Origin of the sequence: Dietzia aerolata (assembly GCF_014144865.1) — a bacterium.
GTDB lineage: Bacteria > Actinomycetota > Actinomycetes > Mycobacteriales > Mycobacteriaceae > Dietzia > Dietzia aerolata.
Genome location: NZ_JAALDM010000222.1, coordinates 57,672 through 98,211 on the forward strand (window position 1 = coordinate 57,672; position 40,540 = coordinate 98,211).

Sequence of the window (40,540 nt, forward strand, 5' to 3'; positions counted from 1 at the left end):
CGGGCCCCGGATGCGCAGCCTGGCGGAGTCCCCGACGCGCTCCACGGATTCGAGCGTGCCCAGCTCCTCGACGATTCCGGTGAACATCAGCGTGATCCTTCCGTCGGTGTGTCTGTTGACGTGCCGGTGTCGGCCACTGCGCCTGTGTCTGTTCCGGCGCCGGCCCCGGCGTCTGTTTCGGCGCCGGACTCGACGTCGCCGCGCGTTCCGCGCCGGGCCGTCAGCCGCAGGTACATGTCGTCGCCGAGCATCGCCGTCTCCAGGATCCGGAACCGGTGCGCCTCGGGCAGGGTCGTGACGCCGGCACCGGTCACCGCACTCAGTCCGTCGCCGAGTACGACGGGGGCGAGGTAGGCGTCGACCTCGTCCACCAGGCCCGCGGTGAGGAACGCGCCGGCCAGGTGCGGGCCACCCTCGATGAGGACGTGGTTGACGTCGCCGAGCAACTCCAGCGCCGCCGCCGGATCCCGGGTCTCAAGGTGCCGGAACCTGCCGTCGGTGCCACGCACCCGCGCGTCACGGGGCACCGCGGTCAGGCCCATCACCGCGCGCAGGGGCTGGCGTGCGGAAGGTGTGGAGCCGGAGATGCGGGCGGTCAGTGCCGGGTCGTCGGTGCGCAACGTTCCTGATCCGACGACGACGACGTCCATCTCCTCGCGTCTGGCATGCACGTGTCTGCGGGCGGCCGGCCCGGTGATCCACATGCTCGTCCCATCGGCCGCGGCCACGTGACCGTCCATGCTCGCAGCGTATTTCCAGGTCACCATCGGCCGACCGTGGGACTGCCGGTGTAGCCACGCGGCCAAGGGGCCGGTGCGGGCGTTGACGGCGCTGGTGTCGTCGTCGTAAAGAACGGCATCAACCCCCGCCCGCCGTAAGGTCTCGGCTCCGCCCGCGGCGTCCGGCGTCGGGTCGGACACGGCGTACACCACCCGCGAGATCCCGTCGGCGATGGCGCGCGCGGTGCAGGGTCCCGTCCGACCGTGGTGCGCGCAGGGCTCGAGGGTGACCACCAACGTCCCGCCCCGGGCGCGGTCCCCGGCCTCGTCGAGCGCCACGACTTCCGCGTGCCGACCGCCCGCGGCCTCCGTGGCGCCGCGTCCCACGATCGTTCCAGCCGCATCGAGCACCACCGCACCGACCGGCGGGTTGGGCGTGGAGACCCCAAGCGCCGACCTCGACACCCGTAGAGCCTCGACCAGGGCGGCTCGCTCCACCTCCCGGCGGGGATCCGGCGATCCGGCCCCGGTCACCGGCGAGCGTCCAGGGCCTCCGCGCGCAGGGCCTCGACCTTCGCGTCGGGATCGGGCGCGCCGTAGACGGCAGAACCCGCGACGAACACATCGCACCCCGCGTCGGCACTGGCGCCGATCGTGGAGGCGTCGATCCCGCCGTCGATCTGGATCAGCACGTCCACGCCACGACGGTCGATCTCCGCGCGCAGCGTGCGCACCTTGTCGAGGACCTCCGGCATGAACTTCTGGCCCCCGAACCCGGGCTCGACGCTCATCACCAGGACCACGTCCACCGTGTCGAGCAGCTCGAGGTACGGCTCGACCGGCGTGCCCGGCTTGATGGAGATCCCGGCCTTGCAGCCCTTCGAGTGCAGCAGCTCCGCCACGCCGCGGGGGTCATCCGTGGCCTCCACGTGGAACGTGACGTTGAACGCGCCGGCGTCCACATAGTCACCTACCCACCGCGCGGGGTCCTCGATCATCAGGTGGCAGTCCATCGGCTTGTCCGTCACCGCGTGGACGGCCTTGGCGACCGGTGCGCCGAACGAGAGGTTGGGGACAAAATGGCCGTCCATCACGTCGACGTGGATCCAGTCCGCCGACGGGATGCGCTCGATCTCCCGATCGAGGCGGGCGAAGTCTGCGGACAGGATCGACGGCGCGATGAGCGGCTGGTACGACATGCCGTCCAGTCTAGGCGTCGCCCGCGTCATCTTCGATTCGCGTGCGGGCCGCGGTCATTCTCGTGCGGGCCGGCCTCATTCGGTGCGGCGCAGGGCCGCCATGAACATCGCATCCGTCCCGTGGCGATGCGGCCAGAGCTGCACCCACGGCCCCTCGCCCATCCCGTCGAGGGGCTCCGCGGCCATGCCGGACAGGACCGGGCGCACGTCCAGTACCTCCACGTCAGCGCGGCGGCTGATCTCGCGAACCACCGATACCGTCTCCGACAGGTGCGGCGAGCAGGTCGCGTACAGCACCACGCCGCCGGGCCTGACCAGCGCCAACGCCGAGTCGACGAGCTCGCGTTGGAGCGCCACGAGGGGCGGGATGTCCGCCGCGGTCTTGCGCCACCGCGCCTCGGGACGACGACGAAGTGCGCCCAGGCCCGAACACGGAGCATCAACGAGAACCCGATCAAAGCCGGACTCCAGACCCGGTGACCGTCCGTCCGTGGTGACCACCTGGACAGGCAGATCCCGGGTGGCCTCTCGCACCAGGTCCGCTCGATGCTCGGAGACCTCGACCGCGGTGACCGAGGCGCCCTCGATTTCCGCCAGAGCACCGAGCAGGGCCGCCTTGCCGCCCGGTCCTGCGCACAGGTCCAGCCACCGGCCCTCGTCCTCGCCGACGATCGGGGACCTGGCCGCCGCGAGGGCTACGAGCTGGCTGCCCTCGTCCTGGACGGCCGCCAACCCCTCCTTCACCGCGTCCAGGGAACCCGGATCGCCGGAATCCAGATGGACGGCGTATGGCGACAGAGTTCCCTCGGATCCGCCGGTGACCAGCGCGAGTTCCTCGCCGGAGATCGCACCCGGGCGCGCGGCGAGATGCACCTTCGGCCGGGCGTCGTCGGCGGCCAACAGGTCGGGCAGTTCGCCGGCCGCGGAGCCGAGAGACTCCGCGAATGCCCGCGCAATCCATTCCGGGTGCGCGGTGCCGATGGCCATGCGGCCGATCGGGTCGGTAACCCCCTCTCGGAGCGCATCGATCCACTCCTGCGCTGACCGCGATGAGATCTTCCGGAGAACGGCGTTGACGAATCCGCCCGCCCGTCCGAGACCTGCGGTGCGTGCGGCTTCCACCGTGGTGTCGACCGCGGCGTGGGCGCCGATGCGGGTGAAAAGCAGCTGGTAGGCGCCGAGCCGGAGCAGATCCAGCACCGGCGGATCGACCTCGTCGACAGGTCGGGAAGCGGCGAGCTCGATAATCCGGTCTAAAAGCCCCTGACTACGCAACGTGCCGTAGGTGAGTTCGGTGGCCAGGGCCGAGTCCCGCTGATCAAGCCGGGCGCGTCGAAGCTGCGCCGGGAGCGCCAGGTTCGCGTAGGCGGACCTGTCTCGCACAGCCGTCATGACCGCCAGCGCCACGGCGCGCGCATCGGTCGGAGCCGACTGCGGTGCCTGCGAAGACTGCGCTGCCCGTCCAGACCCCGCTCCCTGGGGCCTACGTCCCCGATTACCGCCGCCGCGGCTGCCGCCCCGCTGGTCGCCAGCCCCTGCGTTCTTACCCCTGGAGCCTCGGTGACCGGCACCGTGACCACCGGAACCCCGACTGTCGGCGCGACGGCTCCCCGCACCCTGATCTCCTGCACTGTGGCTGCCGGCGCTTCGGTTGTGTGAGCCCTGCTTGTTGTGACCGTGCTTGCTCGAACCCTGTCCCTTCGGCGGGGTCCGTCGATCGCGTGAGTCGTCGACGCTCATCCGAACACGGCCCCTTCCACCAGCCGAGCGCCCCGCGCCCAATCCAGTGCATTCATCATCTTCTTGCCCGGAGGCTGCAGCTTCTCCACCACGATCGGGGTCGATGCTGTGCCCACGAGGAATACTCGCTTTCCCCAGCTCAGCTGCCCGGGTGCCAACGGTTCATCGAGCCCGACCGCTTCTACCTCTGAGTTGTCAGCAATTCTCGCCGTCCCGATCTTCACGCGGTTATCACCAAATGTCGTCCATGCGCCGGGTGCGGGGGTTACGGACCGGATGTGGCGGTCAACGGCCTGCGCCGGATCCGTCCATTTGACGCGAGCGTCCTCGACGGTGAGCTTGCCGGCGTAGGACACGCCGTCCTGCGATTGCGGCTCGGCGCGTAGCGTGCCGGCTTCAATGCCGTCGAGAGTCGCTTCCAGTAGTCCGGCGCCGGCGGTGGCGAGTCTGTCGAGCAGGTCTCCGGCAGTGTCGTGGGGGCGAATAGTTTCGGTCATGGTCCCGAGTACCGGTCCGGTATCCATACCTTCCTCCAGACGGAAGGTCGTGGCACCGGTGATCTCATCCCCGGCGGCGATCGCAGCATTGACCGGTGCGGCCCCGCGCCAGGCCGGAAGCAATGAGAAGTGGAGGTTGATCCACCCGTGGGTGGGGATGTCGAGCACCGGTCGGGGAACCAGATGGCCGTAGGCAACAACCGGAGCGGCATCGGGAGCCAACTGGCGAAGCCGGTCGGCGAACTCAGGATCGCGCGCATTGGGCGGGGTCAGGACCTCGATGCCTGCGGCATCAGCCGCGGCCGCCACGGGGCTGCGGGACAGTCCCCGGCCCCGACCCGTGCGGGCATCCGGGCGGGTCACGACCGCCACAACGTCATGGGACTCACTGTCGATCAGTGCCTGCAGCGACGGGACTGCGACCTCCGGTGTACCGGCGAAGACAAGTCGCATGCTCACTTCACCCCCGTCGGCTCGACCAGCTGGTCATGGATGACTCCCGCGCTGATCGCCGCATTGCCGAACCATGACGATGACCGGATCTCCGCCATGGCGGACCTGCGGTGTTCGGGCGTCAGTCGCTGAAGGAACAGCACGCCGTCAAGGTGATCGGTCTCGTGCTGGACCGCTCTGGCGAGAATCCCGTCCGCATCAAACGAGACGGGGTTGCCGTGGATGTCCTGGCCGCTGGCTCGAACGCGGGCATATCGCTCAGTCGGCTCACTGATCTCCGGGATAGACAGACATCCTTCGTTGACAAACGTCTTCTCGTCGCCGATCGGCTCCCACTCCGGATTGACGAGGTGACCTTCCTTGCCTCCACAGGTGTAGACGAACACCCGGAGGGACAAGCCGATCTGGGGCGCGGCCAGTCCGGCGCCGTCCTCGTGTCGGACGGTGTCCATCAGATCCGCCACCGCCCGATCCAATCTGTCATCGAAGGAGGTGACGGGATCGGTGGGCGTCCGAAGCACCGGGTCGCCGAACAGACGGACGGGATGGACGGTCATGCGTATCTGGTCTCCTCGAGGGCGAAACGGGGGTGGCCGTCCATTCTAGGGTCTGGACTGGTGATCTGAGAGTGACGGTCGTGCTAGCCGATATGTATCGGGTCCAGCCGCACTCGGACGGGGTCGGCATTTCGGCGCCCCGATCGTCCGACAACGAAGGCCTTCACCTCGTTGACGACCTGGTCCAGCCCGGCCGGGGGCACGCGGAGTAGGAGTCGTTCGGGATCCCGGATCTGATCGTGCCCGGGGAGTTGGTCCCCTTCCGGCAGGTCAACTGGCCCCAGCACTTCGACGCTGTCAATGAGTCGGAAGTCCTCGAGGAAATCCGCCAGAGCTTCTGCTGGACCGTCCACCGCGATCATGTGGACCGCCGGTGGGAAGCCGACCTCGGCTCGGTCCGCGAGTTCCCGCTCCGCCCAACTCTGCGGTGACCATCGCACCAGTGCCTGCGCTACCGCTGAATCTGAATCCGCGGACAGGAATACACGGCCACCTTCACTCGCTGGACGAACGAGACCAGCCGCCCCGATCCACAGCCGGAGGGCATTTTGAACCGCCCGTAGATCTGGTCGCCCCAGCAATGCCCAGGAGTCCAATAGCAGTGCCGCCCCATAGCCCCCTTCGGCAACTGGTTCCGCTCCCGGAGTGGAGACGATGATCGCAGGACTCGCGGGGACAGAGTCGAGGATCTCCCCTCCCCCGCTGGTACGAACGCGGACACCGGGAAACATCCGGCCCAACTCCTCCGCTGTCCTGCCGGCACCGACAACGCCTGCCCGCAGCGCCCTCGATCCGCACGCCACGCACCTAAATGCGGTCTCGGGGGCGCCACACCACCCGCACGCCAGATCAACCGGTCCGTATACATCGTCCATACGACCAGCCCTGATCGGGCCGTTGCACCGGCGACATCGTGCAGGGGTGCGGCACGAGCCACAGAGCAAGGTGGGGATATACCCCTTGCGGGGTACTTGCACCAAGACCGGAGCGTCTATGTCAATCGCCTCGCGCGCCATCGTCAATGCGACTGCCGGCAGCCTGGTGCGTCCGCCGGCGACATCTCTGGCCTGTACCGGATCAGCATCCGTCACCGCGACGATCTGCGGTGCGAGCTCCCGGATGAGCCCCGGTCGAGGCAGAATCTCGTGTGCCCAGCCCGTTCGCACATACTCGGCGACCTCGGGTGTCCGGTCCACAGCGCTGAACATCAACGGGGTGCCGTCGAGGAGGGATCGTTGCACCGCGACCTCCCGCGTATGCGGGTAGGGCGCGCGTGGCTCGACGAAGGAGTCGTCGCCGTCGTCGTGCACGATAATCATTCCGAGCTCGGGAAGAGGCGCGAAAACCGCGCTACGGGTGCCAACGACGATCCGGGCGTGGCCCCTGATCGCTCGCAGCCACCGTCGGTAGCGGGCTGACGGACCGACCCCCGCGGACAGGTCCGTGACGAGGTCTCGGCCTGCGGCTCCCCCTCCGACAGCCGACCGGCATACCGCAGTCAATCGGTCGACATCCCGCTGGTCGGGAACGATCAAGAGGACCTGGAGCCCTCGACGACTGATCGAGTCCGCCAGTGACGCGAGAGCAACAGCCCAATCACGACCCGGGGGGACCGTCCACGCAGCCCGTGGCGCGAGGCCCCCTGTTGCAGCTTCGAGGAACCTGGCGACCATCGGGTGATCGGCCCAGCCTGCGGGAACCTCCACTGGTCCGAGCGTGACCCCTTGGGAAGCCACCGAGTCGGGGACTGACTTCTCCGCGGAAGCATGCCGGGGCGGGATCGCCAATCTGATGACATCAGTCCGCATGCCAACCCACCGATGTGCAACCGCATCGACCAATCGCAGCAGCCCCGGTGTCAGAACCGGTTCCGCCGAAACAACTCGCTCCAGCCAGGACAACTCGCCACGATGGTCGGATTCGTCGGTACGCGCGATGATGAAGCCGTCGACCAGACGACCCGCGAAGCGCACCCGGACTCGGGCACCGGGCACCGCGTCCTCCGACAGTGACTCCGATACCAGGTAGTCAAACTCCCGGTCGAGGTGCGGAACCCCGAGCAACGGCAGAACCCGGGCCACCGGCGATGTACTCGCCGGGACCCGGGCCGCTGATCGTGTTGCCGTCACGTTCGGGATCCTTGCACCCCGCTACGACATGATGTGCGCGTTGTCAGAGTCCTGTGGCCTTGCGCAGCTCGTCGACGCGGTCGGTGCGCTCCCACGGGAGGTCGATGTCGGTACGACCGAAATGACCGTACGCCGCGGTGGGAGCATAGATGGGACGCTTGAGGTCCAGATCCCGGATAATCGCACCGGGGCGAAGATCGAACACATCCGATACAGCCTGCTGAAGTGCCTCGATCGACACCTTCTCGGTCCCGAACGCCTCGACGAACAGGCCCACCGGGGCCGCCTTGCCGATGGCGTAAGCGACCTGCACCTCGACTCGCTCGGCCAATTCGGCAGCGACGATGTTCTTGGCCACCCAGCGCATGGCATAGGCAGCCGAACGGTCCACCTTTGACGGATCCTTACCGGAGAACGCGCCACCACCGTGGCGAGCCATGCCACCGTAGGTATCGACGATGATCTTGCGGCCGGTCAGGCCGGCGTCACCCATCGGCCCGCCCAGCACGAACCGACCAGTCGGGTTGACCAAGAGTCGGTAGTCGCTCTGGTCGATCGACTTGACGGCGCCCTCCGCGAGAACCGGCTTGATCACGTGCTCGGTCAGATCATCACGGAGAGTGGTCTCCAGATCGATTCCATCCGCATGCTGCGTGGAGATGACGATCGTGTCCAGTCGTACCGCGTTGTCACCGTCGTACTCGATGGTGACCTGCGTCTTGCCGTCCGGACGAAGGTACGACAATGTGCCGTTCTTGCGGACCTCGGTCAGCCGGCGCGACAGGCGGTGCGCCAGAGCGATCGGAAGCGGCATCAACTCCGGGGTGTCAGAGCAGGCGTAACCAAACATCAGGCCCTGATCGCCGGCGCCCTGGCGGGCGATCTCGTCTTCGACGGACTCACCCGAGGTGCGGGCCTCGTGAGAGGTGTCGACACCCTGGGCAATCTCAGGCGACTGCTGCCCGATGGAGATCGACACGCCGCAGGACACACCATCGAAACCCTTGTCCGACGAGTCGTATCCAATTTCCACGATCTTGTCGCGGATCAGCTGCGGGATCTCAACGTAGCCGGTGGTCTTGACCTCACCCGCCACGTGGACCTGGCCGGTGGTGACCATGGTCTCCACGGCCACCCGGGCAGCCGGATCCTGCTCCAGCATCGCGTCCAGAATCGCGTCTGAGATCGCGTCACAGATCTTGTCCGGATGCCCCTCGGTCACGGACTCGCTGGTGAACAGCCGACGTGCCTGCGTCACAGTGGTTCTCTCTTCCGTCGTCGGATCGCGTGCGATCGCCTGCGACCGCATGAAATAGACTAGTCGGTGCGTTACAGATCACTACGCGCGACCTATGTGGTGGTACGCGCCACCACGGCATCGAGAATTCGTGCGGCGAGCAGATCCTTGCTCGCACGCTCGACGAGGATCTCCCCACCCTCAGAGTCGAGGATCCAGCCGCCGTTGTCATCCTTGCCGAAGGTCGTGTCGCGACCGACCTCATTCACTACGAGGAAGTCGCATCCCTTGCGGGCCAGCTTGGCTCTTCCGTGCTCCAGGACGGTTCCGGAAGTGTCTCCGGTTTCCGCGGCGAACCCGACGAGCACGCACGACGACGGAACCTCACCGATTGCCCGTGCGGCAACGAGATCGGCGAGGATGTCCGGATTACGTGTCAGCCGGATCTCGGCGGGTTCACCGTCCGAACCCTTCTTCAACTTGGAATCGGAGACGTCCGCAGGCCGGAAATCAGCAACCGCGGCGGCCTTGATCACGATGTCGGCAACTGCGGCCGCTTCAAGTGTCTGCTCGCGAAGCTCTCGCGCCGATTCGATATCGATCTTCGTCACGGCGGGCGGTACAGGGAGCGACGAGGAGGTCACCAATGTCACCTCGGCACCACGAGCGGACGCCAACGCGGCGATAGCGTGTCCCTGCTTGCCGGAACTGTGATTACCCAGAAAACGGACCGGGTCGATTTCTTCGCGTGTTCCCCCGGAAGTGACCACTACGCGTTTTCCGGCCAGATCGAATGGGAGGGTTCCGCCGTCGAGCAACAGCCAGGCGAGCCTGGCGATGTCTGCGGGTTCGGGTAGCCGTCCGGCGCCGGTGTCCGCGCCTGTCAGCCGCCCTCGCGCGGGCGGCATCACGTGAAGACCATCGCCCCGAAGGGTGTCGACGTTGCGTTGCGTCGCCGGATGTTCCCACATCTCCGTGTGCATCGCCGGTGCCAGCAGCACCGGACAACGTGCAGTGAGCAGAGTTGAGGTCAGCAGGTCGTCTGCCCGACCCACTGCCGCACGAGCGAGCAGGTCTGCAGTTGTCGGGGCGATGACGACAAGGTCGGCACGCTGGCCAAGGGCAACGTGCCGAACCGAGGGCACGTCGGAAAAGACGTCGGTCGACACCGGATTTCCAGACAGTGCCTCGAACGTCGCGGCCCCCACGAATTTGAGGGCTGCTTCGGTGGGGATGACGTCGACGTGGCACCCGGACTCGGTGAGCAGCCTGATCAGGCCGCACGCCTTGTAGGCGGCGATGCCGCCTCCGACTCCGACGACGACGCGCTTACCGCGTACGTCATCCCCAGCGGAGGTCACTCGCCCTCAGCGCAATCAAGAAGATCGGAGTGGAGCTCGCGCAGAGCGATCGTCAGGGGCTTCTCGTGAAGGCCCGGATCGACGAGCGGGCCGACGTACTCGAGGATGCCCTCCTCGATCTGGTTGTAGTACGAGTTGATCTGCCGGGCGCGCTTGGCGGCGAAGATCACCAGTGCGTACTTGGAGGACGCCCGCTCGAGAAGCTCATCGATCGGGGGGTTGGTGATGCCGATCGGGGTGTCGTACAGCGGGGTGGCCGCTGCGGCTTCGGTGGTGGCCACTATGGGTTCTCCTCTGGGTACAGCTTTGAATATTGTGTGGGATCGTCGTCCGGGACCGCGCCGTGAAACATCACTTCCGTGCACCGGCACTAGCCGACCAGCAATGATACCAATTGGTCGACCGCCGCTTCGAGTTCGTCGTTGACAACGACCTCATCGAACTCGTCTCGCGCGTCCATCTCGATCTTCGCGGTCTCCAGTCGACGGGCCACGACCTCGTTGGGTTCGGTGCCCCGGCCGCGAAGCCGTTGCTCTAATTCTTCCCACGACGGTGGGGCAAGGAAGACGGTTCGACCTTCAGGAATGGACTCCCTGATCTGACGCACTCCTTCGAGATCAACTTCGATGAGTACGGGCCGACCATTCTCGAGTGCCTCATGGACTGGTTCGGCCGGAGTCCCTGACAGTTGCAGTCCGCGATGAATCTCTGCCCATTCCAGCATTCGACCCTCTGAGACTGCGTCACGAAATTCATCAGTTGTCACGAAGAAGTAGTCGTGACCATGGATCTCTCCGGGACGCGGTGCCCGAGTGGTCATCGACACGCTGAAGTAGAGATCCGACACACGCTCTCGAAGCTGTGCGACGACGGTTGATTTGCCGACAGCGGAGGGGCCGGCCAAGACGATCAGCCGGCCCCTCTTCGCCGTCGCCTCCGGGGCATTTTCCCCGGATGACGGTGTGTTCATGCGTCGATCAGTCGACCGTGAAGTCGAACCGCTCGAGCAGCGCGCGGCGCTGGCGGTCACCGAGACCACGCAGACGACGCGTCGGCGCGATCTCAAGCTCGGTCATGATCTCCTGAGCCTTGACCTTGCCTACCTTGGGCAGAGCCTCGAGCAGTGCCGATACCTTCATCTTGCCGAGGATCTCATCGGTCTCGGCGTCCTTGAGCACCTGCTTGAGGTCGGTGCCGCCGCGCTTCAGGCGCTCCTTGAGCTCAGCCCGGGCACGACGGGCCGCAGCCGCCTTCTCCAGAGCAGCAGCACGCTGCTCATCGGTCAACTGGGGAAGGGCCACAATTCCTCCGTCTCGTTCGTGTGTGTCTCATGACTCACGCGGATGTCCAAGGTAGGACACCAGCGTCTGGTGTGCGGTGACCGCCCTCGGCGCGTCCGCAGGCTGCGGATCGAGCCGGGAGCGGGCGCTCCCTCGTGCTCACCGTACCCGTGTGGTTTCGACTCCTTGATGGAGCCGACGACCACCTAGGGCCTGATGACCTCAGCAACAGTACGCGGCCGCTCGACCGGGTACCCGCACGGGTCCCGTGTGGAACCCACTCTGACATGCGGTTTGACGTTATGAGGTTAGACGCAGACTAGCCGCGAGTGTCCGATGATGCGACATGAAACGCCTGAATAACGCCAAGGAGTGTCCATCGAAACGCTAGTTGGCCGATACGCCTGTTAGTTCTGGCAACGAATGGGAAAAGCGGTGCTCAGGTGGCGTTGTCGAACCGGTACTGCCTATTGAGGTCGACGACGACGTTCCGCATCGAATCGACGTCGGGCCCGGCTCGCAGAACGTGTCTGGACACGTTCACGAGCGTGCGCGGTAGCACTGAACCGGCGATGCGGCGTACGTCGTCGAGGGAGCCCCCTTGCTCCCCCACACCCGGCATCAGGACGGGGCCGTGCAGGCCGTCGAGCTCGGGAGGGTCGGCGACAGTCGCACCGACGACCACTCCGAAAGATCCGCCACCCCGCCCGAAGGAGGTCCGGTTTCGCCGACCCACTTCGTCGACAACCGATTGGGCGACAGTTCCGTCGTCTCCGACCGATCCTTGAAGGCGACCAGCTTCTGGATTAGAGGTACGGGCTAGAACAAAGAGCCCGCGACCGGTCGATTCGGCAGCGTCAAACGCCGGGTCCAGGGCACCCACGCCCAAATAGGGCGACACCGTGAGCGCGTCGCATGCCAGCGGTGAGCCCTCCGACAGCCACGCTCTGGCGTAGGCAGCCATCGTCGAGCCGATATCGCCGCGTTTGGCATCGGCCACCGATAAAGCACCCGATGACGTGATCTCCACCAACAGGTCCTCCAGCAGCGAGATACCGGCGGAGCCGTGTTCCTCGAAGAACGCCACTTGCGGCTTGATAGCCGGGACAAGGTCTCCGAAGGCTGTCATCGCGCGCTTGGAGAATTCGGCGACGCCGGCCGGATCAACACTGAGCCCCCAGGCCTCGAGCAGCGCCGGGTGCGGGTCAATGCCCACACACAGGTTCCCCCGATCTGCCACGGCGGATCGGAGTCGGGCACCGAAAGGGGCCCGGGGCTCAGATGTACTCATCGCGCGGTGAACCCCGCGTGCAGCTCCTGAAGCGGGCTTACGGCGACATCGCCGCGACGCATCGCTTCGATTCCGTGAACCGCTGCGGTCGCACCCTGGACGGTGGTCACACACGGAACCCTCCGCGAGATCGCGGCCGACCGAATCTCGTACCCATCAGCGCGGGTGCCGACCGTCGACGAGGCGATGTTGAGGATGAGGTCCACCTCGTCCGCGTTGATCCGGTCGACGATCGTCTGTACCGGTTTGCCGTCAGCATCGACCGGACCCGCCCCGGACTCCGTGAGTTTCGCAACGGTCTCGCAGGCGATCCCGTACCGACGGAGCATGAGCGCGGTTCCCTCGGTCGCCAGGACGGTGAACCCCAGCGCTGCGAGCCGCTGTGCCGGGAACACCATCGACCGCTTGTCCCGATTGGCCACCGAGACAAAGACCGTTCCCGACGTCGGAAGAACTCCCTCTGCGGAAAGCTGTCCCTTGGCGAAGGCGACCGCGAAGTTCGGACCGATGCCCATGACCTCACCGGTGGACTTCATCTCCGGGCTCAGCAGTGAGTCGACGGTATCGCCTTCCGGCGTCCGGAATCGGTTGAATGGCAGGACCGCCTCCTTCACCGCGACCGGGGCATCGGCGGGCAACGAGCCCCCATCCCGGTCCGACGGGAGCAATCCGTCCGCACGCAGTTCAGCGATGGTCTCCCCCATCATGATGCGGGAACACGCCTTGGCCAGATGGACGCCGGTCGCCTTGGAGACAAACGGCACCGTTCGACTGGCGCGGGGGTTGGCCTCGAGAACGTAGAGAACGTCATCCTTGATGGCGTACTGGACGTTCATCAGTCCCTTGACCCCGATCCCGAAGGCGAGGGCCTCGCTGGAGCGACGGACCCGGTCGATGTCGTCCTGACCGAGAGTGATGGGCGGCAGTGCACACGCAGAGTCACCCGAGTGAATGCCGGCCTCCTCGATGTGCTCCATGACGCCGCCGAGGTACACCTCGGTCCCGTCGCACAGCACGTCGACGTCGATCTCCACAGCATCGTCCAGGAATCGATCGACGAGAACGGGGCGATCAGGGCTGATCTCGGTTGCCCGGTCGATGTAAGAACGCAGTGAGTCCTCGTCGTAGACGATCTCCATACCGCGGCCGCCGAGGACATACGAGGGACGGACGAGCACCGGATACCCGATGTTCGCAGCGATCTCCGTGGCCTCTTCAGCATTGATCGCGGTCCCGAACGCCGGCGCGGGAAGTCCGGCCTTGACGAGCACCTCACCGAACTCGCGACGATCCTCAGCCAGGTCGATCGCCGACGGGCTGGTGCCGACGATCGGGACACCTGCCTCTTCAAGCTGTGCGGCCAGACCGAGCGGGGTCTGGCCACCGAGCTGGACGAGCACACCGGCCACGGTGCCCGATTCCGACTCCGCGTGGTACACCTCCATGACGTCCTCGAACGTCAGCGGCTCGAAGTATAGGCGGTCCGCAGTGTCGTAGTCGGTCGACACCGTCTCCGGGTTGCAGTTGACCATGACGGTCTCATAACCGGCCTCGGACAGGGTCAGGGCTGCGTGCACACACGAGTAGTCGAACTCGATGCCCTGACCGATCCGGTTGGGGCCGGAACCCAGGATGATGACCTTTTCCCGTTCGGTCTGCGGAGCCACCTCGGACTCGGCCGCCGGATCCAACTCGTAGGTCGAGTAGTGATACGGGGTCTTGGCCTCGAACTCGGCTGCACACGTGTCGACGGTCTTGTAGACCGGGCGCACTCCGAGCCGGTGACGCAGCCGCTGCACGCCCTCGGCACCGGCGAACTCGGGACGCAAGGCGGCGATCTGCGCATCGGACAGACCGTTGTGCTTTGCGAGGCGCAGTAGTGGCTCGTCAACGACCGGCGCGTCGATGATCTCCCGGCGCAGTGCGACGAGTTCCTCGACCTCGTAGAGGAACCACGGATCGATCGAGGATGCTTCATAGACCTGCTCGACTGACGCTCCGAGACGCAGCGCGAGCTCGACGTCGTACATGCGCCCTTCGGTCGGGCGACGAAGGTCGTCGAGAACCGCGGCGACATCTGTGGAGCGGCCCGGGGCGATCGTTTCGTCAGGCAGCGTCCAGAACCCGGCGGCCTTGGTCTCGAGTGAGCGCATGACCTTGCCGAGCGCCTCCCGATAGTTGCGGCCCAGGCTCATCGCCTCGCCGACCGACTTCATCGTGGTGGTCAGCGTGTCGTCAGCGCCGGGAAACTTCTCGAAGGCGAAGCGGGGAGCCTTCACCACGACGTAGTCGAGGGTGGGCTCGAAGCTCGCGGGGGTCTCACCGGTGATGTCGTTGGTGATCTCGTCCAGCGAGTAGCCGATTGCCAGGCGTGCCGCGATCTTGGCGATCGGGAACCCGGTGGCCTTGGATGCCAGAGCCGATGACCGCGAGACGCGCGGGTTCATCTCGATCACGACGAGGCGGCCGTCGGTCGGGTTGATGGCGAATTGGATGTTGCATCCACCGGTGTCCACACCGACAGCACGGAGGATGTCGATTCCGATGTCCCGCATGTTCTGGAACTCGCGGTCGGTGAGCGTCATCGATGGTGCGACGGTGACGGAGTCACCTGTGTGGACGCCGAGGGCGTCCACGTTCTCGATCGAGCAGACGACGACGACGTTGTCTTTGTTGTCGCGCATCAGCTCGAGCTCGAACTCCTTCCACCCGAGGATCGACTCCTCGATGAGGACGTTTGCGGTCGGTGAAGCCGCGAGTCCTCCGCCGGCAATCCGTTCGAGATCCTCCGTGGTGTATGCGAGTCCGGAACCGAGTCCACCCATGGTGAAGGAGGGCCGAACGACCACCGGAAGACCGAGCTCGGCCACGGTCGCGTGGACCTCTTCCATGGTGTGGCAGACCGCGCTACGGGCCGACTCGCCTCCAACGCTGGCGACGATGTCCTTGAAGGTCTGACGATCCTCGCCACGGTTGATCGCGGGGATATCAGCCCCGATGAGCTCCACGCCATGCTTCTTCAGGATCCCCTGGGCATCGAGCTGCATGGCCGCGTTCAGGGCGGTCTGGCCGCCGAGCGTCGCCAGGACGGCGTCGACGGGGTGCCCCTCGGCAGCCTCCTTGGTGAAGATCTTGTCGATGTATTCCGGGGTGATCGGCTCGACGTAGGTCGCGTCGGCGAACTCCGGGTCGGTCATGATCGTCGCAGGGTTGGAATTGACGAGCGTGACCCGCAGCCCTTCCGAGCGCAGGACCCGGCAGGCCTGGGTACCCGAGTAGTCGAATTCACAGGCCTGACCGATCACGATCGGACCGGACCCGATGACGAGGACGTGGTTGATGTCTGTGCGGCGGGGCATCAGAGGGCGCCCTTTCTGGTGTCTGCGGAACCGGCGTCGGCGGAGCCGAGCAGGTCGACGAAGCGGTCGAAGAGATTGGCGGCGTCACGGGGACCGGCGGCGGCCTCGGGATGGTATTGGACGGAGAAGGCGGTTCCGTCGGTCAGTGCCACCCCCTCCACGGTTCCGTCGTTGGCGCACAGGTGGGTGACGGTGGCCGTACCCCAGGGCGTGTCCCACGTTTCCGTTTCGGGAGCACGGAGCGCGAATCCGTGGTTTTGCGACGTGATGGCCACGTTGCCTGTGGCCTTCTCGATCACCGGGATGTTGGTACCGCGATGGCCGAACCGCATCTTGTAGGTCTCAAGCCCCAGCGCTCGGCCGAGGATCTGGTTCCCGAAACAGATGCCGAAGAACGGGATGCCCTGGCCGAGGACCTCCTTGGTCAGATGCACCGCGGCGTCCGCGGTCGCAGGGTCGCCGGGACCGTTCGAGAGGAACACACCGTCGACATCGAGATCAAGCACGTCCGACAGCGTGGACGAGGCAGGGATCACGTGGACCCGGACACCCCGCTCGGCGAGCATTCGCGGAGTGTTGGACTTGATTCCGAGGTCCAGCGCTGCGACCGAGTAGCGGGTCTCGCCTTCGGGGGGTTCGACGATGTAGGCCTTGTCGGTGGTGACCTCGTCCGAGAGCGACGCACCTGCCATCGGCTCCTGCGACCGGACGGTCTCGATCATCGACTCGTCGTCAACCAGATCGTCTCCGGAGAAGATTCCGGCCTTCATGGCACCGTGGTCGCGGACATGGCGCACCACTGCACGAGTATCGATGTCGGCGATGCCGATGGTTCCCTGCGCGATCATCTCGTCCTCGAGGGTGCGCTGCGCACGGAAGTTGGATGCGCGGCGCGATAGGTCACGAACTGCCAGTCCGGCCACCCAGATGCGACCGCCACGATCCTCACCGTCGAGGAGCGATTCTCCGTCCTCGTCGTTCCATCCGGTGTTGCCGATCTGGGGGGCCGTGGTGACGACGATCTGCCGGCAGTAGGAGGGGTCGGTCATCGTCTCCTGGTAGCCGGACATCGCCGTGGTGAAGACTGCCTCCCCGAGCGTGGTGCCCCGCGCGCCGAACGCGGTTCCGCGATGGACTCGGCCGTCTTCGAGGACGAGCGCGGCGGGCTCACGTCTCCCTGACGTAGTGGGCGTGAAGTTCTGCGAAGTCACTGCTTCTCCTCGGTCCTGGAGGTCGTGGTGTCGGTACTGGGGACGGCATCGCCGTCTACAGATGTAGAAGTGTCGTGCTCGATGTCGGTGTCGGTGTCGACGACGTCATCCCCTCGAAGCGCTTCCCACTGTGGATAACTGTCCTTGTCGTCGGCTCGGAACCCGGAGTCGATGACGGTGTGGCCCTCGGCGGCCGCGACCTTCCACCGAGCGGCGAGGATCCCCCCGCCCGGAACGGTCTTGTTGGCAAGCGCGGAGGCTCGCCGAACCTCAACCAGGTCTGCGCGCGGGATCCAGACGTCGTCATTGGCGAGTTCGAGGTGCAGGCCATTGGTGTACGCGGTGAGCTTCCCGGCGGATCGGTGCCCGAGCGGGGGTCGCGCGATCCGGGCCTGCCAGTCCCCTGCCACCGTGCTACCGATGTACACACCGGTCAGCGGTCCGAGAACAACATCGCCTGGGTCGTCTGGAGGCTGAGGCACCGTGTCGAAGAGGTGCGCCTGTGACCGAGCGCGGTTCCGCCATCCACGCGTCATCAGGCCGATGATGATGAGCAGGGCGACGATGACGACGACAACGGTCCAGAAATTCTGGTTCATGCGATTACCTTTCCGTCGCGGCTGGTCATACGTCCCTGGTAGACGGTGCCCACCACCCTGGCCGCGAAAGTCATTCCCTCGTAGGGAGTATTGGCGGACAGGCTGGCGAGGTCTTCACCGATGACCGTCCACGAGGAATCTGGATCGACGACGGCGAGGTTGGCCGGCTCTCCGACGGAAATCGGACGCCCCTGGTCCGATAGCCCCGCGATTTCCGCGGGGCGAACACTCATCACGCGTGCCAGGTCTCGCCAGGTCATGTCCCCGGTCTCCACGAGGAGCGCCGCGACGATCGGGAGGGCGGTCTCGAGGCCGAGCATGCCGGGGCGGGCTGCTGCGAACTCGCAGCACTTATCCTGTGCGGCGTGAGGCGCATGGTCTGTAGCGACGCAGTCGATCACTCCGGAGACCAATGCCTCGCGCAGCGCGAGCGTGTCGTGAGTCTCGCGCAGTGGCGGGTTGACGCGGTAGACGCCGTCGTAGGACTCCAGGCGTGAGTCATCCAGCAGCAAATGATGGGGGGTTACCTCGGCGGTGATCGAGATGCCCTGATCCTTCGCCCACCGCAGGAGCTCGACGGTTCCGGTCGTGGACGCATGGCAGATGTGGACCCGGGCGCCGGCATCACGAGCCAGGATCGCATCCCTGGCGACGATCGACTCCTCGGCGGAGCGTGGCCATCCCGTCAAACCGAGACGGGCGGCGGTTGGTCCCTCGTGAGCAACGGCACCCTTGGTCAGGCGAGGCTCCTCTGCGTGTTGCGCGATCAGCACTCCGAGACCGGCGGAGTACTCGAGTGCACGCCGCATTACCAACGGGTCGTAGACACACATTCCGTCGTCTGAGAACACACGTACCTTCGCCGCACCGTCGGCCATCTGGCCCATCTCGGTCAGCTGCTCTCCCTTGAGCCCGAGGGTGACTGCACCAACCGGGTGGACGTCACACAAACCGACCTCACGGCCGATCCGCCAGACCGAGTCAGTGACGGTCTGGTTGTCCTGGGGCGGCTGGGTGTTCGCCATCGCGAAGACTGCGGTATAGCCACCGAGCGCGGCGGCTGCTGAACCTGTCGCGATGGTCTCGGTGTCCTCGCGGCCGGGCTCGCGCAAGTGGGTGTGCAGATCAACGAATCCGGGTAGGAGCACGGCGCCGTCGAGGTCGTGGATCTCGGCATCTGCGGGTGCGTCGGTTCCCGCGTCCGGGCCTATCGCTGCGATCAGCCCTCCACGTACGAGCACATCAACGGGGTCACCTTCCCCATAGGGGCGGACCTTTTGCAGCAGCAGAGTCGGGGTTTCGGAGGTGTTCACTCAGTGGTTCCTTCCGTGCCGACGAGTGTATGAAGCAGAACGGACATGCGGACATGCACACCGTTCGTGACCTGTTGAAGGATGGCCGATGACGAGGCGTCGGCGACGTCGAAACCGATCTCCATGCCCCGGACCATCGGACCCGGATGGAGCACCACCACGTCCTCTCCGAGGCGTGCTGCCCGGGCCGGGCCGAGGCCGTATCGGACCGCGTACTCACGCGCAGACGGGAAGAAGCCGCCGTTCATCCGCTCTGCCTGTACACGGAGCATCATCACCGCATCCGCTCCGGCCAACTCCGCGTCGAGGTCGGTGGAGGCCCGCACCGGCCAGCCCTCCACACCCACGGGAAGGAGGGTAGGGGGCGCGACGAGTACGACCTCGGCTCCCAACGTCGACAGCAACAGTGCATTGGACCGGGCGACGCGGGAGTGCAGGATGTCCCCGACGATCACGATCCGCCGGCCGTCGAGACCCCCGAGACGCTCGCGTAACGTCATCGCGTCGAGCAGTGCCTGTGTCGGATGCTCATGCATCCCGTCTCCGGCGTTGATCACCGAGGGCCCGACGCCCTCGGGACTCACCCATCGAGCGATCTGTGCAGATGATCCCGACGCCGGATGTCGAACGATCAGTGCGTCCGCGCCGATCGCGGTGAGAGTCAACGCCGTGTCCCGGAGTGACTCCCCCTTTTGTACGGATGAGGCACTGGCGGAGACGTTGATGACGTCGGCGCTCATCCACTTTCCCGCGGTCTCGAACGAGACTCGGGTTCTGGTGGAGTTCTCGTAGAAGACGGTGAGAACCGTCTTGCCGCGGAGAGTGGGGAGTTTGCGCACTTCGCGGCCGAGGAGGGTCTCCTTCAGCCGTCCGGCCTCGTCGAGGATTGACAATGCCGAATCCCGGTCGAGGTCAGCTGCGGAGAGTAGATGCTTCATCTGTTCTCCTCGATGTCTGGACGCCGGAGAACGACCGCGTCAGTGCCGTCGACCTCGGTCAACTGCACTGATACCCCTTCTTCGCGGGAGGTCGGAACGTTCTTTCCGACGTAATCGGCACGTATCGGTAGCTCACGGTGGCCCCGGTCGACCAGGACTGCCAGTTGGACTCTCGCCGGTCGCCCGAGGTCCCTGAGCGCGTCGAATGCCGCGCGGATCGTGCGCCCCGAGAACAGAACGTCATCGACCAGGATGACGGTTGCTCCGTCGATTCCTTCCGCAGGCACACGAGTCGGGCTCATCGGACGGTGCGGTCCGCCGGCGATGTCGTCGCGGTACAGGGTGACGTCCAGTGAGCCGGAATTAACATCGGCGCCACTGAACTCACGGATCCGCTCGGCGAGGCGTGCCGCGAGCGGCACACCCCGGGTGGGGATCCCCAGCAGCACGACCGGTCCCGCATCCGGGGAATCTGCAGCCGTGCGTTCGATGATTTGATGGGCCAGGCGGGACACCGTCCTAGCCACGTCGTCGGACGTGAAGAGTGACACCGCGTTCGTCTCCGAACCGTCAGCGCTCACCGATCACCACCTCCTTGTCCGCCTCACTGGACGGCTCGTTAAAGGGATAGCTTTCGAGTGAGAACTCTATCAGTCCCCGCGTCCGGTCCCCGGTTCGGTGGACGTGGTGTGCGACACGTCGCTCACGGTCGAGTTCGTGGGGCTATCCGGCCCGTCGACGTCGTCTTCTGTGGTGCTTTCCGCCGTCTCGTTCGTTGTTGTGGTGCCGGTGGTGTCATCCGTAGCATCGAGGACGGATACCGCCTTCTCTGCAGCCCGGATGTGTTCCGCGAGCCCGGCTATGCGGTCCAGAACGGCGTTGACGTACGGAACCGATTTGTCGGCGGAGAGGTCTGCCACGAGCAGAACCGACTGATCAATGACGACAGCAGACTCCACATCGTCCGACCCGAACAGCAATTCCCAGGCGCCTGCCCGGAGTACCGCACGATCCACCGCGGGGAGACGCTCCAACGTCCATTCCCGGAGGTGCTCGGCGATCATCGAGTCGAGTCGGTCCAATCGCTCGGCTACACCTGTCACGATCTCCATGGTGAAGGGCGCAACGTCGTGGAATTCCTGGGACTCCTCGCCCATCCGACGTCGTTCTTCGGCGATTTCGACGACATCGAGATCGCGCAGTTCGGCCTCGAACAACAGCGAAACGGCACGTCTGCGCGCCCGGTACCGGGAGCCCCGGCGCCGGTGATCAACCTCGTCCGACATGATCAGTCGTTCACCCGGCTGAGGTAGTGCCCGTCGCGGGTGTCGATGCGGAGCTTATCTCCGGTGTTGATGAACAGCGGTACCTGGACTTCGGCACCGGTCTCCAGCGTCGCGGGCTTGGTGCCACCGGTCGAGCGGTCCCCCTGCAGGCCTGGATCAGTGTGCTGGACAACGAGGTCGACGGCGACCGGCATATCGGCGAATAGTGCCACTCCCTCATTGAAGGACACCTGGACACTGGTGTTCTCAAGAAGGAAGCGAGCCCCGTCACCCATCACCGCGGGAGTCGCGTTGATCTGCTCGAAGTTCTGCTCGTCCATGAGGACATAGTCCTCGCCGTCGCGGTAGAGGAACGTCATGTCACGGCGATCGACGGTCGCGATCTCGACCTTGGTGCCCGCGCTGAAGGTCTTGTCGACGTTCTTTCCGGTTACGACGTTTTTGAGCTTGGTCCGCACGAACGCGGGACCCTTACCCGGCTTGACGTGCTGGAACTCGACGATCTGCCAGAGCTGCCCCTCCTCTTTGAGGACGAGGCCGTTCTTGAAGTCGGCGGTGGACGCCATGGTGGTAACTCCTTCGAGAGTCGTCCGCGGGCGGGCTTGACCACCGCGCGAATAGTCGTGGATCCGGCCTTCAGAGCACGCTGAAGGCCTTGGAGGTTGTCGTCAGGGACGTGCCGCCATCACCGTCGATGACGGCGACAGTGTCCTCGATTCGGATCCCGCCGAGGTCCGGTAGGTAGATCCCGGGCTCGACGGTGATCACATCGCCGGACGACAGTGTACTCGTGGACCTCGTCGAGACCGCGGGTGCTTCATGTACGTCCAACCCCACACCGTGCCCGAGCGAGTGACCGAAGAATTCGCCGAATCCAGCCGAATCGATGATCCCCCGGCTCACAGCATCGAGATCAGAGCAGGCGATACCGGGACGGACCGCCTCGACACCGGCGAGTTGTGCACGCAGGACGACGTCGTAGGCCTCGATGAGCCGGCCCGGCGCTTGCCCGAGCGCAACGGTGCGCGTGCAGTCCGAAGCGTAACCGTCGACCATCGCTCCGAAATCGATCACCACCAGGTCACCGTCGGACAAGACCCGCTCCCCGGGTACATGGTGCGGGAGTGCACCGTTGGGTCCGCTCGCTACGATCGTGTCGAATGCGACGCCGTCGGATCCGGCACGGCGCATCGCGTGCTCCAGATCCGCTGCGACCTCACGTTCACTCCGGCCAACTGCGATCAGCCCGGACGTGAGCAGGTGAGTCCACGCGCGGTCGGCGACGCCACATGCGCGTTCGATCACAGCGAGCTCGTCGTCGTCCTTGGTTCGCCGAACCTGTTCGACCAGCCCGCTGGTCTCAATAATCTGAGCGTCGTCCCCACCGACACCAGCAAGTGCACGACGCAGTCCGGCCACGGCGGTCAGGGTCAGGTCATCCGCTTCAATCGCCAGCGGCGCGTCCGCGGGTCCGCGCCGACGTCCCAGAACTCCGGCTACGTACTCCCGGGAGATCACGTGGCCCACATCCGGCGCCTGCTCGACGACCTGGAGTTCGTATCGGGAATCCGTGCAGAGGACAGCCTCGCCGTCGGACTCGACCAACACTGCGCCGCCTGATCCGCGAAACCCTGTCAGATACGCGATGTTGCGAGGATCGGTGACGAGTAACGCGGTCGCCCCCTTGTCCTGCGTGGCGACGCCGACCTCTTGACGACGTCGTGCGAACCGACCGGTCACAGCAGAATCCCTCCCCCGCTGGGCTTTCGCCCCTCGGAGATCGCGGCGTACGCGGCGGTCATCAGCATCTGATCCGGCGCCTCCATCCGGGCTGGCTTGCCGAGACCGTCGAGCACGACGAGCCGGAGGAAACCGGAGTGATTCTTCTTGTCGCCAGCCATCAGCTCGAGTAGGCGCGGGAACGCATCCTCGTCGTAGTCGGTGGGAAGCCCGATCGAGGACAGGATCGCGGCGTGGCGGTCGGCGGTGGCATCGTCCAGACGACCAGCGAACCGGGCCAACTCGGCCACAAAGCACATCCCGACGCTGATCGCGGCGCCATGCCGCCAGCGGTACTGCTCACGGCGTTCGACGGCGTGGCCGAGAGTGTGACCATAATTGAGAATCTCTCGGAGGCCTGATTCCTTCAGATCCTGACCTACGACGTCGGCCTTGACCTGCACACTGCGGCGAATGAGTTCGACGATCAGGTCCCCGCTCGGGTCGAGAGCGGCCTCCGGATCGCCTTCGATGAGATCGAGGATCTCCGGATCCGCGATGAAACCGCATTTGACGACCTCGGCCATTCCAGAAATCAGTTCGTTTCGGGGAACGGTCTCCAGAGTCGCGGTGTCGATGAAAACTGCTGCGGGCTCATGGAAGCTGCCCACGAGATTCTTACCGGCGTCGGTGTTGATTCCGGTCTTTCCGCCGACCGCCGCGTCCACCATCGCGAGCAGCGTGGTGGGGATGTGGATGACCCGGACCCCACGCATCCACGTAGCCGCGACAAAGCCTGCGAGGTCTGTTGCGGCACCGCCGCCGAGGCTGACGATCGTGTCCTTACGATTCACACCGATCTTGCCGAGAACGTCCCAGCAGAAGCCTGCAACTGCGAGGTCTTTACCTGCCTCGGCATCCGGGATCTCGATCCGGTGAGCATTGATCCCTGCTGCCTCGAGTTGTTCGCGTACCGCCTCCGCAGTCTGTGCCAGTGGGGGCTGGTAGAAGATCGCCACGGTTCGTGACGACGCACATGCCTCGATGATCTCAGGCAGGAGCCCCCGGCCGATTATGACGGGATACGGGGCCTCGGAACGAACCTCCACGACAACGGGTTCATTCGTGTTCGGTTCAGTGCTCATCTGGTGCTCCCGCTCGTCGTTGCTGCCGAATGTTCTCTGCCACAAAATGCGGCGTAATGGGTCTGACGTCGCCTCACGTGCGTCTACCGCCGCCCGCCACCGCGGCGTCGGTGCGGATCGCCGGACTCGAGACGGTCGACGATGTCCGACACCACCTTGCCGGAACTCCGTCGCTCCGTGGTCACAGTGGTCCACGCCACCTCCCGGTAGAGCGGTGACCGTTCGGTGAGCAACGCCTGGTACTTGGCGGTCGCGTCTCCGCCGGCGAGAAGTGGCCGGCCGGGCCCGCGTGAACGACGAACCCCTTCGGCCACCCCGATCGTGAGGTGAACGACGCGGAGGTCTCGGAGTCGTTCACGGGTGAGGGGTGACAGCACCGCACCCCCTCCGAGCGAGAGCACCCCGTTGAACGATTCGAGAGTCTCGCCGATGACCTGCTCCTCGATGCGCCGGAACCCGGGTTCGCCGTCGCTGGCGAAAATATCGGGTATCGATCGGCCTTCTGATTCCTCGATCAGGTGGTCCGCATCGAGAAACGGCACTTCCATGCGCCTTGCAAGCTTCCTCCCGATGGTGGTCTTGCCGGCACCGGGCGGTCCTACGAGTACCGCGACCGGTCGTGCCGGGCCGGTCATGCCGGATCCGTCGACCAGTTCAGTCGCTCGGCAACCGCAGCCCGGTACCCGTCGACGTTCCGGCGGGTCTCCCCCAGTGAATCCCCACCGAACTTCTGCAGAACCGCGCGGGCGACGACGAGGGCCACCATTGATTCGGCCACCACACCTGCGGCCGGCACGGCGCACACGTCCGAGCGTTGATGGATCGCGGTTGCCGCGGACCCATCAGACATATCGACGGTGCGAAGCGCGCGTGGGACGGTTGAGATGGGCTTCATCGCCGCCCTGACCCGCAGGACCTGCCCGTTGGTCATGCCGCCCTCGAGCCCGCCGGCGCGATTGCTGCGCCGTTCGATGCCGTCGTCAGTCCTGTCCATCTCGTCGTGGGCGACACTGCCGCGGCGTCGTGCGGTCTCGAAACCGTCACCGATCTCCACACCCTTGATCGCCTGGATGCCCATCAATGCACCTGCGAGCTGGGCGTCCAGCCGATCCTCACCCGACACGTGCGATCCCAGACCGATCGGCAGACCGTGGATCACGACCTCCACCACACCACCGAGCGTGTCGCCGGCCTTCTTGGCCGCCTCGATCTCCGCGATCATCGACTCGCCGGCAGCGGCGTCAAACGCGCGGACCGGACTGGCATCGATCGCCTCGAGATCCGAGAACGTGGGTTCCGGACCGACGTACGGGTCCGACGCACCGATGGAGATGACATGTGAGAGCACCTCGACTCCCAACACGTCACGAAGCACCGCGCGGGCCACCGTTCCCGCTGCGACCCGGGCCGCGGTCTCCCTCGCGCTGGCACGTTCGAGAACCATGCGGGCGTCGTCGAAGTCGTACTTGAGCATTCCCGAGAAGTCGGCATGGCCGGGTCGTGGACGGGTCAGGAGCGCGGCCCGCGCCTTGTCATCGATCGACTCCGGGTCGACCGGGTCGGCAGACATGATCTGCTCCCACTTCGGCCATTCCGTGTTACCGACCTCGATGGCGATCGGCGAGCCCATCGTTCGACCATGACGGACGCCGCCCAGGACGCGTACGGCGTCGGCCTCGAACTTCATCCGTGCGCCACGCCCATACCCGAGACGACGACGAGCGAGTTGTGACGCAATGTCCTCGCTCGTCACCTCGACGTCAGCGATGACGCCCTCGATGATCGCCACGAGGGCCTGGCCATGGGATTCTCCGGCGGTGGTCCACTTCAGCACATCGCCGATCATCCCATGACGACACGTGCCCAGGCACATCAGGCCCGTCGGAGCTCCCTCAGCGTCCGAGTGCGGCCGATAAGGCGTCCGCCATCTCCGCGCGCGGAGCTGGCATCCCGGTGAACAGTTCCACCTGCCCGAACGCTTGGTTGAGCAACATGACGTCTCCACCGACGACCGGGATGCCCGCCGCCATGGCGACGGCACCAGCGGAGGTCGGCCAGGGGTCGTACAGCACATCGAACAGCCGTCGGGCATGTGAGACCAGGTCGACTATCTCTGTGATCCCTGGTTCCGGCACGGTGTTGATCAGAACCTCAGCATCAGCGATCTCGCCGGGTAACGCGAGGTCGGTCAGCAGCATCGTGGCCACGTCGAGCCCGAGTTCGCGGCCACATTCGGCAGCCGGGCCGGCATTGTCGCGCCGTGAGGCCAGTACGACCCGGGTCGCTCCCTTCTCAGCCAATCCCGCGAGTACCGGACGGGCTGTCCCGCCGACGCCGAGAATGACCGCGGACGGTGAAGCCGACAGGTCATCGAATGCTGACAGCGCGCCGGTGACCCCGTCGACATCGGTGCAGTCGGCGAACCAGCCGTCGGGGTGACGCACGAGTGTGTTGGCGCTGCCGACGATTCGGGCCCGCTCACTGACCGTGGAGGCGAACTGCAACGCCGCGAACTTGCCCGGCATGGTCACCGAATATCCGATCCGATGTGCCGGCGACCCCTCGACGGTGGCCGGCAGCATCTCGGCATCGCACTCGATTCGCTCGTAAGTCCAGCCCTCGAGGCCCAAGGCGCGATACGCGGCACCGTGCAGCACCGGAGAGAGCGAATGGCTGACCGGTGACCCCAGAACCGCAGCTGATCGAGGCCCCGCCGGTGTGGCCCCTCGAGCGTCAGCGACCACTAGCCAGGACGCCGTTCGCGATCGCCAGACTCTGATTCTGTTCGTGCTCCGGGTAATTGTCGGTGAACACGGTGGTGCCGTTCATGTCCACCGTCACGAAGTACAACCACGGCCCCTCGGCGGGGTTCTCCATCGCACGTAGGGCGTCCAGCCCCGGCGATCCGATTGGACCGTAGGGAAGTCCGTCCATCGCGTAGGTGTTCCACGGCGTGCGGGCACCACGATCAGCGTCGGTGGTGGCGATCTCCTGATCGGCGAGGGCGTAGTTGACGGTCGAGTCGAACTGCAGCTGCATCGGCGCGTCCAACCTGTTGAGGATCACCCGAGCGACCTTGTCGAAGTCCTCGAGGGTGCCCTCTTTCTCCACGAGTGATGCCGCGGTGACCACCTGGTACGGGGTCAGGCCGATCTGTTCGGAGGCCGGAACGAGTCCGGTGGAGTCATACGACGCCGTGGAGGAGACGATGAGTTGACGGAGGATCTCCACGGGCTCGGCTGAAGGATCAATGTTGTGGACACCGGGCGAGATGAGTCCCTCGAGACGACGCACCGGATCCGGTGCCGCCTGGACCTCGTTGATCGCCCACTCCGGAACACCGAGCGCCGCGGGGTCGACCTGCACGGCCGCATCGACGATCTCGTTCGGATGGCGACACGTCGGATCATTGTCCGGCGCATCGAGGTCGCGGGTGCAGGTGGCCTCGGCGATGAGGGTGTAGATCCCCTTCTCGGGATCGCCCCCGACCACGACCGTGTCCAACAGGCGGGCGCCCGGCTTGACGTCGATGAAACCCACCCGGTTCTGGGGGTCGGACAATGCTTCGACCGCGGCCGCCGCACTCATCTCCTGCTGAACCTGGTAGTAACCGGGCTGGATGCCCTCGACCGAGGTCCCGGCCGCGGCGCTGGTGAACGCCCGGGTGCTGGCGATCGTCCCGATGTCGTATAGACGATCACCGACGATGCCGAGCGAATCCCCGGCCTCGACATGGAGCAGCGCATTGCCGGAGCCGGGGCCCTCGAAATCCGGTGCGGCGCCGACCTGGTTGTTCACGTTGCGGAATGCCATGAAGCCGAAGGCCACGACCACCCCGATCACGGCCGCAAAGAGAAGGAACCGGGTGGTCCCTCCCGTACGTGGTCGTCCTCGTGCCGCAGACATCGTGCTCCTCGGTCCGGAATACAGGTCACTGTCTCCTCGGACAGCGTCGTGCTCGGCGTGAGTTTATCCATTCGTGACTATCGAAACGCAGATCACCCTCGGGCGCGCCGCGACTCGATCCATGCTTGAAGGAGGACGACGGCTGCCGCCTGGTCGATAACATCGCGTTGTTTACGGGTGTTTCTGCCCGCCCCGTGGAGCGCAGCGCCTGCCGTCACCGTGGTCAGTCGCTCGTCTACGAACTCGACGGGCACCTCTGACGACGTCGCAGCCAGCGCGGTCACGAATGATCTTGCCATCGCGGTGGACGCGGTCTCCCGGCCCTTCAGGGAGGTGGGCAGTCCGACGATGATCCCCACCGCGTCGTACTCCTCGACCAGCTCCGTCAGCCGACGGATCTCGGCGGCCCAGTTGGGATCACCGTCGACGACCTTGATCGTCTCTACAGGTGTCGCGAGGATGCCGTCGGGGTCGCAGGTGGCCACCCCGATACGGGCGGTACCGACGTCGAGACCCAGGCGTCTCCCACGCGTCCAGCCGGCCGGCTCGCCGCTCACCCGGCCGCCCGTGAGGTCTCACGCACCGCGTCGCGCAGTGCAGACACCGCAGCGTCGATCCCGGCAGGCTCGGAGCCGGCGCCCTGGGCCATGTCCGGCTTCCCGCCGCCGCGTGCCCCGAGGGCCGGTGCGATGGCCTTGACCAGGTCCCCGGCCTTGAGTCCGCGCTCCTGGGCGGCCTTCGTGACCGCGATGACGAACGGCACCTTCGCCTCGCCGGGAGCGGTCAGGAGTACGACACCGGGCTCGGAGCCGAGGCGACCCTTGAGGTCCGAGGCGAGGGTGCGGAGATCGCCGGCCGCACCGCCGGGCGCATTGTGTGCCAGGAAGCGCACCCCGTCGAGGTCCTCGGCATCCGCCGCGAGACCCGCCGCCTGCGCTGCGAGCTGTGCGGCGCGCAATGCCTCCAGTGACTTCTCGGCCTCGCGCAGCTTGGCGGTCAGTGCGGCGACCCGATCCGGGAGTTCCTCCGCGGGAGCCTTGAGCGAGGTGGCGAGGCCGGAGACGAGCGCCCGCTCCTTGGCCTGATGGCGGTACGCATCCATTCCGACATACGCCTCGACGCGACGGATGCCGGAGCCGACGGACGACTCGCCCAACAAACTGACCGGCCCGATCTGCGCAGAACTGGCGACATGGGTGCCGCCGCAGAGTTCCATCGAGAACGGTCCACCGATCTCCACGACCCGCACCTGCGACCCGTAGTTCTCACCGAACAGGGCCATGGCGCCCATGCGCTTGGCCTCGTCGAGCGAGGTCTCGACCGTGTTGACCTCATAGTCGGCGTCAACGGCGGTGTTGGTGACCTCCTCGACCTGCGCGAGAACGTCGCCCGGGATCGAGCCGGTCCAATTGAAGTCGAAGCGCATGTAGCCGGGCTTGTTCAGTGAACCCGCCTGGACGGCCTCCGGTCCGAGTATCTGTCGCAGGGCGGCGTGGACCAGGTGGGTCGCCGAGTGCCCCTGGGTGGCGCCCTTGCGCCAATCGCGATCGACCGCCGCGGTGACCAGCTGACCGGCCTCGGCCTGGCCACCGGTGACGACGCCCTTGTGGACCCAGAGCTTCTTCCCGATCTTCTGCACATCGTCGACGCGCATCTGGAACCCGGCGGTGGAGATGAGACCACGGTCGCCGATCTGGCCGCCGGACTCGGCGTAGAACGGCGTGCGGTCGAGCAGGAACTCGACCTCGTCGCCCTCGCTGGCCACGGGAACGGAGACCCCGCCGGAGACAATGCCCAGGAGGGTCGCCTCGTCGGTGAGATCGGTGAACCCGGTGAAGATGGTCTCGCCCGCATCCAGGAAATCGCGGTACACCGACAGGTCGGCGTGGGCGTGCTTCTTGGCCTGGGAATCCGCCTTGGCGCGGGCGCGCTGCTCGGCCATGAGGGACCGGAAGCCCTCCTCGTCCACCTTCAGGCCGGCCTCGGCGGCCATCTCCAGGGTGAGGTCGATCGGGAAGCCGTGGGTGTCGTGGAGCGCGAACGCCTGGCCTCCCGAGAGCACGGCGGCACCGGACTCCCGCGCGCTCTCGGCGGCCCGCTCGAACAGCTGGGTTCCCGACTCCAGGGTCTTGAGGAACGCCGCCTCCTCGGCCACGGCGATCCGCTCGATCCGGTCGTACCCCGCGACGGTCTCGGGGAACGAGGGACCGATCGCGTCGCGGACGGTCGCCATGAACTGGGCCATCGTCTCCCGGGACGCACCGAGCAGCCGAACGGAACGCACGATTCGACGCAGCAGACGGCGAAGAATGTAGCCGCGGCCCTCGTTACCGGGGGTCACGCCATCGGAGATGAGCATGTACGCGGTCCGCGCGTGGTCGGCGATGACCCGGAAGCGGACGTCCGCGGCGGCGTCTGCGCCGTACTTCGCGCCGGACAGGCGCTCCGCCGTGTCGATCACCGGACGCAGTAGGTCGGTCTCGTAGACGTTCTCCACGCCCTGAAGCAGGAACGCGACGCGCTCTACGCCCATGCCGGTGTCGATGTTCTGCTTGGGCAACGGGCCCAGGATCTCGAAGGAATCCTTACCGGTGCCCTCGCCACGCTCATTCTGCATGAACACGAGATTCCAGATCTCGATGTAGCGATCCTCATCCGCCTCCGGGCCACCCTCGACCCCGTATGCGGGACCGCGGTCATAGAAGATCTCCGAACACGGACCGCACGGGCCCGGGATGCCCATGGACCAATAATTGTCAGCCATCCCGCGTCGCTGGATTCGTTCCTCGGGGATACCGACCACGTCTCGCCAGATTCCGAAGGCCTCGTCGTCGTCGAGATACACCGTGACCCACAGCAGGGCCGGATCGATCCCGAACCCACCCTCGTCCACGGACGAGGTGAGCAGCGACCACGCGTGGCGGATCGCGCCCTCTTTGAAGTAGTCACCGAAGGAGAAGTTGCCCGCCATCTGGAAGAAGGTGTTGTGACGCGTCGTGATACCGACCTCCTCGATATCCAACGTGCGCACACACTTCTGGATGGAGGTGGCGGTGGCGTACTCGGGCGTCTCCTGGCCGAGGAAATAGGGCTTGAACGGCACCATGCCCGCGTTCACGAACAGCAGGTTGGGATCGTCGAGCACCAGTGACGCACTGGGGACCTCGGTGTGTCCGGCCTTGACGAAATGGTCGAGAAAACGGCGCCGGATCTCATGGGTCTGCACTGGTGAGCCTCACTGGGTCTACGGAAAGGAGGTGTCGGTCGGCTCACCAGCCTACCGCCGACGCGCGACCGCTCCGAGTGGCCCGGCCCGATGCCACCCCGACAGGCAGGTCAGGGCCGGGCGATTTCGACGATCGCGGTCAGGACGATCCGCGAATGATGGACCGGAGTTTGCCGACCCGGGCCGACAATTCCCGCTCATTGCCGTGGCCACTCGGTAGGTAATAGTCCCTGCCCACGAGTTCGTCCGGCGGATACTGCTGCCTGGCCACACCCGCCGGGGCGTCGTGGGCGTAGCGGTAGCCGACCCCGTTGCCCAGCCCCTTGGCTCCGGCGTAGTGACCATCGCGAAGATGCTTGGGCACCTCCCCCACCCCACCCGCGCGGACATCGGCCATCGCGGCGTCGATCGCCGCGATCACGGCATTGGACTTAGGGGCGGTGGCCAGGTGAATCGTGGCCTGGGCCAGGGCCAGACGGCACTCGGGCAGGCCGACCTTCTGCACGATCTCCGCCGCGGCGGCGGCCGACTGCAACGCTGTGGGGTCGGCCATCCCGATGTCCTCGCTGGCGTGGATCATCAGCCTGCGGGCGATGAACCGCGGATCCTCCCCCGCCACGATCATGCGCGCGAGATAGTGCAGTGCGGCGTCGACATCCGAACCACGAATCGACTTGATGAACGCACTCGTGACGTCGTAATGCTGATCCCCGTCCCTGTCGTACCGCACGGGAGCGGCGTCCAGACTCAGCTCGACGATCTCCGGCGTCACCACCGCGTCCGCGGCCGCACCGGCCGCGGCCTCGAGGATGGTCAGACTCCGACGGGCGTCGCCGCCGGCGAGCCGGACGATGTCGGCGACCGCCTCGTCCGTGATCTCGACCTGACCCGCTAGTCCCCGCTCGTCCTCCACGGCGCGACGAACCACGGACTGCACGCCCTGCGCGTCCAGGCCCCGGAGCTCGGCGATCAACGACCTGCTGAGCAGCGGTGCGATCACGGAGAAGTGCGGGTTCTCCGTTGTCGCGGCAACGAGCAGGACGATTCCGTTCTCGACCGCCGCGAGCAGTGCGTCCTGCTGACTCTTGGAGAACCGGTGCACCTCGTCGATGAACAGGACGGTGCGCTGGCCATGGATCTGGCGCGTCCGCGCGTCATCGATCACCGCCCGGACGTCCTTCACCCCCGCGCTCAGGGCGGACAGTGCAACGAAGTGCCTGCCGGACGTACTGGCGACCAGATTCGCCAACGTCGTCTTGCCGGTACCGGGTGGACCGTAGAGAATCACCGACGAACCGCCGCGCCCCTCGACCAGTCGCCGAAGGGGAGAATTGGCCCGCAAGAGGTGATCCTGACCGATGACCTCCTCGAGGTCGCGCGGGCGCATCCGCACCGCCAACGGTGCCGACGGATCGACTTCCCGGCCCCCTGTCGAGGCGACGCCCGCGCCCGCCCCTGAGGCGGAACCTGCACCCACGCCATCGACGCCGGGCGATCCCGGGGTCGCGAACAGTCCGGCCTCGTCAGTCACGCCGTCAGGCTACCGCGCACCCCCGACAGGTCACCGGCAGGTTGTCGATAGGTGAACGTTGGTCCAACTATCTGAGGATGTGCTTCCCTTAACTAAACCTATGCGATTGACTGGAGCATTGGACCGGTGACCCCTTGCTCGCCCGTGAAACGAAAGCAGCAGCCGCTTACATGTGCCAGATCGAAGGCCACGATTCCTCCCACGACCTGACGACCATCTCCCGTCGCACCGCTCTCGCCGCAGGTGGCGCGGGGTTGCTAGCCGCAGTGGGTGCGACCGTCCTCGGCACCCCTGCCACCGCCTGGGCCCAGCCCGCCCGGCCGGTCGCCGACGATCTCGACGTCTATGTGATCGTCACCGACGGCATGAACCCCGGTGAGCTCAATCCCGCTCAGGCCCCGACGCTCAACCGCTGGGCCGACCACGGGACCCGATACACCTCGGCGCAGGCGCACATGATCGCGGAGACCCTGCCGAACCACACCGCGATGATGACGGGCGTGTTCCCCGACCGCAACGGTGTGCCCTCGAACAGCATCTGGGATCACGCCGCCGGCGAGGACCGGACGATGGACAGGGCCGACGACATCACGTACCCGACGGTTCTCGAGCGGGTCCGTGTCGAGACCGGGCTGACCACGGCGAGCGTGCTGAGCAAGGACTACCTCCACGGAATCTTCGGGGGCAAGGCCTCCGTGCAGTGGGCGCCGTTCCCGCTGGTCCCCATCACAGACCACTCCCTCGACGAGTTCACCGTCGAGGCGCTCAAGCGGACGGTCACCGATCACAATCCGCGGTTCACGTTCGTCAATCTCGGGGACATGGACCGGTTCGGCCACATGGATCTGACCGGCTACTCCCTGCGTGCCGCCCGTAACCAGGCGGTGTGGAACTCCGACCACAAGCTGTTCCAGTTCGAGCAGTTCCTCCGGGCCACCGGTCGCTGGGAGCGCTCCGTGATCATCGTTCTCGCCGACCACTCCATGGACTGGTCGGTGCCGGAGAACCTCATCAGCGCCCAGGGTGCACTCGACGCCGATCCGGCCCTGCGTGGCCGGTTCGGGATCGCCCAGAACGGTGGCGCCGACACGTTCACGTTCATCGGGAACCCGGCCGAGCGGGACGCCGCACTCGCCCGCCTTCGTGAGGTCGTCGCCGCACTGCCGGGCGTCCGCAGCCTCTACACCCCGGAGGAGTTGCGCCTCGGCGACCGCGCCGGCGACCTGGTCGCGACGGCGCACCAGGGGTGGCGCTTCTCCGACCCCACGCCGGTCTCCAACCCGATCCCGGGCAACCACGGGCATGAGGTGACCCTGCCGATCCCGTTCTTCATTTCCGGTGGCCACCGGATCGTGCGGCACGGACAGGTGATCGACCGGCCGGTGACCACTCGTGACGTGGCGCCCACCGTCGCCCATCTCTTCGGCCTGACTCACGACGACATGGACGGCTCCCCCGCCGTCGAAGCGTTCCACCTGTAGTCGCGGGTCGCCGCCCTTAGAAAAAGGGGGACGACGACGAGCCGCCCGCCACCCGGTGATCGGGTGACGGGCGGCTCGGCTTTTCCCGGTTGGTCAGGCCTTCGCCGAGTCTGCGGCCTCGGCAGCCGACTCGGCCCCGGCCGCAGCATCCGCCTTGGTCTGCGGGCCCCGCGGCGCCGGCTTGGCGTCGATTCCCGACTCCTTGCGCTGCTGGGCCGTGATCGCGGCGGGCGCATCCGTCAGCGGGTCCACGCCGCCACCGGACTTGGGGAACGCGATGACGTCGCGGATCGACTCGGTGCCCGCGAGCAGTGCGCAGATCCGGTCCCAGCCGAAGGCGATGCCGCCGTGCGGCGGGGCGCCGTAGGAGAAGGCGTCGAGCAGGAAGCCGAACTTCTCCTGTGCCTCCTCCTGCGTGATGCCCATGACGCCGAACACGCGCTCCTGGATGTCCTTGCGGTGGATACGGATCGAGCCGCCGCCGATCTCGTTGCCGTTGCACACGATGTCGTACGCGTATGCCAGGGCCGAGCCCGGGTCGCTGTCGAAGGTGTCGAGGTGCTCGGGCTTGGGCGAGGTGAACGCGTGGTGCACGGCGGTCCAGGCACCGGAACCGACGGCCACGTCGCCGGCCGCGGTCGCGTCATCGGCGGGCTCGAACATCGGGGCGTCGACGACCCAGGTGAACGCCCACTTGGTGGGATCGACCAGACCGAGCTTCTCGGCGATCTCACCACGGGCGGCGCCCAGCAGCGCGCGAGTGGTCTTGACCGCGCCGGCACCGAAGAAGATGCAGTCGCCCGGCTCGGCGCCGACGTGGGCGGCGATGCCCTCGCGCTCGGCGTCCGAGAGGTTCTTGGCCACGGGGCCGCCGAGCTCGCCGTCCTCACCGACGAGGATGTACGCGAGCCCCTTGGCGCCGCGCTGCTTGGCCCACTCCTGCCACGCGTCGAGCTGACGGCGCGGCTGCGACGCGCCGCGCTTCATCACCACGGCGCCGACATACGGGGCCTTGAAGACCCGGAACGGGGTGTCCGCGAAGAACTCGGTGCACTCGACGAGCTCGATGTCGAACCGCAGGTCCGGCTTGTCGGAGCCGTAGCGACGCATCGCCTCCTCGTAGGTCATCCGCGGGATCGGCGTGGAGATCTCGAATCCGGCGGCGGCCCACACGTCGGTGAGGATCTCCTCGGCCAGTGAGATCACGTCGTCCTGGTCGACGAAGCTCATCTCCACGTCGAGCTGGGTGAACTCCGGCTGCCGGTCGGCCCGGAAGTCCTCGTCGCGGTAGCACCGGGCGAGCTGGTAGTACTTCTCCATCCCGGCCACCATGAGCAGCTGCTTGAACAGCTGCGGCGACTGCGGAAGGGCGTAGAAGGTGCCCGGCTGCAGGCGCGCGGGGACGAGGAAATCTCGCGCGCCCTCGGGCGTGGAGCGGGTGAGCGTGGGCGTCTCGATCTCCACGAAGTCGTGGCGGGCCATGACGCCACGCGCGGCGGCGTTGACCTTGGAGCGCAGGCGCAGGGCGGCGCCGGGGGCCTCGCGTCGCAGGTCGAGGTAGCGGTGGCGCAGGCGCGCCTCCTCGCCCACCTCGTCGTCGAGCTGGAACGGCAGCGCGGCGGCCTCGCCGAGGACCTCGAATGAGGTCACGTCGATCTCGATCTCACCGGAGTCGAGGTTGGGGTTCTCCGACCCCTCGGGGCGCCGGTCGACCACGCCGGTGACGGCCACGCAGAACTCGTTGCGGAGACGGTGGGCGCGCTCGGCCACGTCCTCGTTGCGGAAGACCACCTGACAGACGCCGGTGGAATCGCGGAGGTCGACGAAGATGACCCCGCCGTGGTCCCGGCGGCGCGCCACCCACCCGGCCAGGGTGATGGTGGCCCCTGCATCGGCGGCTCGGAGCTGGCCGGCGGAATGGGTGCGCAGCACTGCGGTGGTCCTCTCGTCGGGGGGAAGTGATGTGTGTAGGGACGTGATGTCGGTAGGTCGGGCGAGGTGTGTTGGTGGTGGTGAAAATAAATCGACGACGACGACAACGACCGTTCACCACCAGCCCAGACCCCGGCCAGTCTACGTCCACCCGCCGGATCGGCCTGTGTCGGCCACACGGTGGGTGTACCGCGCAATACTGTAGCCCTGACAGTGCGGGCCCAGCGTTCACCCGGATACCGGGCGACCCGCACACGGGAGGGGCAGGGGACATGACGTTCAGGCAGAGCGGCCAACTCGACACCAGTGGCGTCTCCGGCGGCGGCCGGGGAGGCCGCGGAGGACGTCGAGGGGTAGCCGTGGGCGGCGGTGTCGGTGGCCTCGTCGTCGTCGTCATCGCACTTTTCCTCGGCGTGGACCCCGGCCAGCTCGGCCTGACCGACGGCGGCGCGGGGGGCCAGGGCGGGTACTCCGACACGGCGGAGCAGTTCCAGACCCACATCGACCAGTGCGACCTCGCCCAGGCCAATTCCGACACCATCTGCCGGATCGTCGCCACCACCGAGAGCCTCGAGGACGTCTGGACCGCCGAGTTACCCTCCCAGGTGGGCATGGACTGGGTGCAGCCCCACACCAACATCTTCACCGGGCAGATCAGTACCGGCTGCGGGGCCGGCTCCTCCGACATCGGGCCGTTCTACTGCCCGGCGGACCAGGAGGTCTACATTGACCCTGCGTTCTTCGACGACGTCCTGGTCGGTCGACTCGGCGGATCCCCCGACGGCGCGGCCCAGATGTACGTCGTGGCGCACGAGTTCGGCCACCACCTCCAGACCATGCTCGGCGACATCCGGCGCTCCCAGCAGGACCCGCGCGGCCCCTCCTCCGGCGCCGTCCGCGTCGAGCTGCAGGCCGACTGCTACGCCGGACTGTGGGCGCATTACGCCACCACCACGCCGGCGCCCGGCGGCCAGGCGCCGCTGCTGGAGAGCCTGACCGAGCAGGACGTGGACGCGATCATCCAGACCGCCGAGGCGATCGGTGACGACCACATCCAGAAGGCCGGCGGCGCCCGCGTCGACCCCAGCTCGTGGACGCACGGCTCCTCCGAGATGCGTCGGCAGTGGTTCCTCATAGGCTACGAGCAGGGCTCCGTGGCCGCCTGCGACACGTTCGCCGCGCAGCTCTGACTCGTCGCAACTGACCCGTCGCGACTGCCCCTCGCTGACTAATCCGTCTCGCGGGCGGGTACCGACTCAGCCGTCGAGCAGCCCACGGACGTGGTCGACGACCGAGTCCAGCGGAACCGCGTGCTGCTCCCCCGTCGCCATGGTCTTGATCACGGCGGTCCCCGCCTCGAGTTCGTCCTCGCCCACGACGATCGTCACCGCGGCACCGGACCTGTCGGCGGCCTTGAAGGCACCCTTCATCCCCCGGTCCCCGTAGGCCATGTCGGCACGGAGGCCCGCCCGGCGGAACTGCGCGAGGACGGGGACCATCGCGGCCTTTGCCCGGGCGCCGAGGGCGACGCCGTACACGTCGACCCGGCCCGTCGCGGACGGATCGATCCCCTCGGCCTGCAATGCCAGCATGGTGCGGTCCACGCCGATCCCGAACCCGATTCCGGACAGGTCCTGGCCGCCGAGCTGGGCCATCAGCCCGTCGTAGCGGCCGCCGCCGCCGATCCCGGACTGCGCGCCCAGGCCGTCGTGGACGAACTCGAAGGTGGTCTTGGTGTAGTAGTCCAGGCCGCGGACCATCCGGGGGTTGACGACGTACGGAACGCCGAGCGCATCGAGGTGCGCGCGCACCGCGGCGAAGTGCTCCGCGCTGGCCTCCGACAGGTGGTCGATCATGAGCGGCGCGTCCTCGAGCTGGGCACGCACCTCGGGGCGTTTGTCGTCCAGCACCCGCAGCGGGTTGATCCTGGCCCGCGCGCGCGTGGCCTCGTCCAGGTCCAGACCGGCGAGGAATTCCTGCAGGCGCTCCCGGTACTGCGGCCGGCAGGTCTCATCGCCCAGCGAGGTCAGCTCGAGCCGGAACCCGGACATGCCCAGCGACCGGAACGCCTCGTCGGCCACCGCGATCACCTCGGCATCCAGCGCCGGATCGTCCACGCCGATGGCCTCGATCCCCACCTGCTGCAGCTGCCGGTACCGTCCGGCCTGGGGGCGCTCGTAGCGGAAGAACGGGCCCGCGTAGCAGAGCTTGACCGGGAGTTGGCCGCGATCGAGCCCGTGCTCGATCACCGCGCGCATCACACCGGCCGTGCCCTCAGGGCGCAGGGTCACGCTCCTGCCGCCCCGGTCCTCGAACGTGTACATCTCCTTCGAGACGACGTCCGTCGACTCCCCCACTCCCCGTGCGAACAGGGTGGTCTCCTCGAAGATCGGCAATTCGATATGTCCGTAGCCCGCCCGCCGAGCGGAATGCGTGATGGCGTCCCGCACCGCGACGAACGCGGCCGAGGCCGGGGGCGCGTAGTCGGGCACGCCCTTGGGCGCCTTGATGACGGTCTTCTTCTGTCTACCGGTCACGGGTCGGCTTTCCTCGGTTCTCTCGGGGTACGGATGGATCTGGTGGCTACAGGTCGCGCAGGAACGGGTTGGATCGCCGTTCCCGGCCGATCGTCGTGGACGGTCCGTGTCCGGGCAGGACCACCGCGTCGTCCTCGAGCACCAGGAACTTCTTGGCGATGGATTGCATGAGTACCTCCGTGTCCCCCGCGGGCAGGTCGGTACGACCGACGCCGTCCTGGAAGAGCACATCGCCGCCCAGGACCACCATCCGTGGTCCCTGCTCGGTCTCCACCATGATGCGGAAGGACACCGAGCCGGGGCTGTGACCGGGCACGTGGTCAACGTCGAACACCATCGAGCCGAAGGTGAGCGTGTCACCGTCGAAGACCTCGATCACCTCGACCGGTTCGCTGAACTCCGCGCCCTTGAGCATGGCCGACAGGTCCAGCGACAGTCCTTTCGCGGGATCGGCCAGCATCTGTCGGTCCTCCGGGTGGATGTACGCGGCCACGCCGTAGTGATCGGCGACCTGCTGGGCGTTCCAGATGTGATCGAGATGCCCGTGGGTCAGCAGCACCGCTCGTGGCCGCAGACCGGCCTCGGACACCTGGCGCCGGACCTGGGCTTCAGCGTCCTGGCCCGGGTCGACGATCACACAGTCCCCGGACTCGTCAGAAACGATGTAGCAGTTGGTCTGGAACATTCCGGCGGGAAAACCGACGATCTGCACGTCACGTACTCCTGTTCTTTTCCAAAACCCACGACGTTTGACGCGGCGCGTCGACCCAAGGGCCCGTCACACCGGAGTGGTGTTCGGCCAACTCGGCCCGACCTGGTAGACAAGGACCCTGGGCTGGAGCGTCTCGGGACCCACTGGGAACCTACCAATGACGATCCGGCCCACTGTTCCAGCCTAGTCCAGGTACCCAGGAGGGTCTGTGTCCACCAACCAGGAACGCCGAGCGGAGGCTCGTCAGCGCCTCCGCGAACAGATGGAAGCCCAGGCGCGCCGCGAGAAGCAGCTCAAGATCGCTGCTGCCGCCGTGGTCGTGGTGGTTCTCGCCGGCATCATCGGTGTCGTGGTCTGGAACAAGGCCGAAGAGGCGCGCGCCGAGGAGTACGCCGCCAACTGGCTCACCTGTGAATACCCCGAGGACACCGCCACCCCGGAGAAGGTCGACCCCGCGCAGTACGAGCAAGAGGGTCCCGAAGTGCTCGCCGAGATCGAGCGTTTCAACAAGCAGGTCGAAGAGATCGCGGACTCCAAGCGCGACGGCGAGGCCCCGACCGGAGATCAGCCACGCCGAGGCACCGCGCAGGTCGACATCACCACCAACAGTGGCGATATCCCGCTCTCCCTTGATCGCGAGGGCGCGCCCTGCAATGTCGCCAGCTTCGTCAACCTCGCCGAGCAGGGCTACTTCGACGACACCGAATGCCACCGACTGACGGTTGCCGAGGACGGCGCACAGCTGTCCGTTCTGCAGTGTGGCGACCCCACCGGCACGGGCTTGTCCGGCCCGGGCTACTCGATTATCGATGAGCCCCCCACCGACCTGGCGGTTGCCGAGGACGGATCGGGCATGTCGGTGTACCCGCGCGGTACCGTCGCCATGGCCAAGTCCCAGAACCCGAACAGTGCCGGGAGCCAGTTCTTCCTCGTCTACGAGGACTCGATGCTTCCGCCCGATTACACGGTGATGGGCACGATCAGTGAGGCCGGTCTCAAGGTCTTGGACAAGATCACCGACGCCGGCGTCAAGAGCAACGACCAGTCCGACCCTGATTTCCAGCAGCCGAAGAACCCCGTGGAGATCGAGAAGGTCACCGTCAGCGCCCAGGAGGGCCTGCCGGAGAAGTAACCCCAGAGCCCGATCCGAGAACGGCCCCCGCCCTGCAGGGCGGGGGCCGT

General features: G+C 66.5%; 36 protein-coding genes (1 of these 36 running past the window's edge). 3 read left to right on the forward strand and 33 right to left on the reverse strand.

Annotation, left to right across the window (positions count from 1 at the left end; translation table 11 throughout):
- The 30 genes from G6016_RS12875 to G6016_RS13020 form a co-directional block, all read right to left on the reverse strand.
- Positions 1–87, reverse strand: the 5' end (the start) of a protein-coding gene (locus G6016_RS12875; RefSeq protein WP_182633032.1) for a riboflavin synthase. Its footprint begins 537 nt before the window's first position; 87 of the gene's 624 nt are visible here — the first part of the coding sequence; its start codon is at positions 85–87; its stop codon lies off the left edge, out of view.
- Positions 87–1,253 carry a bifunctional diaminohydroxyphosphoribosylaminopyrimidine deaminase/5-amino-6-(5-phosphoribosylamino)uracil reductase RibD gene (ribD, locus tag G6016_RS12880; protein WP_182633033.1) on the reverse strand — a complete coding sequence of 389 codons (1,167 nt, stop codon included), beginning with the start codon at positions 1,251–1,253 and terminating at the stop codon, positions 87–89. The genes G6016_RS12875 and ribD overlap by 1 nt, the downstream gene beginning before the upstream one ends.
- Complete coding sequence (rpe, locus tag G6016_RS12885) at positions 1,250–1,918, reverse strand: ribulose-phosphate 3-epimerase (RefSeq protein ID WP_182633034.1); 669 nt, start codon at positions 1,916–1,918, stop codon at positions 1,250–1,252. Before rpe ends, ribD begins: the two co-directional genes overlap by 4 nt.
- A gap of 75 nt (positions 1,919–1,993) precedes the next feature.
- Complete coding sequence (locus G6016_RS12890) at positions 1,994–3,325, reverse strand: transcription antitermination factor NusB (RefSeq protein ID WP_182633035.1); 1,332 nt, start codon at positions 3,323–3,325, stop codon at positions 1,994–1,996.
- A 329-nt stretch (positions 3,326–3,654) separates the two neighbouring features.
- Positions 3,655–4,608, reverse strand: coding sequence for a methionyl-tRNA formyltransferase (gene fmt, locus G6016_RS12895; protein ID WP_182633036.1), 954 nt, complete (start codon positions 4,606–4,608; stop codon positions 3,655–3,657).
- A gap of 2 nt (positions 4,609–4,610) precedes the next feature.
- On the reverse strand, positions 4,611–5,165 hold the full coding sequence (gene def / locus G6016_RS12900) for a peptide deformylase (RefSeq protein WP_182633037.1): 555 nt from the start codon (positions 5,163–5,165) through the stop codon (positions 4,611–4,613).
- 83 nt (positions 5,166–5,248) lie between these two features.
- Positions 5,249–7,294 carry a primosomal protein N' family DNA-binding protein gene (locus tag G6016_RS12905; protein WP_182633038.1) on the reverse strand — a complete coding sequence of 682 codons (2,046 nt, stop codon included), beginning with the start codon at positions 7,292–7,294 and terminating at the stop codon, positions 5,249–5,251.
- A gap of 43 nt (positions 7,295–7,337) precedes the next feature.
- Positions 7,338–8,552, reverse strand: a complete 1,215-nt coding sequence (gene metK, locus G6016_RS12910; protein ID WP_182633039.1) for a methionine adenosyltransferase — start codon at positions 8,550–8,552, stop codon at positions 7,338–7,340.
- Positions 8,553–8,644: 92 nt separating this feature from the next.
- Complete coding sequence (gene coaBC, locus G6016_RS12915) at positions 8,645–9,892, reverse strand: bifunctional phosphopantothenoylcysteine decarboxylase/phosphopantothenate--cysteine ligase CoaBC (RefSeq protein ID WP_182633040.1); 1,248 nt, start codon at positions 9,890–9,892, stop codon at positions 8,645–8,647.
- Complete coding sequence (gene rpoZ / locus G6016_RS12920; RefSeq protein WP_061228655.1) at positions 9,889–10,173, reverse strand: DNA-directed RNA polymerase subunit omega; 285 nt, start codon at positions 10,171–10,173, stop codon at positions 9,889–9,891. Before rpoZ ends, coaBC begins: the two co-directional genes overlap by 4 nt.
- A gap of 89 nt (positions 10,174–10,262) precedes the next feature.
- The gene (gene gmk / locus G6016_RS12925) at positions 10,263–10,862 is read right to left on the reverse strand and encodes a guanylate kinase (protein WP_182633041.1); all 600 of its coding nucleotides are present in this window, start codon (positions 10,860–10,862) and stop codon (positions 10,263–10,265) included.
- A gap of 7 nt (positions 10,863–10,869) precedes the next feature.
- Positions 10,870–11,193, reverse strand: coding sequence for an integration host factor, actinobacterial type (gene mihF, locus G6016_RS12930; RefSeq protein ID WP_182633042.1), 324 nt, complete (start codon positions 11,191–11,193; stop codon positions 10,870–10,872).
- Between the two features lie 418 nt (positions 11,194–11,611).
- Positions 11,612–12,463 (reverse strand): orotidine-5'-phosphate decarboxylase, encoded by an 852-nt coding sequence (gene pyrF / locus G6016_RS12935; protein ID WP_182633043.1) that lies wholly within the window; start codon positions 12,461–12,463, stop codon positions 11,612–11,614.
- A complete protein-coding gene (gene carB, locus G6016_RS12940; RefSeq protein WP_182633044.1) occupies positions 12,460–15,822 on the reverse strand; it encodes a carbamoyl-phosphate synthase large subunit in 3,363 nt (1,120 codons plus the stop codon). The genes pyrF and carB overlap by 4 nt, the downstream gene beginning before the upstream one ends.
- The gene (gene carA, locus G6016_RS12945) at positions 15,822–17,033 is read right to left on the reverse strand and encodes a glutamine-hydrolyzing carbamoyl-phosphate synthase small subunit (protein WP_182633045.1); all 1,212 of its coding nucleotides are present in this window, start codon (positions 17,031–17,033) and stop codon (positions 15,822–15,824) included. The genes carB and carA overlap by 1 nt, the downstream gene beginning before the upstream one ends.
- The gene (locus G6016_RS12950; protein WP_182633046.1) at positions 17,030–17,632 is read right to left on the reverse strand and encodes a PH-like domain-containing protein; all 603 of its coding nucleotides are present in this window, start codon (positions 17,630–17,632) and stop codon (positions 17,030–17,032) included. Before G6016_RS12950 ends, carA begins: the two co-directional genes overlap by 4 nt.
- Positions 17,629–18,945 (reverse strand): dihydroorotase, encoded by a 1,317-nt coding sequence (locus G6016_RS12955; protein WP_182633047.1) that lies wholly within the window; start codon positions 18,943–18,945, stop codon positions 17,629–17,631. The genes G6016_RS12950 and G6016_RS12955 overlap by 4 nt, the downstream gene beginning before the upstream one ends.
- Entirely contained in the window at positions 18,942–19,883 is a 942-nt protein-coding gene (locus tag G6016_RS12960; RefSeq protein WP_182633048.1) for an aspartate carbamoyltransferase catalytic subunit, read from the reverse strand. The genes G6016_RS12955 and G6016_RS12960 overlap by 4 nt, the downstream gene beginning before the upstream one ends.
- On the reverse strand, positions 19,880–20,464 hold the full coding sequence (gene pyrR / locus G6016_RS12965; protein ID WP_182633049.1) for a bifunctional pyr operon transcriptional regulator/uracil phosphoribosyltransferase PyrR: 585 nt from the start codon (positions 20,462–20,464) through the stop codon (positions 19,880–19,882). The genes G6016_RS12960 and pyrR overlap by 4 nt, the downstream gene beginning before the upstream one ends.
- Positions 20,465–20,533: 69 nt before the next feature.
- Positions 20,534–21,169, reverse strand: a complete 636-nt coding sequence (nusB, locus tag G6016_RS12970) for a transcription antitermination factor NusB (RefSeq protein ID WP_182633050.1) — start codon at positions 21,167–21,169, stop codon at positions 20,534–20,536.
- A gap of 2 nt (positions 21,170–21,171) precedes the next feature.
- The gene (gene efp / locus G6016_RS12975; RefSeq protein WP_182633051.1) at positions 21,172–21,735 is read right to left on the reverse strand and encodes an elongation factor P; all 564 of its coding nucleotides are present in this window, start codon (positions 21,733–21,735) and stop codon (positions 21,172–21,174) included.
- A 70-nt stretch (positions 21,736–21,805) separates the two neighbouring features.
- On the reverse strand, positions 21,806–22,909 hold the full coding sequence (locus tag G6016_RS17710; RefSeq protein WP_182633052.1) for a M24 family metallopeptidase: 1,104 nt from the start codon (positions 22,907–22,909) through the stop codon (positions 21,806–21,808).
- Positions 22,906–24,033 carry a 3-dehydroquinate synthase gene (gene aroB, locus G6016_RS12985; protein WP_182633053.1) on the reverse strand — a complete coding sequence of 376 codons (1,128 nt, stop codon included), beginning with the start codon at positions 24,031–24,033 and terminating at the stop codon, positions 22,906–22,908. Before aroB ends, G6016_RS17710 begins: the two co-directional genes overlap by 4 nt.
- An 83-nt stretch (positions 24,034–24,116) precedes the next feature.
- Positions 24,117–24,668, reverse strand: a complete 552-nt coding sequence (locus tag G6016_RS12990; RefSeq protein WP_182633054.1) for a shikimate kinase — start codon at positions 24,666–24,668, stop codon at positions 24,117–24,119.
- Positions 24,665–25,867: a chorismate synthase gene (aroC, locus tag G6016_RS12995; RefSeq protein ID WP_338403608.1), complete on the reverse strand. Its 1,203-nt coding sequence runs from the start codon at positions 25,865–25,867 to the stop codon at positions 24,665–24,667. Before aroC ends, G6016_RS12990 begins: the two co-directional genes overlap by 4 nt.
- Before the next feature lie 58 nt (positions 25,868–25,925).
- Entirely contained in the window at positions 25,926–26,777 is an 852-nt protein-coding gene (locus G6016_RS13000) for a shikimate dehydrogenase (protein ID WP_182633056.1), read from the reverse strand.
- The gene (gene mltG, locus G6016_RS13005) at positions 26,767–27,939 is read right to left on the reverse strand and encodes an endolytic transglycosylase MltG (protein ID WP_182633057.1); all 1,173 of its coding nucleotides are present in this window, start codon (positions 27,937–27,939) and stop codon (positions 26,767–26,769) included. Before mltG ends, G6016_RS13000 begins: the two co-directional genes overlap by 11 nt.
- A gap of 92 nt (positions 27,940–28,031) precedes the next feature.
- A complete protein-coding gene (gene ruvX, locus G6016_RS13010) occupies positions 28,032–28,496 on the reverse strand; it encodes a Holliday junction resolvase RuvX (protein WP_182633058.1) in 465 nt (154 codons plus the stop codon).
- Positions 28,493–31,165, reverse strand: coding sequence for an alanine--tRNA ligase (gene alaS / locus G6016_RS13015; protein WP_182633059.1), 2,673 nt, complete (start codon positions 31,163–31,165; stop codon positions 28,493–28,495). Before alaS ends, ruvX begins: the two co-directional genes overlap by 4 nt.
- A gap of 139 nt (positions 31,166–31,304) precedes the next feature.
- Entirely contained in the window at positions 31,305–32,642 is a 1,338-nt protein-coding gene (locus G6016_RS13020; protein ID WP_338403609.1) for a replication-associated recombination protein A, read from the reverse strand.
- Between the two features lie 224 nt (positions 32,643–32,866).
- Between G6016_RS13020 and G6016_RS13025 the strand changes: the two genes are divergently transcribed.
- Positions 32,867–34,177, forward strand: a complete 1,311-nt coding sequence (locus G6016_RS13025; RefSeq protein WP_182633060.1) for an alkaline phosphatase family protein — start codon at positions 32,867–32,869, stop codon at positions 34,175–34,177.
- A 93-nt stretch (positions 34,178–34,270) separates the two neighbouring features.
- On the opposite strand, the gene aspS is transcribed toward G6016_RS13025, so the two are convergent.
- Complete coding sequence (aspS, locus tag G6016_RS13030; RefSeq protein ID WP_182633061.1) at positions 34,271–36,109, reverse strand: aspartate--tRNA ligase; 1,839 nt, start codon at positions 36,107–36,109, stop codon at positions 34,271–34,273.
- Positions 36,110–36,381: 272 nt separating this feature from the next.
- Here aspS and ypfJ point away from each other — a divergent pair, with 272 nt between their 5' ends.
- Positions 36,382–37,299 carry a KPN_02809 family neutral zinc metallopeptidase gene (gene ypfJ / locus G6016_RS13035; protein ID WP_182633062.1) on the forward strand — a complete coding sequence of 306 codons (918 nt, stop codon included), beginning with the start codon at positions 36,382–36,384 and terminating at the stop codon, positions 37,297–37,299.
- A 66-nt stretch (positions 37,300–37,365) separates the two neighbouring features.
- Here the strand turns inward: ypfJ and hisS are convergent, their stop codons facing one another.
- On the reverse strand, positions 37,366–38,646 hold the full coding sequence (gene hisS, locus G6016_RS13040) for a histidine--tRNA ligase (RefSeq protein ID WP_182633063.1): 1,281 nt from the start codon (positions 38,644–38,646) through the stop codon (positions 37,366–37,368).
- Positions 38,647–38,692: 46 nt separating this feature from the next.
- Positions 38,693–39,358: an MBL fold metallo-hydrolase gene (locus tag G6016_RS13045; RefSeq protein WP_182633064.1), complete on the reverse strand. Its 666-nt coding sequence runs from the start codon at positions 39,356–39,358 to the stop codon at positions 38,693–38,695.
- Between the two features lie 208 nt (positions 39,359–39,566).
- Between G6016_RS13045 and G6016_RS13050 the strand changes: the two genes are divergently transcribed.
- Positions 39,567–40,490 (forward strand): peptidylprolyl isomerase, encoded by a 924-nt coding sequence (locus tag G6016_RS13050; protein ID WP_182633065.1) that lies wholly within the window; start codon positions 39,567–39,569, stop codon positions 40,488–40,490.
- Positions 40,491–40,540: the final 50 nt, after the last annotated feature.

Coding starts and splice junctions, on each gene's coding strand:
- fmt (WP_182633036.1), bottom strand. CDS start 4,608: ATGCGACTTGTCTTCGCCGGTACACCGGAGGTCGCAGTCCCGTCGCTG.
- G6016_RS12950 (WP_182633046.1), bottom strand. CDS start 17,632: ATGAACCAGAATTTCTGGACCGTTGTCGTCGTCATCGTCGCCCTGCTC.
- def (WP_182633037.1), bottom strand. CDS start 5,165: ATGACCGTCCATCCCGTCCGTCTGTTCGGCGACCCGGTGCTTCGGACG.
- aroB (WP_182633053.1), bottom strand. CDS start 24,033: ATGAGCACTGAACCGAACACGAATGAACCCGTTGTCGTGGAGGTTCGT.
- G6016_RS12990 (WP_182633054.1), bottom strand. CDS start 24,668: ATGACCGGCCCGGCACGACCGGTCGCGGTACTCGTAGGACCGCCCGGT.
- nusB (WP_182633050.1), bottom strand. CDS start 21,169: ATGTCGGACGAGGTTGATCACCGGCGCCGGGGCTCCCGGTACCGGGCG.
- efp (WP_182633051.1), bottom strand. CDS start 21,735: ATGGCGTCCACCGCCGACTTCAAGAACGGCCTCGTCCTCAAAGAGGAG.
- G6016_RS12960 (WP_182633048.1), bottom strand. CDS start 19,883: ATGAAGCATCTACTCTCCGCAGCTGACCTCGACCGGGATTCGGCATTG.
- mltG (WP_182633057.1), bottom strand. CDS start 27,939: ATGTCTGCGGCACGAGGACGACCACGTACGGGAGGGACCACCCGGTTC.
- gmk (WP_182633041.1), bottom strand. CDS start 10,862: ATGAACACACCGTCATCCGGGGAAAATGCCCCGGAGGCGACGGCGAAG.
- G6016_RS13025 (WP_182633060.1), top strand. CDS start 32,867: ATGTGCCAGATCGAAGGCCACGATTCCTCCCACGACCTGACGACCATC.
- ypfJ (WP_182633062.1), top strand. CDS start 36,382: ATGACGTTCAGGCAGAGCGGCCAACTCGACACCAGTGGCGTCTCCGGC.
- carB (WP_182633044.1), bottom strand. CDS start 15,822: ATGCCCCGCCGCACAGACATCAACCACGTCCTCGTCATCGGGTCCGGT.
- pyrF (WP_182633043.1), bottom strand. CDS start 12,463: ATGAGTACATCTGAGCCCCGGGCCCCTTTCGGTGCCCGACTCCGATCC.
- rpe (WP_182633034.1), bottom strand. CDS start 1,918: ATGTCGTACCAGCCGCTCATCGCGCCGTCGATCCTGTCCGCAGACTTC.